This is a genomic window from Filibacter tadaridae (assembly GCF_900609045.1).
GTDB lineage: Bacteria > Bacillota > Bacilli > Bacillales_A > Planococcaceae > Sporosarcina > Sporosarcina tadaridae.
Genome location: NZ_UXAV01000036.1, coordinates 57,672 through 115,342, shown reverse-complemented (window position 1 = coordinate 115,342; position 57,671 = coordinate 57,672). Strand labels below are relative to the sequence as shown.

53 protein-coding genes, 1 tRNA gene and 1 other RNA gene (1 of these 55 only partly in view) are annotated in these 57,671 nt (G+C 41.4%); 9 read left to right on the top strand and 46 right to left on the bottom strand.

Annotated elements, in window-relative coordinates; genetic code table 11:
* From FILTAD_RS07140 to FILTAD_RS07130, 3 genes are all read right to left on the bottom strand, one after another.
* Positions 1-999, bottom strand: the 5' portion of a protein-coding gene (locus tag FILTAD_RS07140) for a hypothetical protein (protein ID WP_124069787.1). Its footprint begins 1,941 nt before the window's first position; 999 of the gene's 2,940 nt are visible here — the first part of the coding sequence; it begins with the start codon at positions 997-999; its stop codon lies off the left edge, out of view.
* Between the two features lie 766 nt (positions 1,000-1,765).
* Positions 1,766-2,488 carry a hypothetical protein gene (locus FILTAD_RS07135; protein ID WP_124069786.1) on the bottom strand — a complete coding sequence of 241 codons (723 nt, stop codon included), beginning with the start codon at positions 2,486-2,488 and terminating at the stop codon, positions 1,766-1,768.
* Positions 2,489-3,225: 737 nt separating this feature from the next.
* Positions 3,226-4,416, bottom strand: a complete 1,191-nt coding sequence (locus FILTAD_RS07130; protein WP_124069785.1) for an RES family NAD+ phosphorylase — start codon at positions 4,414-4,416, stop codon at positions 3,226-3,228.
* A 174-nt stretch (positions 4,417-4,590) separates the two neighbouring features.
* Here FILTAD_RS07130 and FILTAD_RS07125 point away from each other — a divergent pair, with 174 nt between their 5' ends.
* Together FILTAD_RS07125 and FILTAD_RS07120 are read left to right on the top strand one after the other, a co-directional pair.
* Positions 4,591-4,845, top strand: a complete 255-nt coding sequence (locus FILTAD_RS07125; protein WP_124069784.1) for a MerR family transcriptional regulator — start codon at positions 4,591-4,593, stop codon at positions 4,843-4,845.
* A gap of 103 nt (positions 4,846-4,948) precedes the next feature.
* On the top strand, positions 4,949-6,121 hold the full coding sequence (locus tag FILTAD_RS07120) for a site-specific integrase (RefSeq protein ID WP_124069783.1): 1,173 nt from the start codon (positions 4,949-4,951) through the stop codon (positions 6,119-6,121).
* Between the two features lie 134 nt (positions 6,122-6,255).
* Here the strand turns inward: FILTAD_RS07120 and ssrA are convergent.
* The 16 genes from ssrA to FILTAD_RS07045 form a co-directional block, all read right to left on the bottom strand.
* Positions 6,256-6,615: a transfer-messenger RNA gene (gene ssrA / locus FILTAD_RS07115) on the bottom strand.
* An 82-nt stretch (positions 6,616-6,697) separates the two neighbouring features.
* Complete coding sequence (gene smpB / locus FILTAD_RS07110; RefSeq protein WP_124069782.1) at positions 6,698-7,165, bottom strand: SsrA-binding protein SmpB; 468 nt, start codon at positions 7,163-7,165, stop codon at positions 6,698-6,700.
* A gap of 48 nt (positions 7,166-7,213) precedes the next feature.
* Positions 7,214-9,544: a ribonuclease R gene (gene rnr / locus FILTAD_RS07105; protein ID WP_124069781.1), complete on the bottom strand. Its 2,331-nt coding sequence runs from the start codon at positions 9,542-9,544 to the stop codon at positions 7,214-7,216.
* Between the two features lie 41 nt (positions 9,545-9,585).
* On the bottom strand, positions 9,586-10,332 hold the full coding sequence (locus FILTAD_RS07100) for an alpha/beta hydrolase (RefSeq protein ID WP_124069780.1): 747 nt from the start codon (positions 10,330-10,332) through the stop codon (positions 9,586-9,588).
* 71 nt (positions 10,333-10,403) lie between these two features.
* Positions 10,404-10,631 carry a preprotein translocase subunit SecG gene (gene secG, locus FILTAD_RS07095; RefSeq protein WP_124069779.1) on the bottom strand — a complete coding sequence of 76 codons (228 nt, stop codon included), beginning with the start codon at positions 10,629-10,631 and terminating at the stop codon, positions 10,404-10,406.
* A 199-nt stretch (positions 10,632-10,830) separates the two neighbouring features.
* A complete protein-coding gene (eno, locus tag FILTAD_RS07090; protein ID WP_124069778.1) occupies positions 10,831-12,126 on the bottom strand; it encodes a phosphopyruvate hydratase in 1,296 nt (431 codons plus the stop codon).
* Positions 12,127-12,142: 16 nt separating this feature from the next.
* Positions 12,143-13,663, bottom strand: a complete 1,521-nt coding sequence (gene gpmI, locus FILTAD_RS07085; protein WP_124069777.1) for a 2,3-bisphosphoglycerate-independent phosphoglycerate mutase — start codon at positions 13,661-13,663, stop codon at positions 12,143-12,145.
* On the bottom strand, positions 13,656-14,417 hold the full coding sequence (tpiA, locus tag FILTAD_RS07080) for a triose-phosphate isomerase (protein ID WP_124069776.1): 762 nt from the start codon (positions 14,415-14,417) through the stop codon (positions 13,656-13,658). The genes gpmI and tpiA overlap by 8 nt, the downstream gene beginning before the upstream one ends.
* Positions 14,418-14,432: 15 nt before the next feature.
* Positions 14,433-15,617 (bottom strand): phosphoglycerate kinase, encoded by a 1,185-nt coding sequence (locus FILTAD_RS07075; RefSeq protein WP_124069775.1) that lies wholly within the window; start codon positions 15,615-15,617, stop codon positions 14,433-14,435.
* A 564-nt stretch (positions 15,618-16,181) separates the two neighbouring features.
* Positions 16,182-17,189, bottom strand: coding sequence for a type I glyceraldehyde-3-phosphate dehydrogenase (gap, locus tag FILTAD_RS07070; RefSeq protein ID WP_124069774.1), 1,008 nt, complete (start codon positions 17,187-17,189; stop codon positions 16,182-16,184).
* Positions 17,190-17,287: 98 nt separating this feature from the next.
* Positions 17,288-18,319: a sugar-binding transcriptional regulator gene (locus tag FILTAD_RS07065; protein ID WP_124069773.1), complete on the bottom strand. Its 1,032-nt coding sequence runs from the start codon at positions 18,317-18,319 to the stop codon at positions 17,288-17,290.
* 113 nt (positions 18,320-18,432) lie between these two features.
* Entirely contained in the window at positions 18,433-18,681 is a 249-nt protein-coding gene (locus FILTAD_RS07060; protein WP_124069772.1) for a glutaredoxin family protein, read from the bottom strand.
* A 104-nt stretch (positions 18,682-18,785) separates the two neighbouring features.
* A complete protein-coding gene (locus FILTAD_RS07055; protein ID WP_124069771.1) occupies positions 18,786-19,592 on the bottom strand; it encodes a TPM domain-containing protein in 807 nt (268 codons plus the stop codon).
* A complete protein-coding gene (locus FILTAD_RS07050; protein WP_124069770.1) occupies positions 19,589-20,167 on the bottom strand; it encodes a LemA family protein in 579 nt (192 codons plus the stop codon). Before FILTAD_RS07050 ends, FILTAD_RS07055 begins: the two co-directional genes overlap by 4 nt.
* Before the next feature lie 189 nt (positions 20,168-20,356).
* The gene (locus FILTAD_RS15960) at positions 20,357-20,515 is read right to left on the bottom strand and encodes a hypothetical protein (protein ID WP_203229671.1); all 159 of its coding nucleotides are present in this window, start codon (positions 20,513-20,515) and stop codon (positions 20,357-20,359) included.
* A gap of 81 nt (positions 20,516-20,596) precedes the next feature.
* Positions 20,597-22,552: an aconitate hydratase gene (locus FILTAD_RS07045; protein WP_124069769.1), complete on the bottom strand. Its 1,956-nt coding sequence runs from the start codon at positions 22,550-22,552 to the stop codon at positions 20,597-20,599.
* A 231-nt stretch (positions 22,553-22,783) separates the two neighbouring features.
* On the opposite strand from FILTAD_RS07045, the gene cypC reads away from it, so the two are divergent.
* From cypC to FILTAD_RS07030, 3 genes are all read left to right on the top strand, one after another.
* Positions 22,784-24,040, top strand: a complete 1,257-nt coding sequence (gene cypC, locus FILTAD_RS07040; protein WP_124069768.1) for a CYP152 family fatty-acid peroxygenase CypC — start codon at positions 22,784-22,786, stop codon at positions 24,038-24,040.
* A gap of 230 nt (positions 24,041-24,270) precedes the next feature.
* Positions 24,271-24,495, top strand: a complete 225-nt coding sequence (locus FILTAD_RS07035; protein WP_124069767.1) for a hypothetical protein — start codon at positions 24,271-24,273, stop codon at positions 24,493-24,495.
* 92 nt (positions 24,496-24,587) lie between these two features.
* Positions 24,588-25,091, top strand: coding sequence for a YndM family protein (locus FILTAD_RS07030; protein WP_124069766.1), 504 nt, complete (start codon positions 24,588-24,590; stop codon positions 25,089-25,091).
* A 73-nt stretch (positions 25,092-25,164) separates the two neighbouring features.
* Here the strand turns inward: FILTAD_RS07030 and FILTAD_RS07025 are convergent, their stop codons facing one another.
* The 5 genes from FILTAD_RS07025 to FILTAD_RS07005 form a co-directional block, all read right to left on the bottom strand.
* Entirely contained in the window at positions 25,165-26,817 is a 1,653-nt protein-coding gene (locus FILTAD_RS07025; RefSeq protein ID WP_124069765.1) for a sensor domain-containing protein, read from the bottom strand.
* A gap of 250 nt (positions 26,818-27,067) precedes the next feature.
* Positions 27,068-28,645 (bottom strand): FAD-dependent oxidoreductase, encoded by a 1,578-nt coding sequence (locus tag FILTAD_RS07020; protein ID WP_124069764.1) that lies wholly within the window; start codon positions 28,643-28,645, stop codon positions 27,068-27,070.
* A gap of 142 nt (positions 28,646-28,787) precedes the next feature.
* Positions 28,788-29,876, bottom strand: coding sequence for a hypothetical protein (locus tag FILTAD_RS07015; protein ID WP_124069763.1), 1,089 nt, complete (start codon positions 29,874-29,876; stop codon positions 28,788-28,790).
* A 388-nt stretch (positions 29,877-30,264) separates the two neighbouring features.
* Entirely contained in the window at positions 30,265-31,017 is a 753-nt protein-coding gene (locus FILTAD_RS07010) for a hypothetical protein (RefSeq protein WP_124069762.1), read from the bottom strand.
* A 24-nt stretch (positions 31,018-31,041) separates the two neighbouring features.
* Positions 31,042-34,893, bottom strand: coding sequence for an AAA domain-containing protein (locus FILTAD_RS07005; protein ID WP_160117580.1), 3,852 nt, complete (start codon positions 34,891-34,893; stop codon positions 31,042-31,044).
* Between the two features lie 468 nt (positions 34,894-35,361).
* On the opposite strand from FILTAD_RS07005, the gene FILTAD_RS07000 reads away from it, so the two are divergent.
* A complete protein-coding gene (locus FILTAD_RS07000) occupies positions 35,362-35,574 on the top strand; it encodes a gamma-type small acid-soluble spore protein (RefSeq protein WP_124069760.1) in 213 nt (70 codons plus the stop codon).
* Between the two features lie 59 nt (positions 35,575-35,633).
* On the opposite strand, the gene FILTAD_RS15955 is transcribed toward FILTAD_RS07000, so the two are convergent.
* The 4 genes from FILTAD_RS15955 to FILTAD_RS06985 all read right to left on the bottom strand — a co-directional run bounded on the left by FILTAD_RS15955 (position 35,634) and on the right by FILTAD_RS06985 (position 38,266).
* Positions 35,634-35,786 carry a hypothetical protein gene (locus FILTAD_RS15955; protein WP_203229670.1) on the bottom strand — a complete coding sequence of 51 codons (153 nt, stop codon included), beginning with the start codon at positions 35,784-35,786 and terminating at the stop codon, positions 35,634-35,636.
* Positions 35,787-35,863: 77 nt separating this feature from the next.
* Positions 35,864-36,925 carry a permease gene (locus FILTAD_RS06995; RefSeq protein ID WP_124069759.1) on the bottom strand — a complete coding sequence of 354 codons (1,062 nt, stop codon included), beginning with the start codon at positions 36,923-36,925 and terminating at the stop codon, positions 35,864-35,866.
* A gap of 237 nt (positions 36,926-37,162) precedes the next feature.
* On the bottom strand, positions 37,163-37,342 hold the full coding sequence (locus FILTAD_RS06990) for a hypothetical protein (RefSeq protein WP_124069758.1): 180 nt from the start codon (positions 37,340-37,342) through the stop codon (positions 37,163-37,165).
* 66 nt (positions 37,343-37,408) lie between these two features.
* Positions 37,409-38,266 (bottom strand): MBL fold metallo-hydrolase, encoded by an 858-nt coding sequence (locus FILTAD_RS06985; RefSeq protein ID WP_124069826.1) that lies wholly within the window; start codon positions 38,264-38,266, stop codon positions 37,409-37,411.
* Between the two features lie 221 nt (positions 38,267-38,487).
* Between FILTAD_RS06985 and FILTAD_RS06980 the strand changes: the two genes are divergently transcribed.
* Both FILTAD_RS06980 and FILTAD_RS06975 read left to right on the top strand, forming a co-directional pair.
* Entirely contained in the window at positions 38,488-38,994 is a 507-nt protein-coding gene (locus FILTAD_RS06980) for a DUF3231 family protein (RefSeq protein ID WP_124069757.1), read from the top strand.
* A 380-nt stretch (positions 38,995-39,374) separates the two neighbouring features.
* Positions 39,375-41,438: a catalase gene (locus tag FILTAD_RS06975; RefSeq protein ID WP_124069756.1), complete on the top strand. Its 2,064-nt coding sequence runs from the start codon at positions 39,375-39,377 to the stop codon at positions 41,436-41,438.
* 136 nt (positions 41,439-41,574) lie between these two features.
* Here the strand turns inward: FILTAD_RS06975 and FILTAD_RS06970 are convergent, their stop codons facing one another.
* The 5 genes from FILTAD_RS06970 to FILTAD_RS06950 form a co-directional block, all read right to left on the bottom strand.
* Positions 41,575-42,126, bottom strand: coding sequence for an integrase (locus FILTAD_RS06970; RefSeq protein WP_124069755.1), 552 nt, complete (start codon positions 42,124-42,126; stop codon positions 41,575-41,577).
* Between the two features lie 391 nt (positions 42,127-42,517).
* The gene (locus FILTAD_RS06965; RefSeq protein WP_124069754.1) at positions 42,518-42,916 is read right to left on the bottom strand and encodes a KGG domain-containing protein; all 399 of its coding nucleotides are present in this window, start codon (positions 42,914-42,916) and stop codon (positions 42,518-42,520) included.
* A 78-nt stretch (positions 42,917-42,994) separates the two neighbouring features.
* Positions 42,995-43,219, bottom strand: coding sequence for a KGG domain-containing protein (locus FILTAD_RS06960; protein ID WP_427854291.1), 225 nt, complete (start codon positions 43,217-43,219; stop codon positions 42,995-42,997).
* A 336-nt stretch (positions 43,220-43,555) separates the two neighbouring features.
* A complete protein-coding gene (locus tag FILTAD_RS06955; RefSeq protein ID WP_124069752.1) occupies positions 43,556-43,858 on the bottom strand; it encodes a hypothetical protein in 303 nt (100 codons plus the stop codon).
* Positions 43,859-44,072: 214 nt separating this feature from the next.
* A tRNA-Arg gene (locus FILTAD_RS06950) sits at positions 44,073-44,144 on the bottom strand.
* 189 nt (positions 44,145-44,333) lie between these two features.
* Here FILTAD_RS06950 and clpP point away from each other — a divergent pair.
* Complete coding sequence (gene clpP, locus FILTAD_RS06945; RefSeq protein ID WP_124069751.1) at positions 44,334-44,948, top strand: ATP-dependent Clp endopeptidase proteolytic subunit ClpP; 615 nt, start codon at positions 44,334-44,336, stop codon at positions 44,946-44,948.
* Positions 44,949-45,080: 132 nt separating this feature from the next.
* Here clpP and FILTAD_RS06940 read toward each other — a convergent pair whose 3' ends face one another.
* From FILTAD_RS06940 to FILTAD_RS06880, 13 genes are all read right to left on the bottom strand, one after another.
* Positions 45,081-45,338, bottom strand: a complete 258-nt coding sequence (locus tag FILTAD_RS06940; RefSeq protein WP_124069750.1) for an HPr family phosphocarrier protein — start codon at positions 45,336-45,338, stop codon at positions 45,081-45,083.
* A gap of 34 nt (positions 45,339-45,372) precedes the next feature.
* Positions 45,373-46,320: a DNA-binding protein WhiA gene (gene whiA / locus FILTAD_RS06935; protein ID WP_124069749.1), complete on the bottom strand. Its 948-nt coding sequence runs from the start codon at positions 46,318-46,320 to the stop codon at positions 45,373-45,375.
* A gap of 31 nt (positions 46,321-46,351) precedes the next feature.
* The gene (locus FILTAD_RS06930) at positions 46,352-47,329 is read right to left on the bottom strand and encodes a gluconeogenesis factor YvcK family protein (protein ID WP_124069748.1); all 978 of its coding nucleotides are present in this window, start codon (positions 47,327-47,329) and stop codon (positions 46,352-46,354) included.
* 4 nt (positions 47,330-47,333) lie between these two features.
* The gene (gene rapZ, locus FILTAD_RS06925) at positions 47,334-48,224 is read right to left on the bottom strand and encodes an RNase adapter RapZ (protein ID WP_415579311.1); all 891 of its coding nucleotides are present in this window, start codon (positions 48,222-48,224) and stop codon (positions 47,334-47,336) included.
* A gap of 5 nt (positions 48,225-48,229) precedes the next feature.
* The gene (locus tag FILTAD_RS06920; protein WP_124069747.1) at positions 48,230-48,703 is read right to left on the bottom strand and encodes an 8-oxo-dGTP diphosphatase; all 474 of its coding nucleotides are present in this window, start codon (positions 48,701-48,703) and stop codon (positions 48,230-48,232) included.
* Positions 48,704-48,924: 221 nt separating this feature from the next.
* Entirely contained in the window at positions 48,925-49,875 is a 951-nt protein-coding gene (trxB, locus tag FILTAD_RS06915; RefSeq protein WP_124069746.1) for a thioredoxin-disulfide reductase, read from the bottom strand.
* A gap of 80 nt (positions 49,876-49,955) precedes the next feature.
* Positions 49,956-51,479 carry a tetratricopeptide repeat protein gene (locus FILTAD_RS06910; RefSeq protein ID WP_124069745.1) on the bottom strand — a complete coding sequence of 508 codons (1,524 nt, stop codon included), beginning with the start codon at positions 51,477-51,479 and terminating at the stop codon, positions 49,956-49,958.
* A gap of 66 nt (positions 51,480-51,545) precedes the next feature.
* A complete protein-coding gene (locus tag FILTAD_RS06905; protein WP_124069744.1) occupies positions 51,546-52,106 on the bottom strand; it encodes an acyltransferase in 561 nt (186 codons plus the stop codon).
* The gene (gene ppaX, locus FILTAD_RS06900; RefSeq protein WP_124069743.1) at positions 52,103-52,756 is read right to left on the bottom strand and encodes a pyrophosphatase PpaX; all 654 of its coding nucleotides are present in this window, start codon (positions 52,754-52,756) and stop codon (positions 52,103-52,105) included. The genes FILTAD_RS06905 and ppaX overlap by 4 nt, the downstream gene beginning before the upstream one ends.
* On the bottom strand, positions 52,749-53,693 hold the full coding sequence (locus tag FILTAD_RS06895) for a nucleoside recognition domain-containing protein (protein WP_124069742.1): 945 nt from the start codon (positions 53,691-53,693) through the stop codon (positions 52,749-52,751). Before FILTAD_RS06895 ends, ppaX begins: the two co-directional genes overlap by 8 nt.
* A 19-nt stretch (positions 53,694-53,712) precedes the next feature.
* Positions 53,713-54,519, bottom strand: coding sequence for a prolipoprotein diacylglyceryl transferase (gene lgt / locus FILTAD_RS06890; protein WP_124069741.1), 807 nt, complete (start codon positions 54,517-54,519; stop codon positions 53,713-53,715).
* Positions 54,520-54,525: 6 nt separating this feature from the next.
* Positions 54,526-55,473, bottom strand: coding sequence for an HPr(Ser) kinase/phosphatase (gene hprK / locus FILTAD_RS06885; RefSeq protein ID WP_124069740.1), 948 nt, complete (start codon positions 55,471-55,473; stop codon positions 54,526-54,528).
* Positions 55,474-56,096: 623 nt separating this feature from the next.
* Positions 56,097-57,269, bottom strand: a complete 1,173-nt coding sequence (locus tag FILTAD_RS06880) for a DUF4097 family beta strand repeat-containing protein (RefSeq protein ID WP_124069739.1) — start codon at positions 57,267-57,269, stop codon at positions 56,097-56,099.
* Between the last annotated feature and the right edge of the window lie 402 nt (positions 57,270-57,671).

Genomic DNA, 57,671 nt, shown 5'->3' with positions numbered 1-57,671 from the left:
GACTAATGAAATCTTTTCATACTCTTCGGCTATTTTATCATCTAGCTTCTTACACAATGCTTCAAGGTCAGTCCACCCTTTTGCCTTTGCGACCCACCTCAAGGATTTGCCTTTATCAATAGCACAATCTAACCCTGCCCCACCATTAGAACAACGACATACTAAATTTGTATAGTACATAAACGCTGAGGGAGTACCATCGTCATGAATAGGACACTGATAAGACAATTTCCCATCATACTCTGTGTAAGATAAACCTTCTAATTCTAACCATCCGATAAGGCAATCAATAATCTCCCTCACTTCTTTTGTGTATTCTCCATATAACGATGAATCATTGTCACGAACTTTTTTAGTACTTTCCGGGAATGCCTCGGATAACTGCTCTAGTGTATAAACATGACTTGGTTCAAATAATACGATTTCCTCTGTGTATACCACCCCTTTTTCAGCAAAGTCTTTGTAGTTATTTGTAAAAGGCAATCGAAAAGCCGCATTAATGTTGGTTTTGGTGGTATCCCCTTTTAAATACTCTATTAATTGCCTTTGAATATTTTCGGCATAAATCTTGCATTCATTTAATGCTGACTTATTTGACCTATCCCACCTGGCGTTTTTAAGTGCATATAGTAACTTATATCCTCTCCTTCCGGTGTAAACGAGTGTAGGAGGGAGCGGTGCAGAATTTATCAGTTCAAGTTGCTCCTCCTTACTTCCACTATCCAAATCCACAAAAAGAAACCGTAACCCATCAATATCCGGCACTAATTTTGCTCCATTTGGATAAAAGCAAAACGCACGCATTTCTGCCTCACATTTCTTTGATAAAATGGGTAATTCATATTTTATAGTATTAATATGTAGAACCTCACTTCGGGTATTAGGAAGTTTAGCCAACTCTTCTAATGGCATCCCTTTCTTATTGTCAAAAAACGCGAAAGTAGGGAACATTTCTCTCCCGTGTCTCAAATAATCAATTGCGCTTAATAAATCCTTCATTTTCTTTTCCTCCTGTAAAAAGAGGACACTTTCTTATATATATAATAGGAGAATGTCCTCTTTTATCGCTTCTATGTTTTAATCCGCATCACTTTTCACGAAAATGTCCCCATAGGTACCACATGCCCCTCGTACAATGTGGCTTCAACTGTTGATTTTCTGGATACCGGGGTGGTCATTAAATTATTCCTACTACATCACTGTTTTTTATTCGTGATGTACACAATGAGAAATTGACAAACGATAACGTGTGATGCTGAATTCAAAGGTTATCGTTTTATACCCAAACACCTATTGGTTATTTACCACTACAATTTGCTGTAGCAATAAACCACTTCACCTCCTACACTTGCTATATACGCCCCCTTTTACGTAGAGTTAAGGAGGTAATTATCCCCAATACCTTTTCACACATTCATGTGCAGACATCGTTATCCCAAAAACTAAAAGAAAGCAGCTGTTAACAAAGTAGATTTGCTAACAACTGCTTTTATAGGTTGGATTTCAATTGTTTGTAATTGGAAGTTTCTGTGTATATGTCATTTTGAGCTCTATGCATATCAGAATGGGCGGCGGGGTGGCCAAGCGACAAGGCACTGTATTAACCATATTAGAGTGTGTGCCTAGTATGTAATGAAGCACTGCCACTATTATGTATAAAACTAACGGCTAGATTCCCATAAATAAAAAAGGGCTCCAATAAAGATTGAGCCCCAATTACTTCTATATGTGTTTCGAATGAGTTAACCGTTTTGCCCATCGCATACTACTGTAGATGGTTCTCCATCTTATTTTCATCAGATTCCATTAATCGATTTTCACGGTAGCAATTATTATGCTCATAAATGAACCCATCTTTTGCATTACACGCTTCCATAAACATCTCAGCCTCCATCTTTGCCTGATCAATTTCTATTACTTGTATTACGTTTTTTATGACGGCATCAATAAACTTTAGTTTACTTTGGGAAATACCAGTAAATCCGGCTACAAAGCATAATATAGCCCCTAAGGTTCTCACATCCATATGTTCTACATTGATAAATGAATGCAACTTTTTACTTAATTCTTTTATGAACTGTAGATCTTCTAGCTTATTTACCGCAAATGGTTCATTAAATTTATAATATGTGTGATCGCCATTACCACTTGAAATTGCGTTGGATGGCGATATAGGTAGTTGGTTAACTATTTGTGCGGCCTTTTCAAAGGCTGCATGTTTGGGGTCAATGTCTAACTGTAAACCCGGCACATACGAAACATCCTTTACCGTCCCAAATTTACAGCCACGGGGTGCCACACTAAGATAAACGATTAATCCTTCTTGTTTCCCCCCTTCAATAAACCAGGCAAGCATCAGTTCATTTATATCTTCAACCGCAACAAACCATTTATCCCCTATTCCCCCATCTGCTATAAGGCGGCACTCATAATCCCCTTCCGTTTGGTTAAACCAATGCTTAAAAAATTTCATTTCTTGATTATTCATGTTTGTAACTCTCCTCTTGTTAGTTTGATTAGGCTTATCGCCTTCAATAGTCATATACGCCGTGTATTTAGCTGAGTTAAATACTTTTTTAAAATCCGCACCACTTTTCACGAAAAAGTTTCCGTAGGTATCACGGAGCACCCGTGCAATGCCGCTTCAACAGTTGAACCCGTAGGTACTGGGGGGTAATTAAAATATTCCTGATAAACCATTGATTTTTATTCGTGATGTACACAATGCGGGATTGACAAGCTATAACCCTTGAATATGTGTTCAAGGGTTATAGCCTTGATAGCAGCCCATTGATTATTTACTGCTCTATCATGTGACGGTTACAAACCGCCTCTCCCTTCCTGTTTGCTATATACGCAGGCTGTTTAGCATAGTTAAATACCTTTTTATCCCTACCTTCATTTCTCACATTCATGTACAAACATGGTTATCCAGAACATAAAGAAAGCAGCTATTAACGAGAACCGTTAACAACTGCTTTTTTGAGGTTGTATTCATTTATTTTTGATGCGGCATGTCTATATACATGCTATTTCGAGCGTTATTCATGCCATTATGGGTGGGACTCGTGAATGGCAAGCCACTTTATAAAATTTAAGATATCCATACCAGCATCAATCCTATAGAAAGCATTGAGATTGTTTTGTCGTTTTTATCTCAATTGTTCAATACCAATTACTAGATAGGTCAAATTCAAAATTGATGTATCTTAATCAGGATAGTAATCAAAAAAGGTCCCAATTAAAGCTATCCCCTTCTACAGGTTCATGCTCAATATATACTTGTTTAGCCTTATACAACCGGCTACTTACCCATGAGGCTTTTTCTTGATTAAATAAACAATAATTTATCCCTTTTTCCAATGCACTACTATATGCAAGACCTTCAAAATGAAGTGATTTCGCTAGCTCCGCAACATATTGTGTGGGTATATAATTAAAATATTTCACTTCCTCATCAACAGGGGTTGAGAGTTCCTCATTTACTATATTAGTTAACGAATAAAGCCTGAACTGTTCAAAAAGTGTTTTACCGTGGAATGTTGCGTTGTTAAATGAAGAGATCCGAATATCCTTATTAATCTTCACGATAGCAACTGATACTTCCTTTCCCTTATACGGTCTCACCTCCGTAATTGCGGTTTCTAGGTTATCAGCTAAATATAGATAGGGAATACCCTTTGGATTAATTCGCCCCTCAGAAACTAAGTGTTTGGGGGGACTCATGATGTTAATGCCTTCATATGGTGTGATTCTACTATTCCCCTGCTTCCCAAGCCTTGCACGGATACGTGTTTCGCCTGCTCCTAAATACATTTCATTAGTTTCTAGTATTACAATAAGAGATTCTTTTAGTTGATTGTCAATCCCGAAACCAAACCGATTACCATGTTTTATATTTTCTTTAAAATCCCCCCAACTCTTTAATATACCTTCTTCAAAATGAACGCCAAATTTTCCATTCAACAAATCTCTACTTATGTACTCTTGGAATAAGTAATATAGCAGTTCTTTTCCAGATGCAGGTAATAAAGACACACTTAATAAATCTATTTGTTTGGTGAAAAATCTTTCTAATTCGAAGCCTAAATTATTAGGTTTAAATTTATGCGCCCAAAAGTACATATTTTTACTAAAAAAGCTATCTTTAACATCAAGTGTTCGGACACTTTGGGAATTACAAAATGAACAGTTCCCAACTGTACCTTTTTCTTGGATATGTTTTTTAAATGGCGCATAATTAAAGCAATTTTCACAGCAAACCTTCATTAAAACAACCCTCCAGTACATTGATTGAATATCAACTAATAGGATAACACATTCAGGTAATTGCAAAAAGACGTGGTTATCTGGTTTGCTAGGTTTCTTTCTGCCAGCCTTCACACTTTTTTTTGAAAACCTATCTACAAGTTTCAAATTACACCGCTTGATCAACCGTTTATCTTTTAATAAAGAGATGGTTGTTTTATTTCCTATGTCATGCCACTAATCTTTTTTCAAATTCCATTTAACTCCCCTCCCCCACCTTCGTATAACTCTACATAAGCAATTAAAACATTGCGGGGAGCAAACGAGGAGGAGCGATTACAAATGAATGAAACGCTAACGAACACAGACATAGAAGACATTGTAATAAAGGCCGTACAGAAGGCATTACAAGCCGCACAGCATCATTTTATGGATAGCGGGTGGCTTTCCCTAAAGGACGGTGCCAAGTACGCAGGGGTCTCTTACAACACGTTTATTAAGTTCCGTGAGATGGGCTTACAGGTATGTGAAATAGAAGGGATCAAGCGTGTATCGTGTAAAGAGATTGATCGTTTTTTACAAGATCATAGTTTTTAATCATTATGTATGAGGATTTACCATGGGATTCGGTTATAATATCCCTAGAGGTAAATCCTCTCTTTAATCATTTGCCCCCGCAACTGATTCAGGAGGAATTATCATGGTAAAGAAAAAAGTATCACCCATCAAAAGCTACAAGCTTAAAAACGGTGATTTACGATACGAGTTCCCGGCTTATTTAGGTGTTGATCCGCTTACTGGTAAACAGAAGCGCACATTGAAGCGTGGCTTTAAAACACGTAAGGAGGCGGAGCTAGCCTTAGCTCGTATTAAGCTGGATGTTGCAAATGGTACGTACCAACAAGAACGTGCTGAAACGTATCAAGAAATTTACGACTTATGGGTAAAGCAATATGAAAAGACTGTTGAGGAAAGTACATTTGTAAAAACAACAGGCCTTTTTAAAAATCATATACTTCCTGCAATGGGTGCTTATAAAATTGAAAAGATACATGTGGATGTATGTCAGAAGCATGTGGATGAGTGGGCGGCGAAGTTAAAGAAGTTCCGCATGGTAAAAGCGTATGCTGCAAAGGTGTTAGACTTTGCGATTAAACGTGGATATATACAAACCAATCCCTTTGCACACGTAGATTTGCCCGCCACCGCCTCTAAGAAGGCCCTTGTAAACGATGACGATGAGGCGGAGAATTTCTACACTCGTGAGCAGCTTATCAAGTTCCTATCATGTTTAGAACAAGAAAGTAACTACAAAGCATATGCTCTCTTTCGATTACTAGCGTTCAGTGGTATGCGTAAAGGTGAAGCGTTAGCTCTTACGTGGAATGACTTGAACTTCACAACAAACGAGCTACGCATTAATAAGGCCCTTTCACGAGGTAAGGATAATCAGCTATATGTGAAATCTACGAAAACAGGTGTTGCTCGTACAATCAAAATGGACGACAAAACAATGGCTGTGTTAAAAGAGTGGAAGAAAAAGCAGAAGCAAGATTACTTAGTATTGGGCTTTAATACGTTGCAACCAAAGCAACTTGTATTTAGCAATGAGCACAACGAATATATGCAGCCTACAAAAACCCGTAAGTGGATTTTGCATGTACAGGATAAATACAAGCTAAGCACAATTACCACACATGGTTTACGTCATACGCATTGTTCATTGTTATTTGAGGCGGGAGCCAGTTTGAAGGAAGTGCAAGATCGTTTGGGACATAGTGATGTACAAACGACGATGAACATCTATGCACACGTTACGAAGAAGGCGAAAGAAGAAGCAATCCTGAAGTTTGCCAACTATATTGAGATGTAGATGGATGACTACGCTTTGACTACGTTTTTGACTACGTTCGATTGATATTCATTGAAACTAGATGATATAAGGCAAAATAAAAAACCCTTGATATACAAGGGTTTTGATACCATATGAAATCTGTTGATTTCTAACTATGGAGACGGCGGGAGTCGAACCCGCGTCCAGAGGCTCTAACACTTAAGCGTCTACGCGTGTAGATTGACTACTTAATTTCGCGTGGCATTCTGCCATCAATCAGGGCTTCTTGTACGCTATCCTGTGAATCTCTTCCGTCTGCCTCAGGAGGCAACAGCCGTCGTATCCCACTAAAGGTTGAGCCTTACAACGCCACATGGGCGATGAAGCTGCAAGGCAGATCCGTCAGCTTACGCTGCGAATGCTAGGTTGTTGTTTGTTTTGCCTGTTATTATAAGGTGTCGTTTCTGACGGAGCCGAACCCTCCGACGCGCAACTCAAGCTCAGACGACCCCTGTCGAATCCGTAACGTCCCCGGAATGGGAATGTCAGGATAGCCTAGTTAAAGACTTCTGAACTGCTGTACTTCACTTATCATACCATATTTCAGCGTACTTATCAATACTGTTGTTTTGATTTGAGTACACGGGCCATTTCCCGTTTGGCATCTTTTTTCTTCAAGTCTTCACGTTTGTCGTAGTTCTTCTTCCCTTTACCGACACCGATGAGTACTTTTGCAAATCCGTCTTTCACGTACATTTTAAGTGGGACGATCGCATAGCCTTGTTCCTTCGTTCGACCGATCAATGTACTGATTTGTTTTTTATGAAGCAGCAGCTTTCTAGCACGTAACGGATCGTGATTGAATTGATTGCCATGGTCATACGCACTAATATGCATATTGGAAATCCAGGCTTCGTTATTCCGAATCCGTACAAACGCGTCTTTCAGCTGTACTTTGCTATTTCGGATGGATTTGATTTCTGTTCCTTGTAGCACAATACCTGCTTCAATCGTCTCTTCAATCGCAAAATCATGGTTCGCTTTTTTGTTCATAGCAACCACTTTGCCTTGACCTTTCGCCATTCCATACACCCCTTATGAAAACACGGGAGCGGCCGAAGCCGCTCCGGCTTACTTTTTCTTTTTAGGTTTATTTTTTTTCGTTTGTTTCGCTACACCTTCGTAAAACTTTTTCTTTTTATTATATGTCCCTGATTTCTTATTATCCTTTGATTTATCGCCAGTTTTAGTATCCCCCGATTTTTTCTTCGCATGGATAACTTTCGGGTTCTCTTTACGTGGACGATGGAAGGACTGCTTCATCCCAACGATTTCAAAGTCGATAGCAGATTCTTCAGGCTTCACGGCAACGACTTTCACCGTCACTTCATCGCCAAGACGGAATTGCTTGCCGGTATGTTCGCCGATCATAATCATCTGCCTGTCGTCAAAGCGGTAATAATCGTCTGTCATATAACTGACATGTACAAGTCCTTCAATCGTATTTTCCAGTTCAATGAACAAACCGAAGTTTGTAACGGATGAAATGATGCCATCGAATTCTTCTCCGATTTTATCGAGCATGAATTGCGCTTTTTTCAGCGATTCCGTATCCCGTTCCGCTTCAACTGAACGACGCTCACGTTCCGATGTATGTTCAGCGATTTCGGACATTCTTGCATCCCAATGCGCGAGTGTCGGTGCGGAAACATCCTTTTCAAGTAAATACGTCCGGATTAACCGGTGGACGATTAAATCGGGATAGCGTCTAATCGGTGATGTAAAGTGCGTATAGAAATCTGTCGATAAACCAAAATGACCCAGACTCTCATTGAAATACTTCGCCTGTTGCATGGAACGTAAAAGCATTGTCGAAATAACCGTTTCTTCCGGCAATCCAGCGATTGATTCATTGATTTCTTGTAATGCACGCGGATGGATCTTATTTCCCGTCCCTTTAACGACAACGCCGAAATTAGTTAAAAACTCGAATAGGCGTTGTAACTTTTCCGCTTTCGGATCTTCGTGAATTCGATATAGGAAAGGTACTTGTAGCCAGTGGAAGTGTTCTGCAACTGTTTCGTTGGCAGCTAACATGAATTCCTCTATTAGTCGTTCTGCAACTGTACGTTCCACGATAACTACGTCTGTAGGCCAACCTTTTTCATCCACAAGAATTTTGGACTCTTTAAAATCAAAGTCAATCGCGCCGCGGTCCATTCTTTTTTGTTTTAAAATGCTTGCAAGTTCCGCCATGTTATTGATCATCGGAACGATTGCCGCATATCTAGTCATAAGTTCTTCGTCTTTTTCTTCGATGATTTTATAGACGTCCGAATACGTCATACGTTCTTTCGTACGAATAACACTTTCGAAGATTTCGTGTTCAAGTACTTTACCGTTATGATCGATTTTCATCGAACAAGACAAAGTGAGACGATCCACGCCCGTGTTCAATGAACAGATTCCATTTGACAGTTTGTGCGGAAGCATCGGGATAACACGGTCCGTTAAGTAGACACTTGTGCCACGTTCATAGGCTTCTGCATCCAATGGCGAGTTCTCCTGGACATAGTGACTGACATCCGATATATGGACGGACAGCGTGAATGTTCCATCGTTGTTTTTGACGACTGATACAGCATCGTCCAAGTCTTTTGCATCTGCACCATCAATCGTAAAGGTGATTTCTTCCCTTAAATCACGGCGTTTGAATAGTTCTTTTTCCTGTACTTCATCTGGCACTTTATTGGCCTGATCCAATACTTCTTGAGGAAAGTCGACTTCAATTCCGTGTTTATTGATAATGGAAAGTATATCAACACCTGGGTCGTTTTTGTGCCCTAGAATTTGAGACACCATACCCGTTGCAGATTTCAATTCATCCGGCCAGTTCGTTATTTCAACGACAACCTTATGACCATCCACTGCGTCTAGTGAATCGCCTTTTGCGATGAATACATCCATCGGCAATTTCTTATCGTCCGGAATAACAAAACCGAATCCTTTGTTGTCCTGATACGTGCCGACTACCTTTGTCGTATTCCGTTCAACAATTCTTGTTATTGCGCCTTCTCGTCTATCACCTGATGTACCGTTTGTGACCCGGACAAGGACGGTATCTTTATTCATCGCACCATTGACTTCATGTGGCGGAATGAATATATCGTCCATTCCTTCCGTTTCCGGTGCTACGAAACCGAATCCTTTGGCATGCCCGATAAACTTCCCACGAACAAGGTTCATGCGTTCAGGTACACCGTAACGATTCGTTCTTGACCGGATAATCTGCCCTTTTTGTTCTAGATGTACAAGCATTTTCACCAGTTCTTTGAATTCTGCCGCTTGTTCAAATCCCATCAGTTCTTGGATTTCCTGTACGGTAAGCGGTTTGTATGATTCGTCTTTCATTAGAGACAGCAATTTTTGTTGCATGTCCTTTTCAAAGTTATCCAATTGCATCCCTCCTTTTATTAATAAAGCATGTTCATCTATTCTGTTTTTCACACATTCCAGTCGAGTGATTCAAGAAATTCATAAATATCTTCATGAAGTTTTTGTTTTTCAGGTCCAAGCGTGATCACATGTCCCGATTCCTCGTACCATTCCATTTGTTTCACGACTGATTCAGTCGTGTTGTAAATGACGTTTGCCGAATCGGGATCAATGATTTCATCCAATGATCCTTGTACAACAAACAACGGGGCATATAATTGATCGATTTCTTCACGGACCGTATAGACCAATGTGCGTAGATCTTCTAGGGAAGGCATTTGTTGCTTCTGAAGTGCTTCCATATCTGTTTCGATTTCTGCTGCACTTAATCCTGCATACTTCTTATATTCTTTAGCATATTTAAGTACGCCTTCATACATGATATCCGTTGTTTTCATCGACATAGGCGCACACATTGAAACAATACCCTTCACAGGCTTGTTATACCCTAATCTAAGTGAAAATACGCCTCCAAGTGACAATCCTGCAACTGCAATCTCTTCATATCCTGCCTCTTTTAAGTGATTGTATCCATCAAGTACATCTTCCCACCATTCATCAGGTCCTGTATGTATTAATTCCTCTGGCGGAACGCCGTGACCTTTATAATGCGGCGCAAGTGTTGTGTACCCTTTTTTTTCAAGGAAGCGACCAAGCATACGAACATCAGCTGAATTGCCTGTAAAGCCATGTAAAAGCAATACTGCTCGCTTTCCCGTTTCAAAAAAGAAAGGTTTTGGTTGAGTAATTCTCATATATCTCATCCTTTTTATAAAAAACGCCCGACCATACGGAAGGTCAGGCGCTAGATAGTTATGTTATTAAATTAAAATTTCATGATGGCAACTGCCAATATGAAAAACAAAACTGCTAATACAACTGTGACTCGTTGAAGTACGAGGTCAAGTCCACGCGCTTTTTGTTTCCCGAAAAGTTGTTCTGCTCCACCGGAGATGGCTCCTGATAGACCTGCACTTTTCCCGGATTGCAATAAAACGACTACGATTAATGATAGTGCTACGATTACGAGCAGTGTCATCAGCAAAGCGTGCATTTTGTTCCACCTCCTGATTCGAACTTCACAACAAGTCCTATTTTACCAAAGGATGGCGGTTGTGACAACCTATTGTTCTAATTTTTAGATTGGATGGCAATTAATACACCCATTTCATTTCACTTCAATTACTTATCATGGCAACCTTATATCCTTGTTGAAAATAAACCAAAAACCCGTAAACACGGGTTTTCGTTCATTACTTTTTCAAATTATAAAACGTATCCATGCCATAGTATTCAGCTGTTTCATCAAGCTGATCTTCAATACGTAGTAACTGGTTATATTTCGCCACACGGTCCGTACGTGAAGGTGCACCTGTCTTGATTTGACCGGCATTTGTCGCAACTGCAATATCAGCGATTGTCGTATCTTCCGTTTCACCGGAACGATGGGAGATAACAGCTGTATACCCTGCACGTTTCGCCATTTCAATCGCATCGAATGTTTCTGTCAATGTACCAATTTGGTTAACTTTTACAAGAATCGAGTTGCCGACTCCTTCTTTAATTCCGCGTGCTAATTTCTCTGTATTCGTAACAAATAGATCGTCACCGACAAGTTGAACTTTTTCACCTATACGGTCAGTCAATAGTTTGTGACCTGCCCAATCGTTTTCGTCCAAGCCATCCTCAATTGAAATGATTGGGTATTTGTTGCAAAGCTCCTCGTACCAATCAACCATTTCTTCAGATGTTTTGACAATCCCTTCACCGGAAAGATGATACTTGCCATCCTCTTTATTGAAGATTTCAGAAGCGGCAACGTCCATTGCAAGAAGAATTTCTTCACCTGGCTTGTAACCCGCTTTTTCGATTGCTTCTATAATCGTAGACAACGCTTCTTCGTTTGAAGATAAGTTCGGAGCAAATCCGCCTTCGTCTCCAACCGCTGTATTCAAGCCTTTCTCTTTAAGGACTGCTTTTAAGCTATGGAAGATTTCAGCCCCCATACGTAGGCCGTGACGGAAAGATTCCGCACCGACCGGCATCACCATAAATTCTTGGATATCCACATTATTGTCTGCGTGTTCACCACCGTTGAGGATATTCATCATCGGTACAGGCAATTGCTTCGCATTTATGCCGCCAAGGTATTGATAGAGTGGGATATCTAGATAATCTGCTGCAGCATGTGCAACAGCCATCGACACGCCAAGGATTGCATTTGCTCCGAGGTTCGCTTTGTTCGATGTTCCGTCAAGCTCGAGTAACGCTTTGTCGATTGTCACTTGGTCGAGAACTGAATACGCTTCTTCTAATTCTTCAGAAATGACTTCATTGACATGATCGACTGCTTTTAGAACGCCTTTACCTAAATAACGACTTGAATCCCCATCACGTAATTCCACTGCTTCGTACTCACCTGTTGAAGCACCAGATGGAACAATAGCGCGACCGAATGCGCCGCTTTCTGTGAATACTTCCACCTCAACTGTTGGATTCCCACGTGAATCAAGTACTTCTCTCGCCTGAATTAGTGTAATGATCGGCATACTTATCTCCCCTTTTTTAAAATAATGGTGTGCCGGTCATTTCTACCGGTTGTTCGATGTCAAGTAATTTTAACATTGTTGGTGCCAAGTCTGCGAGTTTACCGCCTTCGTGCAGAACAATTCCTGATCTTGTTACGATAACTGGCACTGGATTTGTCGTATGTGCCGTCATAGGAGCCCCGTCCAAAGTGGTTACTTCATCCGCGTTTCCGTGGTCAGCTGTCACAATTGCTGAACCGCCTTTCGCATGAAGTGCATCGATAATTTTCCCAAGGCAGAAATCCACTGTTTCAATCGCTTTGATGGTCGGCTCAATCATTCCACTATGACCAACCATATCCGGATTGGCAAAATTGAGGATGACAGCATCATAACGGTCCGCTTCGATTCCTTCTACAAGTGCGGATGTTACTTCAAACGCACTCATCTCCGGTTTCAAATCATAAGTCGCGACTTTTGGTGAAGCGATTAGAATCCGTTCTTCGCCCGGAAACTTATCTTCCCTTCCTCCACTCATGAAGAACGTAACATGAGGATACTTTTCAGTTTCCGCAATTCGAAGTTGCCGCAGACCGTTTTTTGAAAGAACTTCTCCAAGTGTGTTTTCCAGGTTCTGACCGGCGTATACAATATCCGCTACAACTTCGTCACTATAATGAGTGAACGTTACAAATTTCAAGTCTTTGAACGTTTCCGTTTCAAAACTGTCGAATCCATAATCCGTGAATGCACGTGAAAGCTGAGTGGACCGATCCGGACGGAAATTGAAGAACACAACCGCGTCTCCATCTTCAATTGTCGCAACCGGTTTCCCGAGTTCTTCGATAACAAACGGTACGACGAACTCATCATGTTCTCCCCGCTTATATGATGCAAGAACGCCTGCTGTCGGTGTTGCAGCAGTATGTGCTGTTCCATCCACGATTGCCCGGTAAGCTTTCTCTACGCGGTCCCAGCGCTTGTCACGGTCCATTGCATAATACCGTCCTGACACTGTAGCGAACTTACCTACACCAAGCTCTTTCATAACAGCTTCCGTCTCTTCAATGTAATGAAGGGCAGATTGCGGACCCACATCCCGTCCGTCAAGAAATGCATGTACATATACTTTCTCGATACCATTCAATTTGGCAAGTCTAAGAAGTGCAAACAGATGCTCGTAATGACTATGTACACCGCCATCGGATAATAACCCCATTACATGTAGCGCGGAGTTATTTTCCTTTGCATGTTCCACTGCACGAAGAAGGGCTTCATTGTTAAAAAAGTCACCGTCTTTAATCGACTTATTAATGCGCGTTAGACTTTGATAGACGATGCGGCCAGCCCCAATATTCAAGTGTCCCACTTCAGAGTTACCCATCTGTCCTTCTGGAAGTCCAACTGCTTCACCGCATGCCGTCAGCGTGGAATGCGGAAAGTTGTTCCACAAAATATCAAAATTCGGTTTGTTTGCATGCGCGACTGCATTTCCTAGTTGTTCGTCCCGTAGACCAAAACCGTCGAGAATAATGAGCGCTACCGGACCTTTAGGCATGTGAACCAGCCTCGATCAATTTCAAAAATGAAGCCGCTTCTAGACTTGCACCACCAACGAGTGCGCCATCAATATGTTCCATTGATAGAAGCTCATCGATATTAGCAGGTTTAACACTTCCGCCGTATTGGATACGAAGCGCGTCAGCTACGTCTTTACCGTACAATTCACTAATTGTATTGCGGATTGCACCACACACTTCATTCGCATTTTCTGCGGTAGCCGTTTTCCCTGTCCCAATCGCCCATATCGGTTCATATGCGATAACAGCAGTCGGAGCTAAAGAATCCGCAATTCCTTCAAATGCTTTTTTCACCTGTGTCGCAACGATGTCGACCGTTTTTCCAGCTTCACGTTCTTCTAACGTTTCGCCCACGCAGACAATCGGCGTCAGACCATATTCGAAAGCGGCGTGTACTTTACGATTGACAGCTTCATCGGTTTCGTTAAAATATTGGCGGCGTTCGGAGTGGCCGAGAATAACGTACCCTACACCTATATCCGTTAACATTTTCGGGCTGATTTCGCCCGTGAATGCGCCTTCTTTTGCTTCATGCATCGTTTGTGCGCCAATACCTACAGTGGAAGATTTCGTCATTTCCGCAAGTTCATAAAGGTAAAGTGAAGGTGGACAAATGACTGTTTCCACGTTTTCAGATGCTGGTACAGTGTCCACTAACTCCTTCATGAAGCTTCTTGCTTCCTCTGCCTTTTTATACATTTTCCAATTCCCTGCAATAATACGTTTACGCATTCCAACTCACTCCAATCAGTTATCATTTAGCGCCGTAACGCCAGGGAGGTCCTTCCCTTCCATGAATTCAAGAGAAGCTCCGCCGCCCGTTGAAATATGATCCATCTTGTCGCCTACATTGAATTTTTCAACTGCTGCAGCTGAATCTCCACCACCGATAACGGTGTATGCTTTCGTCTCCGCCATTGCGTTTGCTACTTGCTTTGTCCCGTTTTCAAACGGTTCCATTTCAAAGACACCCATCGGTCCGTTCCAAATGATTAATTTGGAATTCGTAATGACGTCTGCATATAACTCAGCCGTTTCCGGACCTATATCCAACCCCATCCAACCTTCAGGAATGGCATCGATTTTCACTACCTTTGTTTCGGCTTCTTTTGAGAATTCATCCGCTATGACCACATCAATCGGCAAATGGAGATGAACCCCTTTTTCCTTCGCTTTTTTGATGAAGGATTTTGCTAGCTCAATTTTATCTTCCTCAACAAGTGAATTTCCGATTGAATAGCCTTGTGCTTTTGAAAATGTGTAAGATAAACCGCCTCCGATGAGTAGGTTATCCACTTTATCCAGTAAATGATCAATAACGCCGATTTTATCTTTCACTTTCGCGCCGCCGATGATGGCAGTAAACGGACGATCCGGTTCCGATAACGCTTTACCTAGTACTTCCAATTCTTTTTCAAGCAAGAGTCCTGAAACAGCAGGAATATAATTGGCAATTCCGGCAGTGGATGCATGCGCTCGGTGTGCAGCACCGAATGCATCATTGACGAAGACGTCTGCTAGATTTGCAAATGCTTGTGCAAGTTCTGCATCATTTTTTTCTTCTCCCGGATGGAACCTAACGTTTTCAAGTAAGATGATACTTCCATCTTCCATCGCGGAAATGGCTTGTTCCACTTCTTGACCAATAGAAGAATCCAGTTTTGTTACTGTTTTCCCAATCAGTTCTGCAAGTTTTTCTCCTGCGGCAGTGAGACCCATGTCTTCGTTCACTTCACCTTTTGGACGTCCAAGATGGCTTGCAAGGATTACTTTTGCACCGTGTTCTGTCAAATAGTCGATTGTTGGGATTGCCGCCCGGATTCTTGTATCGTCCGTGACTTTCCCGTTTTCCATCGGTACATTGAAATCTACACGGCAGAAAACCCGTTTCCCTTCAAGTTGTATATCTTTCATTGTTTTTTTCGACCCCATGAAAAATGGCCACCTCCACATTAATATCAATCTCGCCTCGGCGTGATTGCGTCCAGATTTTGAATTGAGCTTGCTCAATTGATTCCTTTCAAAATCTGTGACATCCGCCGGAGGCTTCAATTTGATTCAGCAGGGGGTTGACCCCCTGCTAAATCAAATTAAAAATGAGGAACGGGGTATCCCCGCTCCTCTTACCCATCTACATTATAAGCGGTGTTATGATGAATGGCTATATTTAACTATGAGTGTTGTAATGAAGAATTCCATTGAAGACCGCTTTGGCGATTGGGGATGCCTCCCGCAATAAGCCAGGGCGCTGGAAACAACCAAATATTTCCATATACCGTTGATTTCCGTTCCGAGCGGACGCTTTCCGCGGGCACGGCTTCAGCCTCCTCGTCACTGCGTTCCTGCGGGGTCTTCAGCTCGCGCTGTTCCCGCTGGAGTCGCCGCTCTCCACTACAATCAACTAGTTCTCACAACATACCCGGTGCCGGTTTCTGACACCATTTGCGATCTTCAAATTGTGGCAGAAACTGGCATCCGGATTCAAAACCCTTATAATCACATTCCTTTGTTGAACATATAAAGTGCAAGGTCGATACAGCGGGCAGAGTATGCGGATTCATTGTCATACCATGAAATTACTTTCACCATGTTTCTTTCAAGGACCATTGTCGATAGGCCGTCTACAGTTGAAGAGGATGTGTTGCCGTTATAGTCTTTCGACACAAGTGGGAGTTCTGTGTAGACTAGCACGCCTTCCAATTCATTTTGTGAGGCTTCTTTGAACGCATTGTTTACTTCTTCCACTGTTACATCTTTGTCAAGTTCCGCTACAAAGTCGACAAGTGAAACGTTTGGTGTTGGCACACGTACCGCCATACCATCCAATTTGCCTTTTAAAGCAGGGATTACTTTCGTCACTGCAGAAGCAGCGCCTGTTGTTGTCGGGATCATGGATTCAGCTGCCGCTCGAGCACGTCTATAATCTTCATGCGGTAAATCCAATATACGTTGGTCATTTGTATAGGAATGGATGGTCGTCATAAGTCCTCGTTTAACGCCAAATTGATCATTCAAAACTTTTACGACTGGTGCAAGACAATTTGTCGTACAAGACGCGTTGGAAACAATATCGTCTTTGTTAGGGTCATATAACTCATGGTTTACACCCATAACAAGTGTCGTTAACTCGCCCTTTGCAGGTGCAGACAAGATTACTTTTTTAGCACCGGCTTCAAGGTGCTTGCTTAACTTCTCCTTGTCGCGGAAAATACCTGTGGATTCAACCACAACATCTATTTCAAGTTCTCCCCACGGTAATGCAACAGGATCTTTCTCAGCATACACTTTTACTTTTTTACCGTTAACAATCAGATATCCTTCTTCTGAACTGACTTCTGCATCTAAAACGCCATGTACCGAATCATACTTCAAGAGATGTGCAAGCATTGCCGCATCCGTCAAATCGTTTACCGCTACGACTTCGATGTCTTGTTGCTTCATAGCCTCGCGGAATACTACGCGTCCAATCCGTCCAAATCCGTTAATCGCCATTTTTAAAGTCATTAAAAATCCCTCCAAGTTGTATGTTGTTTTTTCGCTTCTCTTCATTTCGGAATACTAACCGCTCTATCATTTAAAGGTGTCTACCGTTTTCAATCGTTTCATTTCTTTTGCAAGTTAAGCATTTCATTTGCAGCGCCTTCGTCAGTTACTAACATCGTCTGCTTCGGCGCGCTTGCCATATAAGACAAAATTGCTTCTGCCTTACTCTGTCCACCAGCCACTGAAATGATGAGTGGGATTCTTTGTAAATGTTCCATTTTAATCCCGACTGTACGTAAACGATGTACTACTTTACCAGCCCGGTTGAAATAGTAACCGAAAGCTTCCCCTTTGGCTCCTTCACCTTGAAGTACCTTTTGTTCGTTATCCGACGCATTTCGCATAGCTGCCATTCTTTGTGCGTTGCCGATGCCATGTAAAACACAGTCCGTCGTTTCATATAGTTGAAGCATTTCCAAGACAGTCGGTTCTTTACGAAACGCTTCGTGCGCTTCTTCACTCAACGTATCAGGGTAATAAAATGTACTGTATTTCCCTTCACATTTTTCTGCGAACGAAGCGGCGATGACATTTGCTTGCGAACCGATTTCTTTTCCGACTCCGCCTCTTGCGGCGATAAACAACACGTCTTTTGTATCGTTGCTTTTTTCAATAAAGGGAGGAATTGAAGCAATCGTGCTTCCTCCGGTGACCGCTACTACTTTCCCATTGCCTATTTCGGAAGCGAATTGGTTCGCTGCTTCCATGCCCAATGAATTTTTCGTAGTCTGATCAGTATCCGAATTTCCCGACACCACTTTGACAGATTTTATCCCCAACAGTTCCGTAAGTTTCTTCTCGATGGACTTACGGCCTGCCCAATCATCCATCATTGGTTCGAGTGCATGTAAAACCGTAATTCCATCACTTGTGATTGAAGCACCTTCTTTTGCAACATGGATAAGACCCTGCATTTTCAAGCTATCCATCATTGTTCGCGTCTCCCGCTCAGTCAAACTTGCCATTTCGCCAAGTGGGCGCCTTCCAACGGGTCCAGCCATCTTCACGTACTTCAGCATGCGGTATCTTCGTTGCATAATTTCCATCATTTCCGGCACAAGTTTTCGTTGTGCATCCAGCATTTCGTTCATAGGCGACCCCCTCCCAACAAGGTGGACAATTACTGACCCGCTTGTTTTCAAAATGTCCCACGTAGTGCAAAAAAATATCTCTATGGTTAGTATATGCCCTTTTCCGCAATCATTCAAACAATATTGTTTTCATCGTCAACTAAACGAATAATATCAGCATAGCCGATTGATCCGTACATAAGGACAATCCCGTCTTTTTCTATTACAGGAATCATCAGCATATACTTTTCGTGGCTGTCGTCATCCGTTTCGATATCGATGTCCGTCCATGTAAGCGGATAATCTTCTTGAACTAGTTTCATCATTAATTTTGCTTCCTCACAAAGATGACATCCTGGCCTTGTATAAAAGTTTACATGCATGCCTTGCCACTCCCAACGTATTCCGTACTATCTATAGTTTAAATTAAAAAAGGATGGTATGCACAAGATTTCACTTATGCATACCACCCTCTTGAATGTGAATGTTACCAGCTTCGGCCTGCACCGCCTCCGCCGCCGGAACCACCACCTCCACTAAAACCGCCGCCCCCGCCGAATCCACCACCGGAACCGCCTCCAAAAGAGCCTGGGAAGAATAGAGGACCGCCACGTCGTGAACCACCAGAACCACCGCCACCTCCGCCTTTACTTCTTAAAACGCGAATGATGATGTAAACGATGACAATTGCGATGATTGGAAAAGGAAAACCAGAGCCCGAGTCATCTTTTTGGCTCTCACTTATATTGACAGGGGCCACTGCTCCGTCCCAACCATATTCAGCTGCAATTTCATTGTAAAATGCTTTGTATGCTTCCATGATGGCTAAATCGGGTTGTTCATTTTTCAAATAAGGAATTGCCACGTCATCAATAATTCTGCCTACTTTACCATCTGGGAGAGCCCCTTCAAGGCCATAACCGACAGATAATTCAAAATGCCGATTCCCGTCTGAGTTTTCCTGTGTGGTGACGACCAGTAGTACCCCATTATCTTTATCCGCTTTTCCAAGCCCGTACTCCCGTAATGCTTCAACTGCAAACGTTTCTACAGGCTCATCACCTATAGACGGGAGTATCAAAACGGCAAGCTCGGCTGTCGTAGCGTTGTTCAACTGTTTCCCAAAATTATTTAGTTCATCTTTTTGCTCTTTAGACAAGACATTAGCGTGATCCTGAATATAAAAATCACTACTATTCCAAGGAGGAACGTCAGCTGCGAACGTCACTGCGCCCGGAATTGAAAAGGTGATCAAAAATGCCATCGCCAAGAAGCAGACAGCTTTACGGATCATTTCTTGTCATCTCCAAAATCGACATCCGGTGCCTTACTTGCGGCTGGGTCAGCTTTAAAGTATTCTTTTTCATCGAATCCGAAAATGGATGCAAGGAGTTTCCCCGGAAAACGTTTTACTTGCCGGTTGAATGACGCAACTTCGTCATTGTAATCTTTGCGCGCTACTCCGATCCTATTTTCCGTACCCGATAGTTCATCCATCAGCTGTGTGAAGTTTTCATTTGCTTTTAAATCGGGGTAATTTTCTACTACGACAAGTAGCCTACCTAGTGCTCCTGTCAATTCATCGTTTGCTGCTGCTTGTTCTTCAGGTCCTTTTGCGCCACCTAGTTTCGCACGTGCGTCCGCAATGTTACTGATTACTTCTTTCTCATGTTCCGCAAATCCTTTTACCGTGTTCACCAAGTTAGGAATTAGATCCATCCTTCTTTGCAATTGGTTTTCAATTTGTGCATATGCTTGGTCGACATTTTCTTCTTGCGTCACGAATTTGTTATAGTTGGATGTAAGCATTAAACCCAGTACGACAAGTATGACGACGATGATTACAATTGGTGCTAGAATTTTTTTCATTTCATCACTCCTCAAACATTGTGTGTTTCATTTACCCTTTTCTTCTGTTCGGTGAAACGTTTGAAAGCTGGCTATATTACTATATACTGTTTAGCACCTTGAAAAGATTCATCGTATATAGAATAATCGAGGTCTTATAACACAAAGAGGAAGGCTACACGCAATGTGTTTGCCTTCCTCTTTTCAAACTTAATCTAGCAATCGATTGTTCTCATCGACAGCCATCACTCTTACTTCTTGGAGATCATGTTCAGTATAAGATAGCATTACTGAATCACACAAAGTACAATGATATTTCCAACCCTCATCGTCGGAAAGCAGTCCTGTTCCATCGCATGCTTTACACATTTCTCTTCCACTCCTTTACCATCTCATCCTTAAAAAATAAGGTCTGTATAGGATGGGAGGCAGCCGAAGATTTATACATTTTTAAGACGTGGATTTCTGCTGGCTTTTCACCCAGTTAATCATGCCGCCTTTTAACATAATATCAACCTGGCGTTTTGTAAGTGTGTGCTTCACTTTAATAGTCTCATTCGTTCCTTCGATTTTGATGTCGAATTCATTGCCTGCTTGAATTTTACTTCTCAAATTTGAAAACGCTAATATATCGCCTTGTTTCAGTTTATTATAATCGGATTCATCCACAAAAGTGATGGGAAGAATTCCGAAGTTGACGAGGTTTTGCCAATGGATTCGTGCAAAGTCCTTCACAAGCGCAACACGAAGCCCCAAATATCTAGGGGCTAGCGCTGCGTGTTCACGACTGGATCCTTGACCGTAGTTAAAGCCGGCAACGATTGCATGTCCGCCATGGCTTACGCTTTTCTTCCCTCGCTCATAATAGGTACTATCTATCATTTCAAAAGCAAATTTACTTATTTCAGGAAGGTTACTGCGAAACGGTAGTACACGGGAGCCGCCTGCTAGTATCCCATCTGTGGAGATATTATCGCCCATTTTCAATAAAATCGGTACTTGTAGATTATCCGGCATTTCATCCATTTCTGGAATGGAAGCGATATTGGGACCTTTGTGGATAATCACTTTTCTTGCTTCTTCTACTGGCAATGGCATATCCAGTAAGTTCAAATCGAGAGATGGATTCTTGATGGCCTTCACTTTCGGTGCTTTGGGTCCTAAGGTTCTCGGGTCCGTTATTACTCCCGCTAACACGGAAGCTGCTGCTGTTTCGGGACCGCAAAGATAGACTCGGTCTTCGACTGTTCCCGAACGTCCCGGGAAGTTTCTTGGCGTCGTTCGCAAACTGTTGCGATCCGTTGCCGGTGCTTGCCCCATTCCTATGCAACCATTACATCCTGCTTGGTGCAACCGCCCGCCTGCTTGGATAAAGCTTGCGATATGACCTTCCTGTAGTAAATCAGTTAACATTTGCCGGGAAGTCGGGTTAATATCAAACGAAACGCCTTCTGCAATCTCTTTACCTTTCACAATCTCCGCCGCAACTGCAAAATCATTATATCCTGGATTCGCTGAAGACCCAATGTAAGATTGATAAATCGGCGTACCCTCAATTTCCGTAACAGGAACTACATTCCCCGGGCTGGATGGTTTTGCAACAAGCGGAACAACTTCGGACAAATTGATTTCTTCGTAAAGATCATATGTAGCCCCTTCATCCGCAACTAACTCCACCCAATCATCTTCCCTATCTTGACTTTTCAAAAATCTTTTAATTTCTTCATCCGATGGAAAGACTGTCCCTGTAGCACCTAGTTCTGCACCCATGTTCGCGATAACATGCCGGTCCATTGCACTTAGCGTAGCAATTCCTGGTCCGTAATATTCAATTACTCTTCCCACTCCACCTTTTACGTCATGTCTACGTAGAAGCTCTAAAATAACATCTTTCGCACTTACCCATTCTTGAAGTTCTCCTGTCAACTTGACTCCCCAAACTTTAGGCATCCGCAAATAGAACGGTTCACCGGCAATCGCGAGAGCAACATCAAGACCTCCCGCACCCATCGCAAGCATCCCCATACATCCATTGGCACAAGTATGACTGTCAGAACCGAGTAGTGTTTTCCCCGGTTTCGCTAACCGCTGCATATGAACGGGATGACTAACGCCATTGCCGGGCCGACTGAAATGGAGGCCAAATCGTTGGGCAGCACTTTGCAAAAATAGATGATCGTCCGCATTCTTACTGTCCGATTGGATCAAGTTATGGTCGACATATTGTGCAGATGCTTCCGTTTTGGCTATGTCCAAACCCATTGCTTCAAGTTCTAGCATAACCATAGTCCCTGTAGCATCTTGACTTAGCGTCTGGTCAATTTTCAATGAAATTTCTGTACCTGGAATCATGTCACCTGTTACGAGGTGACTCTTTATTAACTTTTGGGTGCAATTTAACGCCAACTAAATTCCTCCTGTAAAAGTATTGATGAAACCTTGGATAGCTAAATTTGATTGGTAGTTCCAGTCAATTTTAGTTAACATCTTCATCTTATTCATATTTCACACTGATTAGTCTTTATTCAGGAATTTAATAATACTCACTCGATGCATCATGTTAAGAATCCAAGAAAGAGGGAAAGATTGTAGGGACTTAACAGATTGACTTATAGCTAAAAAGGAGACGGTTCGAATATGAAAATGCCTGTCGATAAAGGAATAGATAGTACGCTTAACCTAATGACGGTAGGATATCCGTTCATACAAGAAAGATGCGAAGCGCTCCAGTCGGATGTATTTGAAACAAGGCTGATGGGAAAAAAGATGGTCTGTATGACTGGAAAAGATGCGGTCCACTTATTTTATGATACAGACCGTTTTCAGCGTGAAGGCGCAATTCCAAAAAGAATTCAAAAGACATTATTTGGGGAAAACGGCATTCAAACAATTGATGGTGAGAAGCACAAAATACGTAAACTCATGTTCATTTCACTCATGACGGAATCGGGGCTGAAAAGGCTCAGTGCGATAACGACGGAACAATGGCGATTAAAAGCAAAAAAATGGACAAACCAAGAAGAGGTCATTCTTTTTGATGAAGCGGAAGAAATTCTATGTAGAGTAGCATGCTTATGGGCGGGCGTTCCATTGAAAGAGTCGGAAGTGCGAAGCCGTGCATACGATTTGGGCGCACTGATTGATGCAATCGGAGGAGTAGGACCGCGCTATAAAGAAGGGAAAATGGCACGAGAACGCACTGAAAATTGGATTGGCTCGGTGATTGAAAGATACCGTGATGGAGCAATGGCCGAAACTGAAAATACTGCAATCCACACAATTGCTACACACCGCGACGAAGCAGGTCAGCAACTCAATACGCATATAGCTTCAGTTGAACTTATCAGTATACTTCGACCGATTGTCGCAGTTGCCAGGTTTATAACGTTCGGGGCACTTGCCCTGCATGATTACCCCCTTTACAAAGAGAAGCTTCAAAAAGGAGATCCCGAGTTCTTAGAACTGTTTACTCAAGAAGTCCGCCGCTATTACCCGTTTACTCCTTTTCTTGGCGCAATGGTCCGTCATGATTTTGAGTGGAAAGGGTTTCAATTCAAAAAAGGAACATCGGTCTTGATTGACATACACGGTGTGAATCATGACCCTAAACTGTGGGATAACCCACATGAATTCAAACCGGAGCGCTTCAAGGACAGGGAAAAGGATCTCTTCGACTTTGTACCGCAAGGCGGCGGAGATCCAAAAACAGGCCACCGATGTCCCGGTGAAGAAGCGACCGTAAGAATAATGAAAGCAAGTTTTCAATTTCTTGTGGATGAATTGAAGTATGACGTACCAAACACACAAGACCTGTCCATAAATCATGTGCGCATGCCAACCTTACCGAAAAGCAGATTCATCATGCGGAATATTTCTATTTTGGAAAAAGGCTAGTCTTATTTCAGAAACAGGCACCAGATATGTGTAACACACCAGCGAAGGCGCCTTCAGGAGTGGCCGAAGCGGTATTCAGTGGACTTTTCAAAACCGATGCCAGGAACCGGGAGTATGAAACATAAATTGGAAAATCAAACGCGGTTATATTCTCAAAAACGGGACATCATACATTTTGTAAGCGGGTCACAGCGACCCACTTAACAACAAAAAAGGAAGTGCTTACTTTCATGAGAGAAAACAACAACCAGAACCGTCAAAACGAACAAAACCGCAATAACCGCAATAATCAAAACGATCGGAACCAAAATCGTGAACTCGACAATCTTGAATTTGCAGACGACTTTTTCGAAAATATTCCGAATGACAATAATCAGGACCAAAACAACAATCGCAACAACCAAGAAAACAACTTCAACAATCGAAACAACAGAAACAACAACCGCAATAAATAATTGAAAAGACCTGTATCGCACAACTTTCATAGTTGCGATACAGGTCTTATTTCAAAAATAAAGCTCCTTGTCAGATTGGAGGTAAATTGCTGATGAAATATATTACAGCCCTAATCATAAAGTTTATAATGCTTACAGCTGTATTGTGGATTGTATTAGGTATTTTCGGCGTCTCGTTCGCTGATATCCTACTGACCAGTATTGTATTGACAGGTGTTTCATTTATCGGTGATGTGTTCATCTTACCAAGAGTCGGAAATATGGTTGCTACCCTTGCTGACTTTGGACTAGCATTCGTCATGATCTGGTTGATGGGTTCCGTCTTGTTTGAACAACCCGTTCGTTTGGGCATCGCATCATTAATTTCAGCAATGGTTATAGCAGCAGGCGAATTCGTATTCCATATGTATCTATTGAAACAGGTTGTGGGTAATGAACAAGCAGTTCCAGAAAACAGATACAGTATGCATCAACAAAATATCATGCAAACCGAATTTGGATCAGAACCTGATATCAAGCCACCGAAAAAAGATAAACTTAGTGGACAGAACCATAAACAAAGACCAAAGAAACGAAAAAAGAAAAATCCATATTAAGCCGTCCCGCTTATAGAAAACACCAGATCCTAATTGGATCTGGTGTTTTCGTCTTAAATTCCATTTCCTGCCCTTAGTTTTTCAAGTCACTTGAAACTTGCGAATACATCCTATAGGTATTCCGCCCGCTTTTTTTCGCCTCGTACATTGCCTTATCCGCATTCGTCAGTAACTTATCCGTATCCCCGCCATCCTTCGGGTAGATGGCAATTCCGATACTGGAAGTGGTGGTAAATGCATTTCCTTCAATTACCCACTCCTGTTGTAAGCTTTCCATAATTCGTGCTGCAATCAATCGAACACTTTCTTCATCCTCAATTTCAGGTAAAAGTATGAGGAATTCGTCGCCGCCTTGGCGTGAAAAAATGTCACTATCACGAAGAACAAGACTAATTCTTTCACTAAACTGCTTCAATAACTTGTCACCTGTGGAATGACCTAAATGATCGTTTACCCACTTAAATTTATCGATATCCAAATAAAGCAAGGCGCATTTCCGGCGGTGTCTTTTCGCTTCTTTTAGGGCTTGGTGCATTTTTTCCTGAAATAATCTACGGTTTGGTAATCCTGTCAACTCATCATGGAAGGCCATCGATTTCAGCTCTTCTCTCAATAGCCTTTTTTCTTCAATTACGCGTAAGACGACTAGTAGAAAAGGTTTGCCATGTTCTTCATCGATAAAATAGGACCCTTTTGCTTCAACCCATATCCAACCCATAGTATTATGCTTATACCTAAACTCCATATCACAGCCATCTTTTGTTCTAAACAAGTCATAAAACTTCCCGCGTACTTCATGTAATTCTTCAGGATGCACATTTCCAAATGCCTGTTTTCCCTCAAACTGTTCTGGCGGAAATCCTAAAACGGGGAGAAAAGAAGGAGATACATAGTTTACGATTCCATTTTCATTAATTACGGCAACCAAATCAGTCATATTGTCTGCTATTAATCGGTACTTTTCTTCGCTACGAATTAGCGCTTCTTCTATTGCCTTACTCTCCGAAATATCTCGAGATATTCCAGAATAAGCAATGACGTTGCCCTTTTCATCATGCAAGGGGGATATTGTTATACTAACTGTTATAGACGAACCGTCCTTTTTTAAACGTTCTACCTCCAAACCTTTGATATAGCTATCTGTCACTCTTTTGCGTTTTTCATTTACTTCTTTCATTCGCAGTTTGGGGATGGTCGGCATGGGTCTGCCTACAATTTCTTCTTCTTTCCATCCATACATTTCCTCGAATGCTGGGTTAACCGCTTTGACGTCGCCGTTCAAATCTATAATGTCTATAGCATCGGCGGATGACTCGAAAAGTGAACGTAGTCTTTCTGAAGTCTCTTGCAATGCTGTTCTTGTTCGAATGAGATCCGTCATATCTTTTATGACAATCATTATGCCAACGAGTTGTTGGTTATCCAACACAGGGAGATACTTCACTTGTAAATGAAGCAGCTGTCCATTCTTGTGATAAGCAGTTGCCCGATATGCACTGGATTCACCGCGTACTCTTTTATCAACATCGTAATCGGAATTTGGAATCAGTATACTTTTATAGCCCATTTCCAAAAAATCGTTTGAAGAATATCCGAATAACTTCGTGACAGCTAAGTTCGTTTCAAGTATATTTTCGTATTCATCCAAAACGAAAATAGGATCAGGATTATCGCCGATAAACGAACGATATAGATCAGCGGACAGATCTTTAAATAACCTTTCCATGCATGCTTTTCCCCTCTTTATATAGGATTAGGAATTTAATAAGTTTAATCCATACGGTTCATTTAACTAGAAACCAGTATTACTATCTTAAATATAACCTTAATTCAAGAGATTTCATCATCTTAAAGACCTATACTTTATATCCCCCTTTTTTCATAGTTCTAAACGTCTATTGATGTCGGTCTCAGTAACCGGTCTCCGGACGTGTAAAAACAGCAGTGAAAAATCACTGCTGCCGCTGATTCAATCGTCAATAACCGGAATCCTCCGATGTTAGGTTGTCGATCATTTTATAGTCATAACGTTGCAACGGTTTTTCCGCTGGGCCTTCAATAACTTCGCCGGTATATGAAAACCTTGAGCCGTGGCATGGGCAATCCCAGGTCCTTTCACCATTGTTCCACTCGACTTCGCAGCCAATGTGCGTACAAGTCGTATCTACAATATGCAATTCACCTTTGTCATCTTTATAAGCGCCTTTTCTATGTCCTTCTAAGGTAATAACAGCACCTTCCCCGTTCGATAAGTCTTCTGGATTTGTTTTTGGTGAATCTAGCTTGCCTTTTATTAATTGACCTACTACGTTAGCGTTCTGGGTCAAGAAGTTTTTCAAGCTCGGATGTGCGTAGAAACGGGATGGTGTATATAATTTTTGAAAGGTGTTTTCTTTACCTATAATCATATCCCGGAATAGCAATGCAGCTGCCGTTCCATTGGACATTCCCCATTTTCGGAAGCCCGTAGCTATCAAGACATTTGGCTGTCCAGCAGTCAATTCACCGATATATGGAAGTTTGTCTAGTGTGACCAGATCCTGGGCCGACCATCTATAGACTATATCCTCAAGCCCAAAAACTTCTTCACCGAAGGTCTCCAAAGCTTTATAATGTTCCATTGTTTCAATACCTTGACCGGTCTTATGACTTTCTCCAACAATAAGTACCCTTTCTTCGCCATTAATCGTTACTGAACGAAGAGAGCGATTTGGTTCATCAGCACTTATATAAATCCCCGGCGGAAATTTCTTTTTCGTTTTGACAGCAAGAGCGTACGAACGGTCTGCATACATTCTTGTGGAATAGAGTCCCGCCCCCTCATAGAAGGGAAAATGCGTACAAGCAAGCACAGTTTTAGCGGTGACGCGAGGTCCTTCGCGAGTCAGAACGGTTGGTTGCTCACCAGTTTCTATGTTCACAGCCGTCGTACCTTCGTAAATCTGCCCGCCTTTTTCCGTGAACAACTTGATAAGATGTACCAAATATTTAGTCGGATGAAACTGCGCTTGGTCTTTCATGACAAGTACATTTTGTGTCTCAATATCGAAGGGTATACCGTCAACCAGTCCGCCATCAATATGAAGTTCTTTATAGGCCTCTGCCTCTTTTTCAATCTTACGTGCGAACTTCTCGGTGGTGGCGTATATGTACGCATCTTGCGTGGTGAGATCACAATCTATTTTATGTTCGTCCACCGTTGCTTTGATAAATTGCAAAGCCTCCGTATTTGCCTCGTAATACAACCTTGCATTACTTTTCCCAATGTTTTTGATGAATTCATCGTATATTAAATCATGTTGGGCCGTAATTTTAGCTGTGGTGTGTCCAGTTGTCCCATTTAATACTTTCCCTGCTTCTATTACCGCGACCTTCAAACCCTCATTTGTCAACAGATAGGCAGATGTAATGCCTGTAATACCAGCCCCGACAATGACAACATCTACATCAATGTCTTCCTGTAAACTCGGAAACTCGGGAAAGTCAATATCCGCTCTCCAATATGATTCGGGATCCTGTGGTAACTTGCCATTTCCGTTATTCGTATGACTCATAATAATTCCTCCATCCAACACAGTAATATAAAGAGGATTCCCATTCAGCGATGGTCTAAACCTTGTGGAATTTATTATTACGCACAAAACGAATCAGCCCACTTTTTTAAGAGTGGGCTGATTCTTTCGGGTAATGCAGTCTTTATCCACTGTATGTCTTTCCATTAACCTTAACTTGTGAGGCACGGTAGGGGATATTTTCGACCGTCGTAAAATAAGGTTCTAAAATGGTATTGAATGATTCCCATAGACTAGCCTCTTGTTCATAATTAGCGTTTAGTTCCCCGTCGAGGATGGCTGTGTAAATTTCTTTTAAGTTTAAAAGATCCTCTTCGGATACCTCGAAATCGTAATAAGCCATTTGTTCCTCAAATGTTGGCATTGGGTATGCGGTCCGATAATAAGGACGCATCGCTAAATCGAAGTCATCCCACTTTTCCATTGCAAGTTGATGGTTTCCGTCTTTTGTAGCCTGAAGGGCATCCTGATATAACTGTTTGATAGTTGAATAATCCTCTTCAGAAATCGTTATTTCCAAGTCTTTAAGATACTCTTCAAATGTCGGCTCTACATAATAATTATTGACAATCTCGAAAAACTGATCCATTTTAACACCAGATTCTTCATCTAACCCCTTCTTTGAAAGTGCTATCCATTGGTTGTACAGACTCTCCAATTGCGCTAAGTCCTCATTTGTAAACATGTACTCAAACATGCTTATATACGCATCAAATGGTTCTGGTTCCCAATTAGCGAGATAATAGGGATTCGTTATTTCATTGATTTGCATCCAGACTTCTCCAGTCTCTTCCCATCGTTCATCCTTTTCCAAAGCCATTACCTGATTGTATAAGGTTTCCAGTACCTTAAGGTCATCTTCTGTCACGCCAGAAGGGAGACTTTTTGCGAAAAAGTTAAAGTCATAGAAATCTGAGAAACTTTCCAGCACTTCTCCTTCAATTTGAACCAAGGCGCCAACTGATAAATTCATCGCCTGGATTTGTTCCTCGGTAAATGTATGCAACCCAATATGGTAGCGTTCACCGTCATCCCCATTAATGATGATTTCACTGCCCCAATTTTCGAGAACTGTTCCTTTGATAGTCTGTGCAATTTGAGTACTTACTCCGGTTTGTTCTGCTGAGGCGGATATATAAGTTGGCACCCATACACTCATTCCAAGGACAACTGCAGCAGATACTAGTAACAGCCTCTTTTTTTCTCTCTTCATAACCAATCCTCTTTTCGGCAAAATGATAATGTACTTATTAGACAGTTTGTAAGCAGATTTAGTTTCAGAAAATTTAAGTTAAATTAAATATTTTATCGACTGTATATATATGTCGACGTAAAGATTCCTTCTAATACCGCTTGGCGCTTGGGGATGCCGTCGCTGGAGATTAGACAGAATCAATTGTTCAACTTTTATATGAATAGTAATTACTTATTAAAATCCTTTCATTTAACCACTCACTATATGCTCTGTCCGCGAAAATGATGCCAATCAAAAAAAGAAGGCAAAACTAGATTCGACTAGTTTTGCCTTCCTTTTTGATAGTACTGTTGAAAACTTACAAAAGTGGACATGGTTGATTTTCACACGAGTAAAGGAATCATTGTCATAGATACGTCTCTCGCCACTTTTTCCGTTCTTTTTCATTTAACTGCGCTTCCAGCGTTTCATCCCAGTGTTCCGTCAGCGTATTCCAGACACGTGCATACATGATATCCTCTGCCTTGTTATATAGATGAAACTCCAAGCAAGGTGCCCATTCGATTTCGTTGCTTGAAGCAGAGATAATTTCGGAAACGACAACTTGAACATTTCCTTCATTTGATTCAATTCCTATCGTCTTGAGCGCGTCCACTATGACACTATCTTCAAGTGACGCCGCGCCTTTATCATCGAACTCCACTTGATACCGATACATTTCCTGTTCTTTATGCGAACTATTTTTAATGTCCCCATTCAAAAATGCTTGATGGCTAGGACTATATAGAATTCGTGTTGAATCAATTTCCGGCTCGTGCTCAAAAACGCCTCTTTCCAGCTGCTCCACCCCAGTATCTGTAAGTGAGAAAAAACCTTCCTTTTTCTCGATTACACCGGTTCTCGACATTTTGTCAATCAAATCATTGATAAAAAGCTGTTCCACAAGAAGAATTTCACTCAGCTCTTGGGCAGTTTCAATTTCGACTTTCCTAAAAGTGATTAACATCATTTTCATAAGGATATCCATCGTGGTTCGCTTTGCCGTGTTAAATTCCACTTCGATTGAATGGATGGGTAAACTCCACGATAAGGAACCCATAATTTTCACGTTAAAATCCTGTTGAAGCTCTTTTGTTAACCGTGCTTTTAACTCATTCATTAACTGGGACCTCCAAACTCTTCATCATTTAACGTTTCCTATAGTATCCCTAAACCCCTTTTTCATTTTAATAGTATTCAACAGACGGCCGTACATCTCTTTGGTACTAGGATGTTTTGCCCGTACTGTGAACATATCCGAGCTTCCAACGATAATAAGCAATTCGCGTGCGCGGGATAAGGCGACATTTAAACGTCTATAGTCTCTCGCAAAACCGATGTCACCGCCCTTTTCCTGATGGTTCCGCACGAAGCTTACAATAATCACGTCCATTTCCATCCCCTGAAACTTATCGACTGACCCTGTTCGACAATTCAACTGTTGCGGCATCAGATCCTGCTGTATCATCCGATCAATTCTTTTTACCTGTTCCCCATAAAAACTAATGACGCCAACACTTTTTTTGTCTGTTTGTTTCATTGTCCCAGCAACTTTCGCTTTCTCGGTAGCCTCATCTAAATCCATTAGTATTTTACGTGTCATGTCTAATTCAGCTTGATTGAACCGACTGGTGCCGCCTTTGACCTTTTCCTCGAAATACTTCGGTTCATTCGGCATATCGAACCAGAGAAGATGATCACTTCTTTGCACGTATCGGGAATCTATCAGATGATCACGTGCAGAATCGGAATCCGTTAAACCACATTGAAGACTGTAATCCCCTTCTTCATAAAATGGCGAAATCGTTTTCATAATACTTTCATGCATGCGGTACTGGATGCCAAGCATTGTTTTATTTTGTTTCGGCAAAGTTCTAAATAGGCGCTCGAATAGCGACTCTTTCAATAACTTTTCCAGCTCTTTTTTCTCTTCGAAACTGTCACTTTCCTCAAGTAACTCTTCAAGAGTTGCCTGACCCATAAGCGGCGGTAATTGATGATGATCTCCGACTAGGATGATTTTCTTCCCTTTTAACATGGGAAGCAGCAGTTCAGGCGGTGTCGCTTTAGACACCTCATCGATGATGACTACGTCGAAAGTAGGGTATTCTTCAACGAAATCACGTCTTGCAGATGCAACGCAAGTTGTTCCGATTACATTTGCGTGCTTCACATACAGTTTCCGAATTTCATCGAGATCGTATTCATTCGCTTCTGTAAGATGGGAAAACCATTCCTTCTGAAGTTCATGTATACTAGGTAATCGTTTTTTGTCCACCTTAAGTTTTTCTACTTTACTTGATAAAACACGGATGGATGTCAACGTTTGTTTACGCATTTCTTCGGGATTTTTATCCAACAGTTCGACTAAGGATGCCAGCTGTTCTTTCTGTTCACTAATCTCTTTCTGCACTGAACTACTTTCCTGGTTCAGTGCTTGAAGGGATGCTGATGCCTTCTCTAATTGGTCTGCAATGTCTTGTACATCATTCTTTTTACTCGCCAATTCATGCTCATACTGCTCGAAAGTCGCCCTCTTTTTCTTGAAGTCTGCATAGACTTTCACTTTCTTTTCCAACTCTTCTTCCACCAAATGAACTGCTGCCGTTTCGTCGACTGCTTCTGGCATTTGCGGAATTTCTGCATTTTGATGCTTTAAGTTCTCAAGCACATTTTGCTCATCCTCAACTTTACGCTGTAAGACGCCGACTTCTTGTTCCACATCAACAATGGAAAGCTTAACCTGCTCGATGATTTCTGTTTTAATGACGGCAAACATTTTTTTCGAGTCTAACTTAATTTGGTTCTGCTTTTCAAAATTCGCAATTTGTTTCGTTGCATAGTTCTTTCTTTCGCGCACTATTTCTAAAGCATCGGCTATCTTTTCAAGATTGTCATACCTTTCAGCCGAATAGTTTCTTGTTTCAAGACTTCGTTTAGTCGATGGCTGAACCAGAAACCGTCCCACACGATCTATCAGTTCATGTATTTCTTTTATTGAATTGAACTTTTGATTTGCATTTCTTTTAACGGGCTTCATATGAACCCCGTTATCCTTCAACAAACGCTCTATCATGTCAATAGCTGTTAAAAGCCGGCTATTTAGTTCCTGCCATTCACTGTAATCATCACCGGAAGTGTCGGATTTAATCGTATCAATCAACTGATTTAATTCAGTCATTTTCCAATTCGTGGCGAAGGGAACGGTAACGCCAAAACTAGCCATGTGGTTTTTTACTGTTTCCAATTTTGTTAACGATTGAATGTCTTTTACAAACAGATGAAAAGTACTAATTTCATTGTTTTTCACTTCGATTTCTTTAAGAATAGTTGCGATTGTATTTCCCGTTGCGCCTATCCTTTGAACGGTTTGACGGTAACTTATGTAGTGACGAAGTTGTTTTACTTGCTCTTCAATACTTTCCATTTGACGGTCAATTTCAGGATTACTGGTTTCCAATTGCAGGAGATGCTCAATTCGTTTCATTTCTACAGCTAGATCATCGGCTGATTTCTGTACTGCAACCTGCTTTGCTAGCAATTCCCTCTGTTGACTATCTATATTTTTCATTTTTATATAAAGTTTCTTCAATTCTTCAGACCGTGTAAAGTGCTCCGCTTGAGCTGCTTCTTTCAATCTAATTTGTTCATCTACCAACACTAATTCATCTTGAAGGGTCTGTATTTGTTCTTCACAGCTTAACCACTCGGCTTGAAGTTCCGCTTCCCTAGTCGAATTTGACTGAAGTTGGCTATTAACAGACTCCAACGTTATATTTCTCCAATTAAGTGCAACGTTTTCTTCTATGAACTTTTTTCCTTCTTCTTCAATACTTTCAGTCCGCCCGTAACGTAAAATCCGAATGTCTTGATGAGTTAGCAACCTGCCAAGCGCATTATCCACGGCAAGATTTGCTTGAGAAGCGACAAGTGTACGCAGTCCCGCCTTCACATTTTGTTGACAGATTTCAGAGATGACTGTTGTTTTCCCAGTACCCGGAGGGCCTTGAATAACATACAAATCATTTGCTGTCATGGCTCCTGTCACTGCTTCTTTTTGGAACTTATTCAGCTCGTTATGAAAAACGAGTTCTTGCTGATTCTTAGAAATACGTACAACCGGCCGCTCTTCAAAAAGGACTTTTTCTAAGTTTGCATTGGCTGCAAGACCATCTTGAAGATTTTTAAATCCTTTCCTCAATCTTTTTACTTGGCTGAGTGCGGCAAAGTTACTGAAGGTGATTTCTTTATATGCTTTCGGTTTCCATTCATTACGTCTAGCCATTTCTTTATACTTTCGACTCAATTCAATTTCTACGATTCTCTTAGACCTATCCGTATTTACCACATTACCGATATCAGATTGCAGTCCAATCATTTTGGCACTAAAACCTTTAATCGTGTTCCAGTCTTTCCCCTTCAGGTCAGTGCAAACAATACTCAACTTACTAAAGTCTTCATTTAAACTGGCCTGTGAAAAAGATGCTGTCACATCAGCAACATCCGCATTCCTTTCTTCTACACGTAAATACCCTTCCCAGCTAGCAATTCTTTTCTTCACATATGCAGAACGTTCCTCTGCAATCGGTAATTCTCGGATGCTTGTATATAATTCAATTGGCATCGCAATGCCAGTGCTGCGTCCAACAAGAAATTTTAACCGTGCAGGTAGACGTCTATTTGTCTGAATGGGCTCTTTTCTGCCTCTCAGTTGAAAACCTGTTGCCAGAAAACCATCATTTTGATACACACATTCCATAACGGCAACTCGATTGTTTAAGCACTTCGCTAAGATTTCGTTCGTACCATTATCGAAGTAGAGAGAAAATGACATATTGCCTTGCCTATTGTTCGAACGTTTTTCTATATGTACATCAAAGGCTTCTTGCATCGAAAAAAAGGCGTGCTCATCCTTTGCAACTTTCGTAATCCCTTTTCGGGCATTATCCGTTATTCCGAGTCCACACCGCATCGCTTTCATTTTGGATTGTTTCATTAGCATGCCTTCTTTCACAATTCTACGAACGAACAAACAGGTAAAAGTCAGTATCCTTGTTCAGATTACTGACTTTTGGTAGTTGCTTATACGGCTAGCGTGTACTTTTTGAATTAAAGATTCCATTCAAAACCGTTGACATAAAGATTCCTTTCAACAACGCTTGGCGCTTGGGGATGCCTCCCGCAATAAGCCGGACAGAAGACCACTGTCAGTCTTATTGCCTCGGCTACCCCAGTTAGGCGCCTTCGCTGGAGATTATTTAGAAACATGAGTTTAACATATATCATGACTTTATTTTACAAGTGATAATCCTTGATTTAGCTATTTGTTAATTAGACATACTCAATTATAGTCTATTTTCAATGCACTGTCCCGCTTATGCATTTGATATTTTGGGAGGAAATTCCTGACTAAAAAGCCGGATTTGAGAAAAGATAATTGTATAGGGATATGGAGGTGTTTAGTATGAAGGAGAACAACATTCCTAACCAAGATACGTATACGGTAACTGGCACAAATATCGAGGAAGTGAAAAGGCAAAACGACAACTCGGGCCTGTCTTATAATGAGGCAAAGGAATTGCTTGCAAAATCAGGTGGGCATGGAACAGCTATCTACAGTGATACAAATGTCGAAGAAGTAAAAAGGAAAAACCAGTCGTTTACAGGGAATCTTTAAAGATTAACAGCAAGCCTACGTTTAAGTTGGCTTGCTGTTTTCTTTTCCCATTTTGCCGTTCACATCGTCATCGCGTAGTAAAGCACATAAAGCCAACTTAGCACCCCATGGACGATTGCCCATGCAATCGATTTGTGGACACTCCAAGAAATGACTACTGCTAAACAAGATCCTAGCCCAATACCACGTTCAATCATCTTGTTTTCCAACATTCTCCTCCCTCATTCATTAGTATAGGCGCGCTGCGTCCAACTAATAACTAGAGAGTGTCGTGTCCATATTTTTCCCACTATAAAATATACATACCAATTACACCGCTTAGTATTCCTAACAACACCACGGATCCTGCTACAAAGAACAAGACTCTTTTTGGGAAAGATCTGGCTACTAACAACAGGGATGGCAGGCTGATGGATGGTAAAGTAATGAGTAGTGCAGCAGCCGGTCCACCGCCTAGACCAAAGGACATAAACGTTTGAATGATGGGAATTTCAGCTGCAGTCGGAATGACAAACAACATACCTGCGATGGCAAAAAGGATAATCGTAAAAATGGTATTCGCAGATACCTCACTCACATGAGGGAACAACCATACACGGACCGCCCCCATCAATAAAACGGATAGGATATAAGCCGGTATAATATATAACATCATACTTCCCAGGCTTTTCATCCATCTTGACATGAATGAACCTGTCTCTTTCACTTCCGTTTTTTTCATAATTTCATCAATATCCACTTGTTTTGCATTCGGCACGAAACGATTAGCCAAATAGCTGACGCCAAACGTCAAAACAATGCCAAACAACAAACGAAGCAAAGTGAATTTCCACGACAAAACAAAAGTAATGAATATCAACGTAGCAGGGTTCAACGTCGGATTGCCAAGCCAAAAAGCAAGGCTCGCGCCTACTGATACGTTTTTCTTGCGCATTCCGACGGCAACCGGTGCGGCACAGCAAGTACACATCATGCCAGGAAGTGAAGAAAGACCTCCGATTGCTGTGCTGCCAAAAGAAGTTTTCCCAAGCACTCTTAACAACCAGTTCGCAGGCAATAACACCTGCAACAAAGACCCCAATAATATACCAAGAACAGCCGCCTTCCAAACGGAGTTGAAATAGACCAAAGCATAGGACCAAGCAGCATCCCAGGAGAAAGAACCCGCTCCCGACGGATCACCTAATATGGAATCCCCAATTGAATGGGTATTAACAGCCAACATACTTTTGCTATAATACGGCACCCATTTTAAATAGGCCAACCCTGCGACGGCGATTAATAAAAATAATAAAACATAAACAATCGTCCTTTTGGAACGGGACGACCGCGACTGTAGTGAATGATTCATCTATACAACCCTCCAAAAAATTTGACAACTGAATAAGTATAGCATTTTTCCGCGCTGTCAATTGACTTTTTTTGTATCAAGTTTTGCATAGGATGTCAGCCGTAGAAGATTCAATTAATATCTTTACTTTCATTTATTTAGTCAGTAAAAAACCGACAGAGCATAAAGCCTCTGTCGGTCGAAACACATCCATCAACTACTATTAAATTGATAAACACTACTTTTTACAGATATGGGTTACTTGTTTTTCCGCTTTTTGTTTTTGTTATTGTTCTGTTCGTTGTTATTATTATTATTTCGTTCATTAAACTGATTTACATCAAGTTCAGTTCCGAACTCTGTACGGTCTTTGTTTTCGTTTTGATTTTGGTTCCTGTTGTTGTTCTGGTTTCTGTTGTTATTATTGTTGTTTGTCATGGATATTCACCTCCGTCTACAATAAGATGTGCATCTACAGTTTTTTTATACACAAGTTGTCCCAAATTAGTTTTCGTTCCCGTCAACAAACTTTCCATATTCGGGAACAGCAATGGTTTCAAACTCATCTACAAGCTTCCGAAGACTGTCCGTCAGTAATTTCCCTTCCATAGGCATTCCGTGACCGGTAATGGCGAAAGAAGGTTTTAAGGCTTCTAATTTTTTCACTGATTCCTGTGAAGCTGCCCAGTCCGGCGTTAGATACCTCGGGGGACCACTTATCTCCTGTTCTTGGGTGAATACTTTATAAAGATATTCCTGTTTAACCGTAACAAAAGCATCTCCCGCTATTAAGGCCTTGTCTTTATCTCTGAAAAACGAAACATGTCCAGGTGAGTGTCCCGGTGTATGAATCCATCGAAAATTGGTCATATGAGGAACACTGCCGTCAGAAGGAAGCGGCTTTACATGATTCCCCAAATTGATTGGATCAACAGGGAACATGGGGGACATTTTGGATACCATGCCACCTTCCACAGTTGGATCCGGGTCTGTATAACACGTTTTACCAGTAAGATATGGAAGTTCCAATTCATGTGCATATACAGGTACATTCCAACGCTTCACCAATTCGATAATTGCGCCGACATGGTCAAAATGACCGTGAGTTAGAATAATCGCTTTTGGACGACTATCAGGCCCAAAACGTTCTTCAATAGCGGATATAATTTTTTCCGCAGAGTATGGCATGCCTGCATCGACTAATACAAATTCCTTTGAAGCGGGATGTCCCACTAAAACGATATTTACAATTTGAACAGTGTAACAATATAAATCTGGCAAGACTTCTGTTCCCGTTCCGCTTTCTATTGAGGTTGCGGGAATTCGTTTATAATCTTCCCCGTAATAAAGTTCATTTTCCAAAAGTACACCTCTTCCCTCTGCAAAAAATTTTCTTGTCGATGAAACATAAATAGTATTATCCATACGCAAAAGACTATTCGTTTGCTTTGTCTTCATCTTTCTTTCCTCATTCCACATTACTCCAATCACAACAAACAATAACGTTTTTTTCATTCGTATAATTGCTTTTGAACATCACATACTAGACCTGATTTTAGTGATAATAAAAAAGGAGTGTTTTCATGGGAGTAATGGATGGTAACCCGAAAAAAGAACCGATGCATTACGGAGAAATAATTGGTTCTTGGGCATTTGTTGGAGCTAATAATGGGCTTATTAGTGCGTATGAGGCGTTTGTCAATCATGCAGGTGACCGGGAACTCATAAAGCTTCTTGAGGAATCGGTTAAGATGATGCAATCCGAAACTAAAGAGATTGAAAAACTGTTGAAAGCGAACGGGATTGTTCCACCACCTTCTTTACCCAGCCGACCAAAAGCAACTACTGAAGACATCCCGGCAGGAGCAAGGTTTATGGATCCCGAAATTAGTGCGGCGGTTTCCATAAATGTCGGACAAGGGTTAGTATCCTGTAGTGAAGTGATGGGTCAATGTTTGCGTGAGGACATTGCCATGATGTTCGGAAAGTTCCATACGGAAAGAGCAATGTACGGGGCAAAATTATTAAAGTTGAATAAAGACAAGGGTTGGATCGTTCCTCCACCTCTTCATTCTGCTATACCTGAATAAGTAAGTATGATCCCTTTTACTACACAAAAAAAGGCATAGTCCTCGATCAAGAATACAAAAAAATGCCTATCATTTTACAAAACGAGCCTTCCCATGACTTTGATTGGGGACGGCTCGTTTTTTTGTATAGAAAGTGTACTAATTCCATGTTATGATCCGCTAATTCCCTAACAAATCCTTTAATCCTAAGCCCTTAAATGGCGATTTCCGGCCGCCATTCACAGCAACTATACGTATTTTCTATAGCCCAAAACAATAATGATTTCATTCATATTCCTTTCCACTCTATTCTAAACCAAATTAACAATGGTCTACTTTTGGGAAATCTCGCATATACATACAATTGGGTCTGAAAATTTTTAAGATGGGTTGGTGATTATGTGGATAGGTCTAGAGACGACCGAGATTTTGACGGTAATAGCAAAGATGAGCAGCTGGAAAAATACCGCGAAGAGAATACAGGACCAGGCGAGAAACTGACGAGTGATGCTGGATTAAAAATTTCAAATGATAGGTGGTCTTTGCGGGCAGGAAAACGTGGGCCAACATTATTTCAAGACTTTCATTTTTATAAAAAACAGTCACATTTTAACCGGGAACGGATTCCAGAAAAAGTGGTTCATGCAAGAGGCGATGGTGCATATGGGGAATTTGAGTTATATAAATCAATGAGACATGTCACAAGAGCCCATTTTTTGCAAGAACCTGGATGCAAAACACCTGTCTTTGTTCGATTTTCCAACTTTATAGGTAGTAAAGGCTCTAAGGATACAGCGATAGATATACGCGGTTTTGCAACGAAGTTTTACACACAAGAAGGAAATTACGATATGCTGGCACTTTCATTCGCTGTCTTCTCCGTTATGGATGCCATGAAATTTGCCGATTTTGTGCATGCGGTTAAACCGAATCCAAGAACGGATGTCCCTCAGGCCACTGTCGCGCACGATAACGCTTGGGATTATGTCGCAAATAACCAGGAAATTGCGCATTTTATTATGTGGCTTATGTCCAGCCGGGGCCGCCCAAAAAGCTGGCGTATGATGGAAGCTTGGCCGGTCAATACATTCCGATTTATCAACGAACAAGGTATATCTACCTTTGTCAGGTTTGTATGGAAACCCGTGCTCGGCGTCCATTCACTGCTGCTCGATGAGGCGAATATTATTGGAGGGGTAGACCCCGATTTTCATCGACGAGATTTACATGATGCGATTAGGCTCAAGGCCTATCCCGAATATGAACTCGGTGTGCAGCTGATTGCCGAAGAAGATGAATTTAAATACGACTTTGACATTCTAGATGATACAAAACTCTGGCCGGAAGAAGTAGTTCCTGTTGAAATAATCGGTAAACTAACTTTGAATCGGCTCGTTGATAATCACTTTGCAGAAGAAGAACAGGCTTCATTTGACCCGTCAACTATTGTTCCCGGAATTGATTTTTCTGATGATCCCGTTTTACAGGGTCGGTCATTTGCTTATCGAGATACAGATTATCATCGACTTGGGACAGGAAATATTAATGAAATACCAATCAACCAGCCTATCGTCGAAACGAACTTTAACCAACGACAAAGCGATGTGAGACATCGGATTGATGTTGATTCGGTAAACTATCATAAAAATTCTCTTGCTGGAAATACTCCTGCCGAGACCCCTCCCGAAGAAGGCGGATATGCGCATTATCCTGAAAAAGTAGAAGGGCGTAAAACGAGGGAACGCCCAAGTGAATCGTTCTATAATTTCTTTTCACAGCCAAGACTTTTTTGGAATAGTATGTCACCTGTTGAGAAACAACAAATTATAGAAACATTCAATTTTCACCTTGGATACGTAAAAAGTAAATCTGTACGCCAGCAAGTTGTCGATATGTTCGGCAACGTTGATACAGGAATGGCGACAGCAATCGCTGAAACAATCGGAGTAAATCCACCAACTAAGCCCCATGTTCCTGTAACAGCATGCTCTCCTACTCTTAGCATATCTAACACACCACATTATGCGTATTCTCAAAAAGTCGGTGTTCTCATTGGTAATGGTTTTAATGGGGATGAGGTAAGACACGTCCTGAACGTTCTAAAGGAATATGGCGTTTTCATCGAGGTTATAAGCGAGAAACTTGGTACTGTCACAGGTGCAGATGGTACAAAAATTAAAGTAGATAAGATATTTGTTTCAACCTATCCTGTTTTGTATGACTCGATTTATGTAGTTGGTGGAAGTACAGAAAATCAAAAAAAATTCAATCAAGATATCATGACTTTCATAAATGAAGCCTACAAACATTATAAACCGATTGGTATTGCAACGACTGCACAGTCTTATATTCAAGTATCAGAAAATAATAACTTAGCTGGTGTCGTTTTCGCCGCAAGTAATCCTGACTTTGCGAAAGAGTTTGTTTCTGCAATCGCTCAGCAACGTTTTTGGAATCGAAAGTAGTTTTGTCACGTCAAGAGTAAGAGTAAATTCATCCTATACAAATGCCCACCTAAAAAATAGGTGGGCATTTGTCGCTTATATTTATACCGCAAAATGTTTTCGAAGTAAGAAAAGAACCCAACGCTTTTGACCGCTATTAAGCGATTTGTTCACTATGCAACGCTACAAGGTTTGTATAGAGCTGCAGATCTTCGTTATATAAACTCAAATAAGTCGCTAACCCTTGCTCTTTCACTTCTTGAAAACTTGTCCAATCTACTAGTTCATATTTTTTATTCATTTCTTCAGCATTTTTCCATGCTGTATCCTCGAAAGCGATATTCATCTCATGTTCTTCTATCAGCATGGCGAGTAGATTGCTGTCATTATATTGTTCGTACAAAGAGTATCTATTTTTCATCTCAACTATTTCCATGGTTCTTTCAAGTGATTCCATTAAAGCTTCCCGATCCAAAGCGTGGCCTAATTCATGCAGTGTAAGCGCTTGGATATATGGTTCAGGTGCAATGGGTGTTTGCATTTCATTTAAAGCTTCCTGAATCCGCGTGGCATCGTAGCCCACATTATTGCGAATGAAATTATAACTCATATTAATCCCACAGCTTTCATGTTTCAGTTCAAGATCCATTCCCACTGCTTTCATGGTTGACTTTATCAATTGTTGAATTTCTATCTTGTTCCTGTCCATTAATTCCCCTTGCTTTCTCATGGAATTTGCTTTCACTAGCATTACGTTAGTAAGTCCATAGACTGACGACAGAGAGGTATGATAGGTATAAAAAAGTAAGAATTTTTTTCCAACCAGATTACTATATAACAAAACTTATTGTATATCAATACAAAAGTATTAGGCTTAATTTCTGAACAGATATAAAAAAATCCCACTCTTTAACGTGAGCAAGACTTCAGTTATTCTGGGTGTTATTATTCTATGTTCTTCCACTTTCAATTATGTATGATGGAATTGATTTACACATGAAAAAAGGGATGCCCGCTAAGTCGGTAAATCGACTTAGCGGACTATCCCTTGTTCACAAAATATCTAGACTGAATTCGCTGTATGAAATTTAAACTTTTACTTATTTGTTATCATCATCATTATCATTATTGGTACGTTGTTTTGCACGAGCTTCTCCGCCTTTACGGCCTGCTTCTTCCTTGCTCATTTTACCGTTACTGTTGTCGTTGCTGTCACGTTGGTTGGCACGTGCCTCGCCGCCTTTTTGACCAATTTCTTCATAAAACTCTTTATCGTGATTCGCGGAAGTCGCTTCCCCGCCTTTTTGACCAATCTCTTCATAGAACTCTCTGCCATGATTTTCGGCAGTCGCTTCTCCACCTTTTTGACCGATTTCTTCGTAGAATTCTTTGTCATGATTTGCGGCGGTCGCCTCTCCACCTTTACGACCTGCTTCTTCCAATGTCATTTTCCCGTCATCGTTGTTGTTATTGTTGCGATTATTGTTTTTCTTAGCCATTATAAATTCCTCCTCATATGATTGGATTCATGTTTCTAAAAATCACGATTTCATTTTCGGATAGACGATAATAATACTTTACTTATCATTATCCCTTTGTCCGGCTTTTGCCTCGCCGCCTTTGCGTCCTGCTTCTTCCTTGCTCATTTTACCGTTACTACTGTTACTTTTATTATTGTCACTGTTGTCCTGTTGGTTGGCACGTGCTTCGCCGCCCTTGCGTCCGATTTCCTCGTAGAACTCTTTGTCATGATTTGCGGAGGTGGCTTCCCCACCTTTACGTCCCGCTTCTTCGACAGTCATGTTTCCATCATCGTTTCTGTTGCGATTGCTTTGGTTTTTCTTAGCCATTACTTATTCCTCCTTTTTTGGTTATTGTATTTTCAAGCACATTTATTATCTTCCCTGTCAATCTATTAATAAACCTATTTTCATTGTTCAATCGTTCAGCCTCATATGAGATTAATAGATTGGTCCATAGTCAAATTCCTTTAGGTTAGGAGTGGTGCAATACTTATTAAAACTTTTAATTGCCTTCTTACTATCTCAAATTTTGTGTCAGAGTAATCGTATTAAGTACGCTATATAGCCAAATAAAAAAACGCTCAGTTGTGAGTTTTCACACTGGGCGTTTTTGTTTTATTGCACCAAGGCATTAACTTTCTTTATTAAGATACGATCAATTCGTTTCTGTTGTCGCGTCAAGTAGGATAACTTTTTCATTTTTTCAGGTTCAAACTGACCAATCATTGTTCGAACTTCCCAATCATGAATAATGAGTTTCCGGAACTTACCATTTGCAAAACGTTCTTGATACCAAACACTCTCTTCCTCTTTCAGAAAACGAACATTTCGAACAATTTCATCCTCTGTAACCTGTCTTACAAACCAACCAAGTGTTAAAATGTTAAATGCGTCAAGGAGAATCCACAAGGTTCCCATGCAATCACACCCCCGATATCTCCCTATTTCCATTCACATCACCAGTTTACGCACAAAAATCAATACTTATAACAATACTACCATTATTATCAAACAAAAGAAAAGGCAGCAGTTGCACCGAATTACTCAAAAAAAAGCGCCTATAAATGTTGAAACAACAACGTTTACAGGCGTCTTTTTATTTTCTTTACTTTTTCAAAATCAATGTAGATGATGCCCTCGGCAGGAATCGAACCTGCATTTCAAGCTTCGGAGGCTTACGTGCTATCCGTTGCACCACGAGGGCTTTATAGTCATGTTCTTTTAGTAACAGAACATGATTCATTATACTAATGAAACCGCATGAATGCAATAGTTAATTTAAGTGCGTTATATTTGACCTTTGTTGACCATACTATGTATGATAAAGTTACAGTTGAGACAAAAATAGTTTCAACAGACTGACAATAACATCTATCTTGAAGGAGGAAATGGAATGAATCTAATACCTACAGTAATTGAACAAACAAGCCGGGGTGAACGTGCTTACGATATCTATTCTCGTCTATTGAAAGACCGTATCATCATGCTTGGAAGTGCCATTGATGACAACGTAGCGAACTCCATCGTTGCACAGCTTCTATTCCTTGAGGCAGAAAACCCGGATAAAGAAATTTCAATCTATATCAACAGTCCAGGAGGAAGCATCAGTGCCGGAATGGCGATTTATGATACAATGCAATTTATCAAGCCTGATATTCAAACAATCTGTATCGGAATGGCTGCATCAATGGGTTCTTTCCTTCTTTCAGCAGGTACAAAAGGCAAACGGTTTGCTCTTCCAAATGCCGAAGTGATGATCCATCAGCCTTTAGGCGGAGCACAAGGGCAAGCGACTGAAATCGAGATTGCTGCAAAACATATTCTCTTCATTCGCGAGAAACTGAATACAATTCTTGCAGAGCGCACAGGACAGCCTGTTGAAGTTATTGCACGAGATACTGATCGTGACAACTTCATGACTGCTGAGCGTGCGAAAGAGTATGGACTAATCGACCACATCATCACACGCAGTGATATGAAAGATAATCCTGAAGACAAAAAGAAATAATAATTGTGATGCCGACCTTTTTAAAGGGTCGGTTTTTTATTATCTGGAGTGGGTTATGTACCCGAGTAGCCCCGCACAAAATAAAAACCGTTTCCATACACCTGCAATGGTGAGAAACGGTTTGAATAATCATTAACTTTCGGTTTCAACAAGTTCAGCTAGAGAACGTAGTGCTTGCTCTTCGTCAATACCATCCGCAAGGAGTGTAACAATCGTTCCGCGTGCAACGGCAAGGCTCATTATGCCCATAATACTCTTCGCATTCACTTGCCGATCTCCTTTTTTCAAATAAACGTCAGCCGTATATTTATTTGCTTCTTGAACGAAAAGTGCTGCTTGACGTGCTTGCAAACCAGTTTTCATTTTTACTTCTACAGTTCTTTCTTCCATATATGTAACTACTCCTCTCTTTTTGCCGGTCCATTCACTGACTCCCTATTCCTCCATTGCGAAGGTTTTCGGCTATTCCTTCCAGTTTTCTAAGTCGATGATTCACGCCTGATTTACTCACTGTTCCACCTGTTACCAATTCACCAAGTTCCTTCAATGTAATGTCTTGGTTTTCAACCCGCAAGGTTGCAATTTCTTGTAGCTTGTCTGGCAGCTGGTCCAATCCAATGGTCCGTTCGATGAATTTTATATTTTCCACTTGACGTTGCGCCGCGCCTATTGTTTTATTAAGATTTGCTGTTTCACAATTTACAAGCCGATTCACGCTGTTTCTCATGTCCCGGATAATCCGTACATCCTCGAATTTCATGAGTGAGACATGCGCACCTACAATACTAAGAAAATCAGCTATTTTTTCGGCTTCCTTCAAATAGGCGACATGCCCATTTTTCCGCTCAATCGATTTTGCATTCAACTGGTACCTATTCATTAATTCTACTAATGCTTCACTATGCTCTCTATAGATTGAAAAAATTTCTAGATGATAGGAAGATGTTTCCGGATTATTGACAGAGCCGCTTGCCAAGAACGCACCACGTAAATAGGCACGCTGACAGCATCTACTTTTTATTAACGGCTTGGATATCTCATTTTTAAACTGAAATGTACCTGTTAGAATCAGTAAGTCTTCAAGAAGAGTCTTAGCTCCTTCTCGGATGCGGCAAATATAAACATTATTTTTTTTCAACCGCATCTTTTTTCGGACGAGCAGTTCTACCTTGTAGGGATACAATCGTTTCAAGTTGGAGTAAAGGCGCCTAGCAATCGCAGCATTCTCCGTTTGTACATCTAGACTCAATTGTTTGTTGGAAAAGGACAATGCCCCATTCATTCTGATGAATGCTGCAATTTCTGATTTGGTGCAACAATCATCTGCTTCCATTTGAGTCAATTCTTTCTTTATTTCCGATGCAAAAGACATGATACTCTTCCTTCCCCGGTGACGATTACATCTATTTCTCTACGTTTGTATTTTCCATGTATTCCATTAACCAATTAGACACTTTTTCTGCATCATGCAGGAAGCTACCATTATCAAAGACCGCAATGTCTTTGATAACTATGTCCTTCACCAGCTGCAACAACGAATCAAGATCGTTTTCCACAAGCCAAGGGGGGCCGATTTGCTCAGAGCCCTCAAAGAACGATGAAAAGTCTGTATCGCTTAATAGGATTGTATCGATAAATGCTTCACCTGCATGATCGTACAAAGCCTGGATATGCTCGGATGCTGTATACCGGTATGTCTCGCCAGCCTGTGCAGTCAAGTTACTAATATATACTTTTTTCGCGTCACATGCCAACACCGCTTCCCGAATTGCCTGAACAAGAATTGTTGGTAATATGCTTGTATACAGGCTACCGGGGCCAAACACGAGAAGGTCCGCCGCCATAATTGTCCTAATCGTCTCAGGGAGGGGTTCCACTTCTTGCGGGGAGAGATATACTTTTCTAATCTTATGACCATATACAGGAATTTTAGATTCCCCTGTTATGATACTTCCATCCTCAAGTTCCGCATGCAGCGTGATGCGCTGATTTGCAGCAGGTAACACTTTTCCTTTGATATTGAGAACCCGACTCATTTTTTCGACAGCATGTGCAAAATCACCCGTTATATCCGTTAAAGCAGCCAACATCAAATTGCCAAGTGAATGCCCTTTCAAATCTTCAGAAGTTGAAAAACGATATTCAAACATCTCTTCGATAAGCGGCTCGACACCTGAAAGCGCTGCCATCACTTTGCGGATGTCACCTGGTGGCGGGATATCATATTCGTCCAAGAGCCTACCCGAGCTTCCTCCATCGTCAGCAACAGTGACAACTGCCGTCAAATCCACTGCGTGGTTTTTCAATCCACGCAGTAATGTGGACAATCCGGTCCCTCCCCCGAAAACAACAACCTTTTTCACCTTACCGGATCGCGACATTATGTCACTCCTTCCTATTTTCAATATCCCGGTGGGTGATGAATGTCTTGTACTCTTCTTTAAACCGCTTTCCAAAGAATTCGGCTAACGTGACAGAACGATGTTGTCCGCCTGTACATCCAAATGCAATAACAACTTGTGATTTCCCCTCATTCTTATACTGTGGAATAAGAAACTTGAACAAATCGGATAACTTTTCGATAAGCAACCGCGTGTCGCTCCATTTCAGTACATAATCGGATACTTCCTTATCAAGCCCTGTTTTCGGTTTCAGTTCTTCAATATAAAAAGGATTAGGTAGGAACCGTACATCAAATACAACATCCGCATCAATCGGCATGCCATGTTTAAAGCCAAAAGAAATAAAGTTTACAGTAAATCCTGAGTCACCGCTTGTCGAAAACTCTGTTATAATTTTTTCTCTTAGTTGCCGTGGCTTCAATTTAGATGTGTTGTAAATCGAACGTGCCCGGCCTTTCATCTCCGATAATAGCTGCCGTTCTTTTCGAATACCCGCAAGTGGCAAACCGCCATTTGCAAGTGGGTGGGATCGTCTCGTTTCCTTGTAACGTTTAACGAGTGTTTCATCGTCCGCCTCTAGGAATAAAATTCGTGAAGAGACACCCTCAGTGTGTAGAAGGCCGTCAAGTGCACCAATAAGAGAATCGAACAAATCACCACCGCGCGTGTCCATAACGGCTGCAATCCGTCTCATCCGTTTTTCAGACTTCATCATCAGGTCTAGGAATGTGACAAGTAATTCAGGAGGTAGATTATCGATACAATAAAAACCAAGATCCTCGAAGCTTTGCATCGCAACTGTTCGTCCCGCACCTGACATACCCGTAATGATAACTAACTCCATGTCACGATTTGGTGTTTCATTTCCAGCCATTCCCATCATCCTTCCACTGATTTTTGAATCACTTCTTTCAACAGTTTAAATTCCTTGGTGTAATAGAATGTGCCATATTGTGTTCCACTCTGTGAAATAGCGAATTGTAAATTCGTCCGGTCACCTTCCGCCATCGGCAATGTCGCCAAACTTTCCACGGGATGCCATTCTAGCACTCCTTCAGTCGTCGTTTCGTACGGAATGCCTGTTAGGTCCCTAGCGATGAATGTATACAGCATCCATTCATCCTCAATCGTTTCCCCGGCTGTATCTGTTATTACCATTGTATAAATGCCTTTTAAATGCGGAGCAATCGGTGTTGCTCCTGTTTCTTCTTTAAATTCCCTACACGCCGCCTCATAGATGGACTCGCCCGGTTCCATTTTTCCACCCGGTGCTACATACCAACCACGTCGCGGCTTTTTCAATAATAATACATGATCATCTTTAATCATTAGCAGATTTGCGATTCTTTGCATAGATATATCCTCACTTTTCAGGAACGCTTACTTTCATTATACATTGTATCCATGTGAAACAACATAAAAAGAAGACCATCTTCCCGAATAAGCCGGTAGATGGTCTTTGAATCTTACTATATCAAAAGGGGGGTCAATTGATAATTCTACTATACCCCAAACATGTTGCATTCCTGTTACAGCTATGTTAAAGATACATTAAGTTGAATTGGATTTTGATATTACGCTTCTGTAGCGATACTTTCCATCAATTCTTCAATGTATTTTTGTACAGCTTGTGCAGCAATACTACCGTCCCCTGTCGCTGTAACCACTTGACGCAATAATTTCTCACGCACATCTCCTGCTGCATATATGCCAGGCACAGACGTTTCCATTATGTCATTTGTTTTCACATAACCGTTTTCATCTAGAATACCTAACTTTTCAAAAGGAGTTGTTAGCGGATCCATTCCGATATAGACAAACATACCGTCTGTTTCAAATTCTTTTTCTGTACCGTCAACTGTTGAAACAAGCGTAACTGAGCCAACTTTGCCATTCTCGGCATTTACTTGTTTCACTGTGGTATTCCAGATGAAATCAATTTTATCATTTGCAAATGCACGGTCTTGAATAATTTTTTGAGCACGCAGCTCTTCACGTCGATGAACAATCGTCACCTTATCCGCAAAGCGTGTCAAATATGAACCTTCTTCAACTGCCGAATCACCACCGCCAATTACGACGACATCTTTCCCTTTGAAGAAAGCACCATCACAAACCGCACAGTAGCTTACGCCGCGTCCCGTGAGCTCCGTTTCGCCCGGGATTCCCATTTTTTTATATTCTGCACCTGTTGTAATTATAATTGCTCGTGCCTTGTATTCTTTGCCGCCTGCGACAATTGTTTTGTAGCTTCTTCCGTCTATAATCTCTGTTACATCGCCATATGCGTATTCCGCACCGAATCTCTTCGCATGGTCAAACATCTTCGTAGAAAGATCCGGACCTAAAATGCTTTCAAACCCAGGATAGTTTTCGATTTCTTCCGTGTTTGCCATTTGGCCGCCCGGTACGCCTCGTTCAAGCATTAATGTAGATAAATTACCACGGGATGTATAAACAGCAGCCGTCATGCCTGCTGGACCTGCACCAATAATAATAACATCGTATATCTTTTCATTTATCATGTGAACTTCCTCCTCCACACCATTTACACTTCAAATCGTATAAGATTCCCATGGTTTATTCAACTTTTCTGCTTTTCCATTCAGTTATCTAAATGAGGTAAAAACTCAATTAACTCGTTTACATACTTTGTCAATGTCGGCACTGAAATATCGAACTTACTAGCAATCGCCTTTTTCGTCACACCTGTATAGCGTGAAGACTGGAACATATAATCTGTAGCTGCGGCTAGTGCTGCAGGATTACGGAATGGATATGAACGTGTCATCGCATTTTCACAAAGCGTAAACCACATTTGCAGAAGATGCGTTGCTTGAAGGTCGAGTGGACGATAGTTAGCATAGAGTAATTCAGTCGTTTCGAGTGCCCGTCTGAACGAATTACTAAAAGTTGTCGTGGATATGAAATCATCATCAAAACCAGTGTTCAGGAATAATTGTTCCAATTCGCTTAGCTTTTCAATCTCTATATAAGAAGGATGCGAGAGAATCTCTTGTTTATGTCCCGACTTTCCTAATAGGTAAAGCCCCAACATTCGCTCACTTCTATAGACATTCTGAATTTTACTTAACAAAAATTCACGATCTTGTTCAATAGACCCTGCCTGAATATCCTCTTGAACATTTTTCCACGGTTCGTATCCTTCTTTCGTTGGATCCATTTCAACCAAGGTTTTATAAGCTTCACGCGCCACGCCCTCATGCCCTGAAAAGTAAGCCGAATGCGACAACCAGAAATAATAGCCCGCATCCCCCTCAAAACCACGCTTTTGAATACTTCTAAGCCATTGGAACGCTTCTTTATGTCGTCCAATAAGCGCAAACGTTGCTCCCAACTTAAAACGGTTTTCAAATTGATACGGCTTAATCTTAACAAGTAATTCAATCAAAGACGCCAGTTCTTCTTCCTTCTTTTCATAATAATAAAAGACGGCAAGATTGCATAAGGCATGCAAATTTCCTTTGTCATGATTTAATACATCATATAGTAACTCACTTGCCTGGTTCGTTTTCCCGATATAAAAATAGGCAAGTGCCAAGTTATTGTACGCTGCCCAAAACTCAGGGTAGTCCACAATAATCGACTCAAGTAATTCCACTGCCGACTTGAAATCCCCTGACTCCATCAAACGACGCGCTTTTTCCTGCAGGAGAAATACTTCGCCATCCGGCATTTCATCTTCATCATAAGATTCTTTTTCCTGCTCTGCAAAATCGACAATTTCCATCGCCTCGTCTGCAAGTGGTCCGTCAGGATGAAGCGAAATATACTTTTCCGCATATATTTTCGCATCACGTAACAACCCAAGATGTGCATGGACTTCCGACAAGTAAAAGATAATTTCCGCATCAGTCGGATCAAGCTCATTTGCAGTCATGAGTAAATCATGTGCTTCTTCAAATCGCCCATCTTCCATGACAAGCACACCATATTGCATAAGAATAAGCGGATCATTCGGACTTAACTCCATTGCCCTTTTCAAGTACTTTTGGGCATCAACAAATCGCTCTCGTTGTATTGCCTGAATCGCTTTACTATAATAAAATTCACCGTCTGGTATGAACGAGATCACTTTTTTGCTTTGTAGCTTACGTTTATTATCCAATCATATTCCCCCGAAAAAATAAGAAGGAACGAATATACGTCCCTTCCCGTTATCTTTCCTATTATATCATAAGTTATTCGTACGCAACTCGTTTTCAATATCCTGATTGCCGACAGATTGTTTCCCTCGCTCATCCATTTGCGCTTTCGAAAAAATAATTTTAACTGGGTTCCCGCCCGCAAATACACCAGGTGGAATATCCCGATTCACAAGTGAAGCAGCTGAAACAATCGCTCCGTCACCAACCTCCACACCGGGGAGTATTGTTGTATTTGCACCTATTAAAACATTGTCTCCAATAACGACATCGCCAATCCGGTATTCGTCTATTAAATATTCATGTGCAAGTATGGTCGTATTGAAACCGATGATTGAATTGCTCCCGATTTTGATCCGCTCCGGGAACATGACATCAGGCATAACCATCAATGCAAAGGCAGTCTTCTCACCGACTTCCATGTTAAGGAATGTACGGAACATAAAATTTTTTACGGATACGAAAGGTGTATATCTTGATAATTGAATAACGACAAAGTTTTTTGCAACTTTAAAAAAAGGGACCGTTTTATAAATATGCCAAAGTGAATTCGCATCCCCCTTCGACGGATGCCGCTCAGTCCTTCTCAACCTTTTTCCTCTTTAACAATTTCGAGTAAATCCGAAATATGCTGAAGCATATAATCAGGCTTATAACTCTGTAAAAATGATTCCCCTTTTGCAGACCATGCCACTCCAGCGGTGCGGACACCCGCATTTTGTCCGCCTTCAATGTCATGGTAGTTATCCCCGATCATTAATGATTCCTCTTTCGTCGCGCCCAGTCTTTCCAACGCAAGTAAAATCGGTTCAGGATCAGGTTTTGTTTTTGCAACGTCATCCATGCAAATCACTTCATCAAAGATACCTTCAGCATTTATAAGGTGAATGCCCCTCATGACCATGTCTTTTCGCTTTGTAGAAACAACAGCCATCTTCACGCCAGCCACTTTCAATAAATTCAGCGTTTCCGAAACACCGTCAAATTCGCTTGCAAGCTCATCATGCATCGAACTGTTCCACGCCCTGTATTCCGCAATAAGATCCGCCGTTTTTGCAGGATTAATTGAATCGAATGACTCCTGTAACGTTGGTCCAAGGAATTTCAAAATATCGATTCGCTCATACTTCCCCGGATAATGATTGCCAAGTACGTGTTGGAATGTCTGAATGATCAACTCGTTTGTATCAAGTAATGTACCGTCAAAATCAAATAATAAAGTTGTAATTGGTTTAGCCATCTGTAACCGCAACCTCCTTCTCTTTCTGTTGTTCCGCCCGCTTCCACAAATATGCGACAAGTATTGTAAGTACAAATGCCGTTACAATACGGATAATCAGTAATGGAAGCACAGGAATGCCAAGCGGGATGAAAATCAATGTATCTTCAATAACCGCGTGGCATGCAACAAGGAAAATGAATGCAAGCGTCGCATCCTTCTTGCTGACACCATCCTCTTGTACAGCCTGAATCATCACACCCGCCCCATAGGCAAGGCCGATTACCAGACCCGCAACCAATGTCATTGATGCATTTGGTTTCACACCAATCACTTTGGTAAAAGGTGCGAGTTTTTCCGAAAACCTGTTTAAATAGTTATAGTCTTTTAAATACTGAACAATAATCATAAGAGGGATTACAATCAATGCAAGCTGCAATACACCGAACGATGCCTTTTGCAAACCTATTATCACAATCTCCATCCAACCATTTGGCACAGCAGTCACTGTCGGTGCCATACCATAAACTGCCGTACTACCGCCACCACTCCACAATACATTAATAAGTATGCCGGACAATGCAGCAAGACCGAAACGGACGACAAGCACAATCCATAATTTCACGCCGACTTTCAATGCTACACCCGTTTCTATAAATAGATTGTGTGAGAATGAAAGCATGACTGCAATGATGAATACTTCTTTAACCGTCAAATCAAGTGATAAAATGCCTGCTATTCCCGCGTATAAGTTAAGTGCATTTCCCAGTACTAACGGGATTGCTGCTTCTCCACTCAAACCAAAAAGTCCCATCAAGGGTTCGACAAGCTTCGTGATCCATTGCAAAATGACGGTATGTTGTAAAAAAACGACAAGCACCGTTATCGGAAAAATGATTTTCCCCAATGCCCACGTTGTTTTAAGACCAGCTTTTAAACCATTCCGTAACGTCTCCACACACCCATCCCCTCATTTATCAATCTTTATAATTCACGTCCACTTTTTGAACAAACCGTCTATAGACGAAGATTACAATCGCAACAACGATGGCTATGACTGACACAAGCTGCGCTGCTCGCAACTCCCCAATAACATACAGACTATCTGTCCGCATCCCTTCGATGAAGAAGCGACCTGCGGAATACCAAACTAGGTAGAATAAGAACATCTCTCCCCGTTTCAGATTCACCCTTCTTAAAAGGATAATGATGATGAGACCTACAACGTTCCACAGTGATTCATAGAGAAAAGTCGGGTGGTAAGTTATTCCTTTAATCGTCATTTGTTGCATGATCCAATCAGGAATTATTGTATTTTGAAGAAATGTTTCAGATACAGGTCCGCCATGTGCTTCCTGATTCATGAAGTTTCCCCATCGTCCAATTATCTGACCAATGAGAAGACCGGCTGCCGCTATATCCGTTACTTTCCAAAACGATACACCACGATGTTTCGTGAAAAAGTAGGTCGTTAAAAATGCACCAATGAGTGCTCCGTGTATAGCGATTCCGCCTTCCCAAATCTCAAAAGCTTTCCACGGCGTATCCTTATACGAATCCCATTCAAAAACAACATAGTAAATACGAGCACTGATTATTGAAATTGGAACTGCCCAAATGAGTAAATCGGTTAAGAAATCGGGATGCATTCCGCGTTTCACCATTTCCCGTTGGACAACGATAAAGGCAAGAACAATTCCAAGTGCGATTAATATGCCATACCAACGAACTTCTATTGGTCCGAGCGATATAGCAATAGGATTGATTGCAAGTAAGTTAAACATAGTTGCCTATCCCTTCTTTCTATCGTTTTGGCTTGTTTCAAGATCGATAGCTGAGTCCAGTTTTCTCGAAAACTTCTCTGCCGCGTTTACTCCAAGTCTTTTCATACGATAATCCATTGCCGCAACCTCAATAATGACAGATAAGTTACGACCAGGACGTACTGGAACAGTCAGCTTCGTTAATTCTGAATCCATGATTTTCATTTTTTCATCGTCAAGACCCAGTCGTTCATATAACTTATCAGGATCCCATATTTCAAGATCAATGACAATCACAATTCTTTTGTCTCCTCTGACCGAGCCCGCGCCGAATAGGGTCATCATATCGATAATCCCCACACCGCGAATTTCAAGCATATGTTCTAGGAGCTTGGGTGCATTCCCGATCAACACATTCTTCGATACTTGCCGAATTTCTACAAGATCATCGGCTACAAGACGATGTCCTCTTTTGACAAGTTCTAAAGCAGTTTCACTTTTCCCGACGCCACTCTTACCTGTAATTAGTATACCTACTCCATATACATCAACAAGCACGCCGTGAACAGCGGTCATGGGTGCAAGTTTCCCCTCCAAATAATTTGTTAACATACCGGCAAATTTTGTAGTCGCAACATCTGATTTCAATACCGGGATTCCAATATTCCCGGCAGCCTCGACCAATTCAACCGGCACTTCCATACCGTGGGCGATAATAATCGCCGGCGTGTTCAATGAACACAGTCTAACCATCCTATCCTCTCGTTCGGTAGCTGAAAGACTCGAGAAGAAAGATAATTCCCTCTTACCCAGAATTTGAACACGGTCTGGCGTGTAGTAATTGAAAAAACCGGCCATCTCCAGCCCCGGTCGTGAAATATCACTCGTATGTATTTGTCTTTCGTCATCCGTACTTCCCACACTAAGCTCAAGTTCAAATGTTATCTGAACATCTTTTACCGTGACATAAGACAAAACTTCTCCACCTTTCTTTGATTTTCAAATAGTCTAATCTCTATTTTATCATGCCCTTTTTCAAATGAAATGATTTCGTATTGAAATTGTCCATTTTCAACCTTATATCACTTTTATAATGGCTATTCCCCAAACTGTCATGGCAATTCTGGTAACTGTAAGGGCGCCGCCGAACTGTCATGGCAATCCATGAAACTGTTAGGGCGTCAACTGAAACTGTCATGGCAATCCGGGGAACTGTAAGGCCGCCGCCGAACTGTAAGGGCAATTCACCAAACTGTGAGGGCGTCAAACGAAACTGTCATGGCAATTCTGGTAACTGTAAGGGCCCAGCCGAACTGTCATGGCAATTCAGAAAACTGTAAGGGCGTCAAACGAAACTGTCATGGCAATTCGGGTAACTGTAAGGGACCGGCCGAACTGTCATGGCAATTCAGAAAACTGTAAGGGCGCCAAACGAAACTGTCATGGCAATCCAGGTAACTGTAAGGGCGTCAACCAAAACTGTCATGGCAAATAATCACTCAATCATTCACCAGTCAACACTACCTTTTCTACCATCAAAAAAAGACTGCCCCGACACCTGTAAAAATCCCAGGTATCGGGGCAGTCCTATTTATCATTCATTCATGTTTTGCGTTATAGCACACAAGAACCGATCCGGTTTTTGCTTCGCCGAAAATATGAAGAGGCGATGATTTTCCTTCTACATCTTTTTTAAACCGAATGGAACGTTGAAGTAATTGTCTTTGCTCCGTTGAACGGTTAACATCATTCAGTTGGAGGTCTAATCGTCCCATATTGGATGAAATTTCACCTGATAACGGTAGCTCTGAGGGAACATAAATTTCAACAGATCCACTCATCGTTTTCGCTTCAATCTTTTCAGCTGCGAAGTCTGTTGTCGTAACGACTACATGCCCATTGAGTGATTGCGCTTCTATTTCTTTGATCGCGCCGTCAATGTATACACGACCATTTAATGTTTCCGCTTCAAGCGTTGTTCCTTTTACATCATTCAAGCCAATTGCGCCATTTGCCGTTTCGAATTCGGCATTTTTAAATGTTAGACCAGCAATTTCAATTTTCCCGTTTGCCGTCTTTACACGAACGGTTTCGGCTGAAGCATCTTTCATTTTGAATGAACCATTTAGTAAGCGTGCAGAAATTTTATCGTAATCTCGTTTCGGTATATAAAGTTCTACATTTACTTGGGACATTTTCATATGACTTGATACCCTTAATTTACCTTCATCGTTGACGAAAAGTAGTTTGTCGACGAATTCTTCTTTGGCCGCTTGTTCCGAGTCACTGTTATATGATTTCACTGTGAACTCTGCACGTGCTTCTTCTTCACCACTATGAATTGTCAATTTCCCATTATCAATATCAACCAATATTTCTTTAATGCCCGCTGCCGATTTAGTTATCGAGTGATTGAATGTAACCGTGTTGCCAAAAGGCGAATCGAAGTCGACTGATTTCACTTTTTGAACAGCCGTTTGCATGAATTGCATGAAACGGTCGCCAACGTTAGTAAAGTCTTTGCGTAGATCATCTAGGAATTCATCCATCGATGGCTCTTGATCATCAGTGAATTCCGGTTCTGGTTCTTGTGTGTTTTCCTGTTCTTTTTTCTCGGTATTTGGTTTTTCAAAAGATATTGGTTGTTTAGTTGGAACTTGTTTTGCCTCTTGTTGTGACTGTCCTAATTTTTCTAGAAGTGTCAGTGCCTCGTCAGTTGTGATCGTTCCGTTTTCCAGCATAGCTAAAATTCGTTTTCGTTCATTTTGCATGGTTACGCCTCCTAGTATAGTTGTCGTTCTGATTTCTTATTTCTATGAAAAGTTAAGGGTGTCGTATCTGTGCAGGCACTGAAAAAGTCCAATTTCCTTCAATCCCGTTGATTTCCGTTCCGAGCGGACGCTTTCCGCGGGCATGGCTTGAGCCTCCTCGTCCGCTTCGCTCCCTGCGGGGTCTCAAGGCTCATGCTATTCCCGCAGGAGTCGCCGCTCTCCACTACAATCAACTAGTTCTCACTATAAAAAAGAAACTTTTCAGTGTCTCATCTATGCGGGCGCCCTTCGCCTTTCTTACTGTCCGGCTATGGGCGCCAGATACTCGGGTCATAAGTCCGAACGGCTACGTGGAAAGTGCGCCACGTTTCCGCCCTGCCTTATGCCTGTCGTATCTGTGCG

Coding starts and splice junctions, on each gene's coding strand:
- FILTAD_RS07135 (WP_124069786.1), bottom strand. CDS start 2,488: ATGAATAATCAAGAAATGAAATTTTTTAAGCATTGGTTTAACCAAACG.
- FILTAD_RS07125 (WP_124069784.1), top strand. CDS start 4,591: ATGAATGAAACGCTAACGAACACAGACATAGAAGACATTGTAATAAAG.
- FILTAD_RS07120 (WP_124069783.1), top strand. CDS start 4,949: ATGGTAAAGAAAAAAGTATCACCCATCAAAAGCTACAAGCTTAAAAAC.
- smpB (WP_124069782.1), bottom strand. CDS start 7,165: ATGGCGAAAGGTCAAGGCAAAGTGGTTGCTATGAACAAAAAAGCGAAC.
- rnr (WP_124069781.1), bottom strand. CDS start 9,544: ATGCAATTGGATAACTTTGAAAAGGACATGCAACAAAAATTGCTGTCT.
- FILTAD_RS07100 (WP_124069780.1), bottom strand. CDS start 10,332: ATGAGAATTACTCAACCAAAACCTTTCTTTTTTGAAACGGGAAAGCGA.
- secG (WP_124069779.1), bottom strand. CDS start 10,631: ATGCACGCTTTGCTGATGACACTGCTCGTAATCGTAGCACTATCATTA.
- eno (WP_124069778.1), bottom strand. CDS start 12,126: ATGCCGATCATTACACTAATTCAGGCGAGAGAAGTACTTGATTCACGT.
- gpmI (WP_124069777.1), bottom strand. CDS start 13,663: ATGCCTAAAGGTCCGGTAGCGCTCATTATTCTCGACGGTTTTGGTCTA.
- tpiA (WP_124069776.1), bottom strand. CDS start 14,417: ATGCGTAAACGTATTATTGCAGGGAATTGGAAAATGTATAAAAAGGCA.
- FILTAD_RS07075 (WP_124069775.1), bottom strand. CDS start 15,617: ATGGGGTCGAAAAAAACAATGAAAGATATACAACTTGAAGGGAAACGG.
- gap (WP_124069774.1), bottom strand. CDS start 17,189: ATGACTTTAAAAATGGCGATTAACGGATTTGGACGGATTGGACGCGTA.
- FILTAD_RS07065 (WP_124069773.1), bottom strand. CDS start 18,319: ATGAACGAAATGCTGGATGCACAACGAAAACTTGTGCCGGAAATGATG.
- FILTAD_RS07060 (WP_124069772.1), bottom strand. CDS start 18,681: ATGCATGTAAACTTTTATACAAGGCCAGGATGTCATCTTTGTGAGGAA.
- FILTAD_RS07055 (WP_124069771.1), bottom strand. CDS start 19,592: ATGATCCGTAAAGCTGTCTGCTTCTTGGCGATGGCATTTTTGATCACC.
- FILTAD_RS07050 (WP_124069770.1), bottom strand. CDS start 20,167: ATGAAAAAAATTCTAGCACCAATTGTAATCATCGTCGTCATACTTGTC.
- FILTAD_RS15960 (WP_203229671.1), bottom strand. CDS start 20,515: ATGTGTAAAGCATGCGATGGAACAGGACTGCTTTCCGACGATGAGGGT.
- cypC (WP_124069768.1), top strand. CDS start 22,784: ATGAAAATGCCTGTCGATAAAGGAATAGATAGTACGCTTAACCTAATG.
- FILTAD_RS07035 (WP_124069767.1), top strand. CDS start 24,271: ATGAGAGAAAACAACAACCAGAACCGTCAAAACGAACAAAACCGCAAT.
- FILTAD_RS07030 (WP_124069766.1), top strand. CDS start 24,588: ATGAAATATATTACAGCCCTAATCATAAAGTTTATAATGCTTACAGCT.
- FILTAD_RS07025 (WP_124069765.1), bottom strand. CDS start 26,817: ATGGAAAGGTTATTTAAAGATCTGTCCGCTGATCTATATCGTTCGTTT.
- FILTAD_RS07020 (WP_124069764.1), bottom strand. CDS start 28,645: ATGAGTCATACGAATAACGGAAATGGCAAGTTACCACAGGATCCCGAA.
- FILTAD_RS07015 (WP_124069763.1), bottom strand. CDS start 29,876: ATGAAGAGAGAAAAAAAGAGGCTGTTACTAGTATCTGCTGCAGTTGTC.
- FILTAD_RS07010 (WP_124069762.1), bottom strand. CDS start 31,017: ATGAATGAGTTAAAAGCACGGTTAACAAAAGAGCTTCAACAGGATTTT.
- FILTAD_RS07005 (WP_160117580.1), bottom strand. CDS start 34,893: ATGAAACAATCCAAAATGAAAGCGATGCGGTGTGGACTCGGAATAACG.
- FILTAD_RS07000 (WP_124069760.1), top strand. CDS start 35,362: ATGAAGGAGAACAACATTCCTAACCAAGATACGTATACGGTAACTGGC.
- FILTAD_RS15955 (WP_203229670.1), bottom strand. CDS start 35,786: ATGTTGGAAAACAAGATGATTGAACGTGGTATTGGGCTAGGATCTTGT.
- FILTAD_RS06995 (WP_124069759.1), bottom strand. CDS start 36,925: ATGAATCATTCACTACAGTCGCGGTCGTCCCGTTCCAAAAGGACGATT.
- FILTAD_RS06990 (WP_124069758.1), bottom strand. CDS start 37,342: ATGACAAACAACAATAATAACAACAGAAACCAGAACAACAACAGGAAC.
- FILTAD_RS06980 (WP_124069757.1), top strand. CDS start 38,488: ATGGGAGTAATGGATGGTAACCCGAAAAAAGAACCGATGCATTACGGA.
- FILTAD_RS06970 (WP_124069755.1), bottom strand. CDS start 42,126: ATGGACAGGAACAAGATAGAAATTCAACAATTGATAAAGTCAACCATG.
- FILTAD_RS06965 (WP_124069754.1), bottom strand. CDS start 42,916: ATGGCTAAGAAAAACAATAATCGCAACAATAACAACAACGATGACGGG.
- FILTAD_RS06960 (WP_427854291.1), bottom strand. CDS start 43,219: ATGACTGTCGAAGAAGCGGGACGTAAAGGTGGGGAAGCCACCTCCGCA.
- FILTAD_RS06955 (WP_124069752.1), bottom strand. CDS start 43,858: ATGGGAACCTTGTGGATTCTCCTTGACGCATTTAACATTTTAACACTT.
- clpP (WP_124069751.1), top strand. CDS start 44,334: ATGAATCTAATACCTACAGTAATTGAACAAACAAGCCGGGGTGAACGT.
- FILTAD_RS06940 (WP_124069750.1), bottom strand. CDS start 45,338: ATGGAAGAAAGAACTGTAGAAGTAAAAATGAAAACTGGTTTGCAAGCA.
- whiA (WP_124069749.1), bottom strand. CDS start 46,320: ATGTCTTTTGCATCGGAAATAAAGAAAGAATTGACTCAAATGGAAGCA.
- FILTAD_RS06930 (WP_124069748.1), bottom strand. CDS start 47,329: ATGTCGCGATCCGGTAAGGTGAAAAAGGTTGTTGTTTTCGGGGGAGGG.
- rapZ (WP_415579311.1), bottom strand. CDS start 48,224: ATGGCTGGAAATGAAACACCAAATCGTGACATGGAGTTAGTTATCATT.
- FILTAD_RS06920 (WP_124069747.1), bottom strand. CDS start 48,703: ATGCAAAGAATCGCAAATCTGCTAATGATTAAAGATGATCATGTATTA.
- trxB (WP_124069746.1), bottom strand. CDS start 49,875: ATGATAAATGAAAAGATATACGATGTTATTATTATTGGTGCAGGTCCA.
- ppaX (WP_124069743.1), bottom strand. CDS start 52,756: ATGGCTAAACCAATTACAACTTTATTATTTGATTTTGACGGTACATTA.
- lgt (WP_124069741.1), bottom strand. CDS start 54,519: ATGTTTAACTTACTTGCAATCAATCCTATTGCTATATCGCTCGGACCA.
- FILTAD_RS06880 (WP_124069739.1), bottom strand. CDS start 57,269: ATGCAAAATGAACGAAAACGAATTTTAGCTATGCTGGAAAACGGAACG.